This window comes from Rhodococcus sp. NPDC059234, from assembly GCF_042754225.1.
Classification (GTDB): Bacteria; Actinomycetota; Actinomycetes; order Mycobacteriales; family Mycobacteriaceae; genus Rhodococcus_G.
Genome location: NZ_JBHZAH010000010.1, coordinates 1 through 57671 on the forward strand (window position 1 = coordinate 1; position 57671 = coordinate 57671).

Annotated in this window: 24 protein-coding genes (1 of these 24 running past the window's edge); 4 read left to right on the forward strand and 20 right to left on the reverse strand. The window is 70.3% G+C overall.

The window, feature by feature from the left end; translation table 11 throughout:
* The 15 genes from ACFXGJ_RS03950 to rpsJ all read right to left on the reverse strand — a co-directional run.
* On the reverse strand, window positions 1–142 hold a 142-nt coding region (locus tag ACFXGJ_RS03950; protein WP_378616754.1), incomplete at its 3' end, for a type Z 30S ribosomal protein S14.
* Between the two features lie 3 nt (window positions 143–145).
* Complete coding sequence (gene rplE, locus ACFXGJ_RS03955) at window positions 146–709, reverse strand: 50S ribosomal protein L5 (RefSeq protein WP_378616706.1); 564 nt, start codon at window positions 707–709, stop codon at window positions 146–148.
* A gap of 1 nt (window position 710) precedes the next feature.
* Complete coding sequence (gene rplX, locus ACFXGJ_RS03960) at window positions 711–1025, reverse strand: 50S ribosomal protein L24 (protein ID WP_142100155.1); 315 nt, start codon at window positions 1023–1025, stop codon at window positions 711–713.
* Entirely contained in the window at window positions 1025–1393 is a 369-nt protein-coding gene (gene rplN / locus ACFXGJ_RS03965) for a 50S ribosomal protein L14 (RefSeq protein ID WP_027503159.1), read from the reverse strand. The genes rplX and rplN overlap by 1 nt, the downstream gene beginning before the upstream one ends.
* Window positions 1394–1602: 209 nt before the next feature.
* Window positions 1603–1890, reverse strand: coding sequence for a 30S ribosomal protein S17 (gene rpsQ, locus ACFXGJ_RS03970; protein ID WP_378426234.1), 288 nt, complete (start codon window positions 1888–1890; stop codon window positions 1603–1605).
* The gene (gene rpmC / locus ACFXGJ_RS03975) at window positions 1887–2123 is read right to left on the reverse strand and encodes a 50S ribosomal protein L29 (RefSeq protein ID WP_378426232.1); all 237 of its coding nucleotides are present in this window, start codon (window positions 2121–2123) and stop codon (window positions 1887–1889) included. The genes rpsQ and rpmC overlap by 4 nt, the downstream gene beginning before the upstream one ends.
* A complete protein-coding gene (rplP, locus tag ACFXGJ_RS03980; protein ID WP_378616709.1) occupies window positions 2123–2539 on the reverse strand; it encodes a 50S ribosomal protein L16 in 417 nt (138 codons plus the stop codon). The genes rpmC and rplP overlap by 1 nt, the downstream gene beginning before the upstream one ends.
* A 3-nt stretch (window positions 2540–2542) precedes the next feature.
* Complete coding sequence (rpsC, locus tag ACFXGJ_RS03985; RefSeq protein WP_378616711.1) at window positions 2543–3349, reverse strand: 30S ribosomal protein S3; 807 nt, start codon at window positions 3347–3349, stop codon at window positions 2543–2545.
* Window positions 3349–3753: a 50S ribosomal protein L22 gene (rplV, locus tag ACFXGJ_RS03990; RefSeq protein WP_378616713.1), complete on the reverse strand. Its 405-nt coding sequence runs from the start codon at window positions 3751–3753 to the stop codon at window positions 3349–3351. The genes rpsC and rplV overlap by 1 nt, the downstream gene beginning before the upstream one ends.
* Window positions 3750–4031 carry a 30S ribosomal protein S19 gene (gene rpsS / locus ACFXGJ_RS03995; RefSeq protein WP_003940820.1) on the reverse strand — a complete coding sequence of 94 codons (282 nt, stop codon included), beginning with the start codon at window positions 4029–4031 and terminating at the stop codon, window positions 3750–3752. Before rpsS ends, rplV begins: the two co-directional genes overlap by 4 nt.
* A 12-nt stretch (window positions 4032–4043) precedes the next feature.
* A complete protein-coding gene (gene rplB, locus ACFXGJ_RS04000) occupies window positions 4044–4883 on the reverse strand; it encodes a 50S ribosomal protein L2 (protein WP_378616715.1) in 840 nt (279 codons plus the stop codon).
* Window positions 4884–4923: 40 nt separating this feature from the next.
* Window positions 4924–5229: a 50S ribosomal protein L23 gene (gene rplW, locus ACFXGJ_RS04005; RefSeq protein ID WP_378616717.1), complete on the reverse strand. Its 306-nt coding sequence runs from the start codon at window positions 5227–5229 to the stop codon at window positions 4924–4926.
* A complete protein-coding gene (gene rplD / locus ACFXGJ_RS04010) occupies window positions 5226–5903 on the reverse strand; it encodes a 50S ribosomal protein L4 (RefSeq protein WP_378616718.1) in 678 nt (225 codons plus the stop codon). The genes rplW and rplD overlap by 4 nt, the downstream gene beginning before the upstream one ends.
* Complete coding sequence (rplC, locus tag ACFXGJ_RS04015) at window positions 5900–6556, reverse strand: 50S ribosomal protein L3 (protein ID WP_378426222.1); 657 nt, start codon at window positions 6554–6556, stop codon at window positions 5900–5902. The genes rplD and rplC overlap by 4 nt, the downstream gene beginning before the upstream one ends.
* A 20-nt stretch (window positions 6557–6576) precedes the next feature.
* Window positions 6577–6882, reverse strand: a complete 306-nt coding sequence (gene rpsJ, locus ACFXGJ_RS04020) for a 30S ribosomal protein S10 (protein WP_003938093.1) — start codon at window positions 6880–6882, stop codon at window positions 6577–6579.
* A 520-nt stretch (window positions 6883–7402) separates the two neighbouring features.
* Here rpsJ and ACFXGJ_RS04025 point away from each other — a divergent pair.
* The 4 genes from ACFXGJ_RS04025 to ACFXGJ_RS04040 all read left to right on the forward strand — a co-directional run bounded on the left by ACFXGJ_RS04025 (window position 7403) and on the right by ACFXGJ_RS04040 (window position 10876).
* Window positions 7403–7882 (forward strand): hotdog fold domain-containing protein, encoded by a 480-nt coding sequence (locus ACFXGJ_RS04025; protein ID WP_378616720.1) that lies wholly within the window; start codon window positions 7403–7405, stop codon window positions 7880–7882.
* Window positions 7883–8181: 299 nt separating this feature from the next.
* On the forward strand, window positions 8182–9165 hold the full coding sequence (locus ACFXGJ_RS04030) for an ATP-binding cassette domain-containing protein (RefSeq protein WP_378616722.1): 984 nt from the start codon (window positions 8182–8184) through the stop codon (window positions 9163–9165).
* Window positions 9162–10019 (forward strand): ABC transporter permease, encoded by an 858-nt coding sequence (locus tag ACFXGJ_RS04035; protein WP_378616724.1) that lies wholly within the window; start codon window positions 9162–9164, stop codon window positions 10017–10019. Before ACFXGJ_RS04030 ends, ACFXGJ_RS04035 begins: the two co-directional genes overlap by 4 nt.
* On the forward strand, window positions 10016–10876 hold the full coding sequence (locus tag ACFXGJ_RS04040) for an ABC transporter permease (protein WP_378616726.1): 861 nt from the start codon (window positions 10016–10018) through the stop codon (window positions 10874–10876). Before ACFXGJ_RS04035 ends, ACFXGJ_RS04040 begins: the two co-directional genes overlap by 4 nt.
* 105 nt (window positions 10877–10981) lie before the next feature.
* On the opposite strand, the gene ACFXGJ_RS04045 is transcribed toward ACFXGJ_RS04040, so the two are convergent.
* From ACFXGJ_RS04045 to ACFXGJ_RS04065, 5 genes are all read right to left on the reverse strand, one after another.
* Window positions 10982–54280: a non-ribosomal peptide synthase/polyketide synthase gene (locus ACFXGJ_RS04045; protein WP_378616728.1), complete on the reverse strand. Its 43299-nt coding sequence runs from the start codon at window positions 54278–54280 to the stop codon at window positions 10982–10984.
* 586 nt (window positions 54281–54866) lie between these two features.
* The gene (locus ACFXGJ_RS04050) at window positions 54867–55760 is read right to left on the reverse strand and encodes an oxygenase MpaB family protein (protein ID WP_378616730.1); all 894 of its coding nucleotides are present in this window, start codon (window positions 55758–55760) and stop codon (window positions 54867–54869) included.
* A 64-nt stretch (window positions 55761–55824) separates the two neighbouring features.
* Window positions 55825–56436, reverse strand: coding sequence for a mce associated protein mas1a (locus ACFXGJ_RS04055; protein WP_378616732.1), 612 nt, complete (start codon window positions 56434–56436; stop codon window positions 55825–55827).
* The gene (locus tag ACFXGJ_RS04060; protein ID WP_378616734.1) at window positions 56426–57643 is read right to left on the reverse strand and encodes an MlaD family protein; all 1218 of its coding nucleotides are present in this window, start codon (window positions 57641–57643) and stop codon (window positions 56426–56428) included. The genes ACFXGJ_RS04055 and ACFXGJ_RS04060 overlap by 11 nt, the downstream gene beginning before the upstream one ends.
* On the reverse strand, window positions 57640–57671 hold the 3' end of the coding sequence (locus ACFXGJ_RS04065; RefSeq protein ID WP_378616736.1) for an MCE family protein. Its footprint extends 1090 nt past the window's final position; 32 of the gene's 1122 nt are visible here — the last part of the coding sequence; its start codon lies off the right edge, out of view; it ends in the stop codon at window positions 57640–57642. Before ACFXGJ_RS04065 ends, ACFXGJ_RS04060 begins: the two co-directional genes overlap by 4 nt.

Below are 57671 nucleotides of genomic sequence, written 5' to 3' on the forward strand. Positions count from 1 at the left end.
CCATCTCGCGCACGCAGATTCGGCAGAGGCCGAACTTGCGGAACACCGAGTGCGGACGGCCGCACCGCTGGCAGCGGGTGTAGGCGCGAACCGCGAACTTCGGCTTCTTGTTGGCCTTGTTGACCAGTGCCTTCTTCGCCATGGCTCAGTTCTCCTTGAACGGGAAGCCGAGGTGCTTGAGCAGGGCACGGCCTTCTTCGTTGTTGGTCGCGGTCGTCACGACGGTGATGTCCATACCGCGCGGACGATCGATCTTGTCAACGTCGATCTCGTGGAACATCGACTGCTCGTTGAGACCGAAGGTGTAGTTGCCGTTGCCGTCGAACTGCTTGCCGGACAGGCCGCGGAAGTCCCTGATGCGGGGCAGCGCGATGCTGACCAGGCGGTCGAGGAACTCCCACATGCGGTCGCCACGGAGGGTGACGCGCGCGCCGATGGGCATGCCTTCGCGGAGCTTGAACTGCGCGATGGACTTACGGGCCTTGCGGATCTCCGGCTTCTGGCCGGTGATCAGCTCGAGGTCGGCGACCGCGCCGTTGATCAGCTTCGCGTCGCGGGCGGCGTCACCGACACCCATGTTGACGACGACCTTGACCACGCCGGGGATCTGCATGACGTTGGCGTACTTGAACTCTTCGTTCAGCGCATCCTTGACCTCGGCGCGGTAGCGCGCCTTGAGCCGGGGCTGAATCTTCTCGGTGCTCGTCATATCAGATGTCCTTCCCGTTCTTACGGGAGATCCGAACCCGCTTGCCGTTCTCGTCGGTGCGGTAGCCCACGCGAGTGGGGTTTCCGTCCGAGTCCACGACCGCGACGTTGGAAACGTGGATCGGGGCCTCCTGCGTGACGATGCCGCCGGAGGAGGCGCCACGCTGGTTCGCGGAGACCGCGGTGTGCTTCTTGATCCGGTTCACGCCCTCGACCAGGACCTTCTCGGTCGCCGGGTAGGCCTGAATGACCTTGCCCTTGGCGCCCTTGTCCTTGCCGGCGATGACCAGAACGGTGTCACCCTTGTGCACCTTCATCACAGCACCTCCGGGGCGAGCGAAACGATCTTCATGAACTTCTTGTCGCGCAGCTCACGGCCCACGGGGCCGAAGATGCGAGTGCCACGGGGATCGTGATCAGGCTTGATGAGAACGGCAGCGTTCTCGTCGAACTTGATGTACGAGCCGTCCGGACGGCGGCGCTCCTTGGTGGTGCGGACGATGACGGCCTTGACGACCTCGCCCTTCTTGATGTTTCCACCCGGGATGGCGTCCTTGACGGTGGCGACGATGATGTCGCCGATCCCGGCGTAGCGACGAGACGATCCACCGAGAACGCGGATGCAGAGAATCTCCTTGGCACCCGTGTTGTCGGCGACACGCAGTCGCGACTCCTGCTGAATCACTGATCTCTCCTAGACCTGGATTTACGAACGCAGCGGATTACCGACCCGATGCGCGCGGTCTGCTGCCCCGCCCGACGCCCGAATGTGGGCATGCGGAGGCACAGGCAACCGCTCTAGTGTAGGGAAAGCTCCGGGGGATTCCAAATCGCCCCGAACAGGCAAAGCGGCCCGCTCCCCACGGGGAACGGGCCGCTTCGTCATGTGCGGTCTTACTTGGCCTTCTCGAGCACCTCGACCAGACGCCAGCGCTTGGTCGCCGACAGCGGTCGGGTCTCCATCAGCTGGACGCGGTCGCCGATGCCGGCGAGACCGTTCTCGTCGTGCGCCTTCACCTTGGTCGTACGGCGGATGATCTTGCCGTACAGCGGGTGCTTCACACGATCCTCGAGCTCGACGACGATCGTCTTCTCCATCTTGTCGGAGACGACGTAGCCGATGCGGACCTTGCGGGTCCCACGCTCTTCAGTCACTGCGGTGTCCTTCTCGTTCTCACTCATGCCGCGTCACCCGCATCCGGGCCGGCGGCGAGGCCGAGCTCACGCTCGCGCATGACGGTGTAGATGCGCGCGATCTCGTGACGAACGGTGCGCAGACGACGGTTGTTGTCCAACTGACCGGTCGCCATCTGGAAGCGAAGGTTGAACAGCTCTTCCTTCGACTCACGGAGCCGGGTGACCAGCTCTTCTTCGTTGAGCTCGCGGAGCTCGGCTGCGGGGGTTCCGGTAGCCATCAGAACTGCTCCTCCCTCGTGACGATCCTGCACTTGCACGGGAGCTTGTGCATCGCGCGACGCAGGGCCTCGCGAGCAATCTCCTCGCTGGGGTAACTCATCTCGAACAGCACCCGACCGGGCTTGATGTTCGCGACCCACCACTCCGGCGAACCCTTACCGGAACCCATGCGGGTCTCGGCGGGCTTCTTGGTCAGCGGGCGATCCGGGAAGATGTTGATCCAGATCTTGCCGCCACGCTTGATGTGGCGCGTCATGGCGATACGAGCGGACTCGATCTGACGGTTGGTGATGTAGGCCGGCTCGAGAGCCTGGATGCCGTAGTCACCGAACGTCACCTTGGTGCCGCCCTTGGCCGCACCCGAACGGCTCGGGTGGTGCTGCTTGCGGTGCTTGACCCGACGTGGGATCAACATGCGTCAGCCCTCCTGATTCGATTCGGTGGAGGCCGGGGCCTCGGCGGTGGCGGTCGCTGCGCGGCCCGCCTCGGTGCTGGTCGCGGTGGTGCCCGAGGCACCGGAGCGACGCGGACGGCTCGGACGCTCGCGACGCGGGCGATCGCCGGCCGGGGCAGCGCCCGCGGTCAGCTCACGCTTGCCACCGACGATGTCGCCCTTGTAGATCCAGACCTTCACGCCGATACGACCGAAGGTGGTCTTGGCCTCGTAGAGCCCGTAGTCGATGTCCGCGCGCAGGGTGTGCAGCGGCACGCGACCCTCACGGTAGAACTCCGAGCGGGACATCTCCGCGCCGCCGAGGCGACCGGAGCACTGCACCCGGATGCCCTTGACGTTCGGCTGACGCATGGCCGACTGGATGGCCTTGCGCATGGCGCGACGGAACGCGACACGGTTCGAGAGCTGCTCGGCGACGCCCTGCGCGACGAGCTGGGCCTCGGCCTCGGCGTTCTTGACCTCGAGGATGTTCAGCTGGACCTGCTTGCCGGTCAGCTTCTCGAGCTCCGCGCGGATGCGGTCGGCCTCGGCGCCGCGGCGGCCGATGACGATGCCCGGACGCGCGGTGTGGATGTCGACGCGAACCCGGTCACGGGTGCGCTCGATCTCCACCTTCGCGATGCCGGCCCGCTCCATGCCCGTGGCGAGGAGCTTGCGGATGGCGACATCTTCCTTGACGTACTCCGCGTACTGCTTGTCTGCGTACCAGCGAGACTTCCAGTCGGTGGTGATGCCGAGGCGGAAGCCGTGCGGGTTGATTTTCTGGCCCACTATCGAGCACTTCCCTTCCGGCGATTACGGGTCGAGGTGCCGGCCTTGGGCAGGCTCTCCACGATGACCGTGATGTGGCTGGTGCGCTTGCGGATCCGGAACGCACGACCCTGGGCACGCGGCTGGAACCGCTTGAGGGTCGCGCCCTCGTCCACGAACGCCGTCGCGACGACGAGCGTGCTCGGGTCCAGGTCGAGGTTGTTCTCGGCGTTCGCAGCAGCGCTGGCGATCACCTTGGCAACCGGCTCGCTGGCCGCCTGCGGCGCGAACCGCAGGATGTTCAGCGCGTCCTCGACGGAGCGCCCGCGAACCAGGTCCACGACTCGACGCGCCTTCATCGGCGTCACGCGCACGTGGCGAGCGACTGCCTTGGCGGTCGGGTTGGCGGTTTCGGTGTTACTCATCGCCTCTTCGCCTTCCGATCATCCTTGATGTGACCCTTGAACGTGCGGGTCGGTGCAAACTCTCCGAGCTTGTGTCCGACCATCGAGTCGGAGACGAACACGGGGACGTGCTTGCGGCCGTCGTGCACCGCAAACGTGTGGCCGATGAAGTCCGGGATGATCGTCGAACGACGGGACCAGGTCTTGATGACCTGCTTGGTTCCCTTCTCGTTCTGCACGTCCACCTTCGCGAGGAGGTGATCATCGACGAACGGGCCCTTCTTAAGGCTGCGTGGCATCCTTCACCCCTCCTAGCGCTTGTTCTTGCCGGTACGCCGGCGACGGACGATGAGCTTGTCGCTCGGCTTGTTGGGCTTGCGGGTGCGGCCCTCGGGCTGGCCCCACGGGCTGACCGGGTGGCGACCACCGGAGGTCTTGCCCTCGCCACCACCGTGCGGGTGGTCGACCGGGTTCATCACGACACCACGGACGGTCGGGCGCTTGCCCTTCCAGCGCATGCGGCCGGCCTTGCCCCAGTTGATGTTCGACTGCTCGGCGTTGCCGACCTCGCCGATCGACGCGCGGCAGCGCACGTCGACGCGACGGATCTCGCCGGAGGGCATACGCAGGGTCGCGTAGGGGCCTTCCTTGCCGAGGAGCTGGATGCTGGCACCGGCGGAGCGGGCCATCTTGGCACCGCCGCCCGGACGCAGCTCCACACCGTGGATGGTGGTACCGGTCGGGATGTTGCGCAGCGGCAGGTTGTTGCCCGGCTTGATGTCGGCTCCGACACCGGACTCGACCTTCGCGCCCTGCTTCAGGTCCTTCGGCGCGATGATGTAGCGCTTCTCGCCGTCGGCGTAGTGCAGCAGCGCGATGTTCGCGGTGCGGTTGGGGTCGTACTCGATGTGCGCGACCTTGGCCGGCACGCCGTCCTTGTCGTTGCGACGGAAGTCGATCAGCCGGTAGGCGCGCTTGTGTCCGCCGCCCTTGTGCCGGGTGGTGATACGACCGTGTGCGTTACGACCACCGCGACCGTGCAGCGGGCGAATAAGCGACTTCTCGGGCGTCGACCGAGTGATCTCGGCGAAGTCCGAGACGCTCGAGCCGCGGCGGCCCGGGGTAGTCGGCTTGTACTTACGGATTGCCATGAGTCTTCTCGTCCTCTATATCTCGTCAAGTCCCAGACGCTTACGCGACCGGGCCTCCGAAGATCTCGATGGGCTTGCTGTCGGCCGAGAGGGTCACGAGCGCGCGCTTGGTGTCCTTGCGCTTGCCGTAGCCGAAACGGGTCCGCTTGCGCTTGCCCTGACGGTTGGCGGTGTTGACGCTGGTCACGGTGACGCCGAAGACCTTCTCGACGGCAATCTTGATCTGCGTCTTGTTCGAGTCCGGGTGCACCAGGAAGGTGTAGGTGCCTGCCTCGATCAGTCCGTAGGACTTCTCGGAGATGACCGGAGCCAGCAAGATGTCGCGGGGGTCAGCGATGGTGCTCACTTGCTCTCCTCCTTGCTTGCCTGGGCGGACTCGGCCGGCCCGTGGATGAACGCGTTGAGGGCCTCGACACTGAACACGACGTCATCGCTGTTGAGCACGTCGTAGGTGTTGAGCTGGTCGGGTGCGATGGGGTGCACGCCTTCCAGGTTCTGCACGCTCTTCCACGCCGCGATGTCCTCGCGACCGACGACGAGCAGAAGCTTCTTGCGATCCGAGATCTCGCCGAGGAACTTCTTCGCGCCCTTGGTGGACGGAGTCTGTCCCGCGACCAGCTCGGTGATCACGTGGATGCGCTCGTTGCGCGCCCGGTCGGAGAGGGCTCCGCGCAGGGCGGCGGCCTTCATCTTCTTGGGGGTGCGCTGCGAGTAGTCACGCGGCTGCGGACCGTGCACGATGCCACCACCGGCGAACTGAGGAGCGCGGGTCGAACCCTGACGGGCGCGGCCGGTGCCCTTTTGGCGGTAGGGCTTCTTGCCACCGCCGCGAACCTCGCCGCGGGTCTTGGTGGAGTGCGTGCCCTGGCGTGCCGCGGCGAGCTGTGCGACGACGACCTGGTGCATCAGAGCGATGTTGGCGGTCGCGTCGAAGATCTCGGCGGGCAGGTCGACGGTGCCGTTGGTGCCGCCGTCGGCGGTACGGACGTCGAGAGTGAGCTTGGTTGCGGTCTCGGTCATGCGGACGCACCACCCTTCACTGCGGTCTTGACGATCACAAGGCCACCCTTGCGGCCGGGGATCGCACCCTTGATAAGCAGCAGACCGTTCTCGGCGTCCACCTTGTGGACCGAGAGGTTCTGCGTCGTGATGCGGTCGCTACCCATGCGGCCCGACATGCGCATGCCCTTGAACACGCGGCCGGGGGTGGCACAACCACCGATCGAGCCGGGGCGACGGTGCACAGCCTGCGCACCGTGCGAGGCGCCCTGGCCGGCGAAGCCGTGGCGCTTCATGGTGCCGGCGAAGCCCTTGCCCTTGGAGGTACCGGTGACGTCGACGTAGGCGCCGTCCTCGAAGACCTCGGCGGTGAGCTCCTGGCCGACCTCGTACTCGGAGGCGTCCGCAACGCGGAGCTCCACGACGTGGCGACGGGGGGTCACACCGGCCTTGGCGAACTGGCCGGAGACCGGCTTGTTCACCTTGCGGGGGTCGATCGCGCCGAACGCGAGCTGCACGGCGCTGTAGCCGTCGCGCTCCTCGGTGCGGATCTGGGTGACGACGTTCGGTCCGGCCTTCACGACGGTGACCGGGACGACCCGGTTGTTCTCGTCGAAGACCTGGGTCATGCCGAGCTTGGTGCCCAGGATTCCCTTGATCTTGTTCTCACTCATTGTTTTTGTCTCCGCCGCGCTCACTGGATGTTGACATCGACGCTGGCCGGCAGATCGATGCGCATGAGGGCATCGACCGTCTTGGGCGTCGGGTCGAGGATGTCAATCAGCCGCTTGTGGGTACGCATCTCGAAGTGCTCGCGCGAGTCCTTGTACTTGTGCGGCGAGCGGATGACGCAGTACACGTTCTTTTCGGTCGGCAACGGCACCGGTCCAACGACACGGGCCCCGGTACGGGTCACCGTCTCGACGATCTTGCGCGCTGACGCGTCGATCGCCTCATGGTCGTAGGCCTTGAGCCTGATGCGGATCTTCTGTCCCGCCACGCTTGTGTCCTCTTCCTTGCCGTGATTAGGCCCTTGTAGACCCGGAGGGGCTACTCGAGTTGCTGTAGTCCCTGGTTGGGCTACCTCGTCTGCACAGTTCCCGCCCAGTCCGTGACGGCAAAGAACATTGGCGATCAGGAAGACCCGATCTCGATCAGGAGATACCCCGACCCGCTGCCGCTGTTCATCTGTCATGGATCTCCGGTCCACGCGGTCGGGCGTGTCGCCCTCTCACTCATTCCCCGACCCGCGCTGACGCACGGATCGGACTGCGGAATGTGCACCGGATGCGCTCACAAGGAGCACTGGTGGTTACTGCTTCCGTCTTGCTTCGGCTCGAACCTGGACGCAATCTTGCTCGTAACGCCCGGTTCTCGACCCTCTTCTCGCCCGACGCGGGCCGCAACGAAGCGCGTCCCGGGCCAAGGCAACCTGAACAGTATGCCGCAGACCGGCTGTTACTACAAATCCACCGGGGCACACAATCGGCCCCCAACCTTACTCTGAAGTAAGGTAGGGCATGGCCACTCAGACCCCCACCTATCGCAGTTGGCTGCGACTGCCCGCCAATCGTCTTGGCTCCGTACTCTTCTCGGTCGGCATGTGCGCACGCGTGCCCTACTTCGCCACCGTGCTCCCCCGCGTCACCGACCTCTCGCCGGGACGCTGCGAGGTGCGCGCCCCGAAGTGGTGGGGTGTGCACAACCACATCGGCACCTTCCACGCCATCGCCGCCTGCAATCTCGCCGAGGCCGCGATGGGCATGCTCGCCGAGGCCACCGTGCCGACCTCGCATCGGTGGATCCCCAAGGCGATGCACACGCGCTACCTGACCAAGGCCGAGAGCGGGCTGCGAGCGGTGGCCGAACTGCCCGAGCTGCCGGCGTTCGACGAGATCACCGGCGGCGGCGTCGACGTGGTCGTACCGGTCTCGATCTTCGACCGGTCGGGCACGGAGGTCGTGCACGCCGACATCACCATCTGGGTGACGCCGCGCTGACCGGGTCCCGGCAGTCGCGACCGGTCATCAGCCGGAAAGCCGCGCCCGCGCACGGGGCGCTGTGGACGACTACATACATAGAGCCCTCCGAAACCGGCCGCAGTTCGTGCACGCCGCGGATCGAGCGCGCGCCGCGCCCCGACCCTGATGACGCCCTGGTTCGGCGCATTCGCGCTATATCGGGCACGGCACGGCGGGCGTTACAGCGGTTACCGGCGGGTGTAGTTCCGGTGCAGAAGTCGCCAATATCGATCCCCGGTCCACCTCCGCAGCTGTCCTCACATGACATACTCGCGTGCATGTCTTCACCACACCCCGCCGTCCTGGTCGAGGGGATCCGAAAGTCCTTCGGTGACGTGCACGCGCTGCGGGGGGTCAGCTTCGAGGTACCCCGGGGCACCGTCCTCGGCATCCTCGGACCGAACGGGGCGGGGAAGACGACCACGGTCAACGTGCTCTCGACCCTGCTGCGCCCCGACTCAGGACGCGCACTCGTCGCGGGCCACGACGTGGTCACCCATTCCGCCGACGTGCGCCGGTCGATCATGATGACCGGCCAGTACGCGGCGCTCGACGAGTCGTTGACCGCCCGCGAGAATCTCGTCCTCTTCGGCCGGTTGATGGGACTGAATCGACAGTCCGCGAAGGCCCGTGCCGAACAGCTGCTCCGCCAGTTCGATCTGGTGTACGCCGCGGACCGCAAGGTGCGCGGGTTCTCGGGCGGCATGCGCAGGCGGGTCGACATCGCCTGCGGTCTGGTGACCCGGCCGGAGGTCGTGTTCCTCGACGAGCCGACCACCGGTCTCGACCCGCGCAGCCGGCAGAGCGTGTGGTCCCTGGTCTCCAATCTCAAGGCCGAGGGCATCACCATCTTGCTGACGACGCAGTACCTCGAGGAAGCCGACGTCCTGAGCGACAACATCGTCGTGATCGACAAGGGCACCGTCATCGCCGAGGGCACCGCGGACCAGCTCAAGGAGCGCACCGGCGGCAGCTACTGCGAGGTCGTGCCGCTGCGGCTGGCCGACCTGCCGCGAGTGTTCGCCGTGCTGACCAGCCTGGTGCCGCCGGAGTACGTCTCCGAGACCGGCCACGACCGGCTCTCGATCCCGGCCCAGTACGGCGCGCAGACGCTCGCCGAGGTGCTGCGCCGGCTCGACATCTCGCGGATCCCGCTCGCCGACATCGCGCTGCGACGCCCGTCGCTCGACGACGTCTTCCTCGCCCTGACCGGTGGCACCGCCACCGACAGCAGTCAGGCCGACGAGAGCCAACCCGCATGACCGCGATCGCCGCCCGCACCACCCGTTCCTCGGACGGGGGTCCGCCGCCGGAGCCACAGTCGAAGACGATCGCCCGCACCGGCCGACACCGCAAGCCCGAGTTGTCCGCCGTCCAGCAATGGCTGGCGCTGTCCGGACGCAGCCTGCGAACCATGTGGACGACCGGCCAGTTCTTCATCGCCGTGCTGGCTCCGGCCATCTTCACCATCGGCTTCTATCTCCCCCTTCGCTTCGTGATGAAGTTCCAGGGCATCGACTACGCCCAGTTCGTGATGCCGATCATCGCCCTGCAGGCGATGGCCTTCACCGCGATCTCGGCGGCCGGCCGAGCCGCCTTCGAAGCCTCGAACGGTATGAACGACCGCTTCCAGACGATGCCGATCTTTCCCGGCGTGCCGCTGGCCTCCCGGATGACCGCCGCGATGGCGCACTGCACGATCTCGCTGGCCGCAGCCCTGGCGTACGGATTCCTCATCGGCTTCCGTTTCACCGGCGGGCCCGTCAAGTCGACGCTGTTCATCGTGATGGCGCTCGGCATCGCGATGACTCTCTCGCTCATGGGCGACCTGATCGGCACGCTGAGCAAGAGCCCCGAGATGACCAGCCAGGCGCTGACACTGCCGCAGCTGATCCTGGGTATGTTCTCCGCCGGCTTCGTCCCGGTCAGCCAGTTCCCGGGTTGGTCTCAGGGCTTCGTGCGCAACCAGCCGATCTCCCAGTTCTCGATCTCGATGCGTTCGATCGCGGACGGCACGATCACCATGCACATGCTGATGCCGTCGCTGCTCTGGTGTGCGGGTCTCGTCCTGGTGTTCGCACCGTTGACCGTCTGGGCGAATGTGAGGCGCGGATGACCGATCTCAGCGTCCCGGAACGACTGGACGAGAACCTCGCAATCTCCGAGTTCCCGGTGCCCACCGAGGTGTACCCGGAGACGTCGCGACAGGCACTGTTCACGCACACGACGGTGCAGACCTACCGGCTGCTCCTGCGCGAGTTCCACGACCCCTTCACCGTCCTGCAGGCCATCGTCTACCCGGCCCTGATGCTGGTGATGTTCTGGGCGGTGCTCGGAATCTCCGTCACCAAGGCGACGGGCATCAACAGCGTCTACGGGTACGTCCCGATGATCTCCCTCGTCGGCGCGATGTTCGGGTCGATCGCCAGTGGCATGGGCCTCAAGGAAGAGTGGCGCAAGGGCCTGCTGGCCCGATTCTGGATCCTGCCGATGCACCGTGCCGCCGGCATCACCAGTCGACTGCTCGCGGAGTCGGTGCGCATCCTCATCACCACGGTGCTGCTGGTCGGCGTCGGATTCCTGCTCGGCTTCCGATTCACCCAGGGACCGTTGGCCGGACTCGGCATGCTGCTGGTCCCGCTGCTGATGGGCGTCGGCTTCGCCACCCTGGTGACCGCGCTCGCGGTGAGCTCGGCCAAGCTTCCGCTGGTGGAGCTGTTGTCGCTGGTCTGCACACTGCTGATGTTCTTCAACTCCGGCTTCGTCCCGACCATGGCGTACCCCGTCTGGCTGCAGGGCTTCGTCGAGAACCAGCCGATGTCGACCGCGATCGACGCCATGCGCGGGCTCAGCCTGGGCGGACCTGTCGCGGTGCCGTTGATCAAGACGGCGCTGTGGTCGCTCGCCGCGATCGTCATCTTCGGATGGCCTGCGATCAAGGGCTACAAGAGGGCAGCCGGCAATCCGATCTGAGCCGCCGGATGGGCCGAGTGCACCGGCTGCTCGCCCCATCTGAACCTCGATACAACGAAGGCCCCGTCACACGACATCGTGTGACGGGGCCTTTCTCGTCCGCTGTCAGTCCCGGATACCGCGCAGGATCGCGTCCAGCACCGGACCGATCTCGGCGAGCGCCTGCGCCGTGGTCATCGCGTTGTGATCGACATCGACCTCGTGGGTCGACAGGCTACGCACCGTGGAGGTCCACTGGGACGCCCCGAAGGTCCGGTCCCGACCGGCGATGAAGTAGTCCGTCTGGCCGTCGAAGTGCCGCGGTCGGTACGCCTCGATCTGCTCGCCCGCACGACCCGCACTCTCGATCACCTGGGCCAGCCGCTCGGCCGTGAGTGTCGAGGGGAAGCCCTCCACGTCACGCAGCATCCCGACGACGTCCTGGATTGACAGGTCGGCGACGTTCGGCCCCAGGTCGATGTCGATTCCGAGTCCGCCGAGCACGCCACGGATGTTCTCGTCGGCACCGTCCTCGCCGTCGACGATCTCGAGGTGGCTGTCCAGCAGCGCGACGGTGGCGACCTGCTCCCCCGCGTCCCGCAGCTGCACCGCCATCTCGTGCGCCACCACGCCACCGAACGACCAGCCGAGCAGGTGGTACGGGCCCTCGGGCTGCACGCCACGGATGTGCTCGAGGTACAGCGCCGCGATCTCCTCGATCGTGTCCGGCAACCGGCCACCGCTCAGCGCGGGCGACTGGATGCCGTAGACCGGGCGGTCGACGCCGACGTACTGCGTCAACCCGCCGTACGACCAGGACAGGCCGATGAACGGGTGGATACAGAACAACGGAGCCTCGGTGCCCGTACTGCGCAGGGGCAGCAGCACCCCGAAGGCCTCGCCGCCGGTGTCTGCGCCCGCACGTGCGGCGTCGATCCGGGCCGCGAGCCGGCGCGGCGTCGGGTCGCTGAACATCCACTGCAGCGAGACGTCGATGTCGGCGTCGTCGCGCAGCAGAGCGATCAGCCTCGTCGCCAGCAGCGAGTGGCCACCGAGGTCGAAGAAGCTGTCGTCCACACCGATGTCCCCGACACCGAGGATCTGCTCGAACGCCTCGACGACGGTCTGCTCGGCCTTCGTGCTCGGGGCCACGTACTCGGCCCGCTCGGTGAACTGCGGCTCCGGGAGTGCGGCACGGTCGACCTTGCCGGCGCCGGTCAGCGGAATCTCCGCGATCGGCATGATCGCGGCCGGCACCATGTACGCCGGCAGCCGCTCGCCGACGAAGTCGGCCAGCACCCGCGGCTCGACCGTCGCACCCGAGGCCGGCAGCACGTACGCGGCCAGCGCGGTCGCTCCGCCCGGTCCAGGTGCGCCGATCACGTAGGCGAACTCGACCGACGGGTGCGCCGACAGCGCCGACTCGATCTCGCCGAGCTCGATGCGGTACCCGCGGATCTTCACCTGGAAGTCGGAACGACCCAGGTAGTCGATGATCCAGGTGTCCGCACCCGACCGGTCGCGGCCACGGATCCACTGCACCACGTCGCCGGTGCGGTACATGAGCGCGCCCGGGCCGCCGTACGGGTTCGCGACGAACCGCTCGGCCGTCAGTCCGCTGCGGGCGTGGTAGCCGCGAGCCAGAGACGGTCCGGCGATGTACATCTCGCCGGGCACACCCGCGGGCACCGGACGCAGCGAACGGTCCAGCACGACCACCTCGACGCCGCGCAACGGCTCACCGATCGTGACGTGCTCGCCCGGGGCGAGCGCCTCGGTGCAGGTGACCCAGATGGTGGTCTCGGTCGGTCCGTAGGCGTTGATGAACCGGCGTCCCGGCGCCCAGCGGGCGACCAGGTCCGGCGGGCACGCCTCGCCACCGACGACGACCACACCGAGCTCGTCGAGTCCGACCGGGTCGACCGAGGCCAGTGCACCCGGCGTCACGAACGTGTGCGTGACGCGCTGTTCACGCATCAGGTCGGCCAGTTCCGTGCCGCCGAACACCGAACCTGGTGCGATCACCATGGTGGCCGCGGCCCCGAACGCCATCAGGTACTCGAGCACCGACGCGTCGAAGCTGGGCGAGATCACGTGCAGCACGCGCGCGCCCGGCACCAGGTCGAAGCGGACTCGCGCCTCTTCGGCGGTGGTGTACACGTCGCTATGGGTGACGACGACGCCCTTGGGCAGGCCCGTCGACCCGGAGGTGTAGATCATGTACGCCGCGCTGGACGGGCGGATCGGGTGCGACCGATCCGCGTCCGTGACCGGTGCCGCGGACCTGTCCGAGATCGCCGCGCCGACCGTCGGGTCGTCGAGCACGATCCACTCCGGACCCGACTGCAGCGCGCCGCGATGCGCGCCGATGGTCAGACCGAGCCGGGTTCCCGAGTCGCTGAGCATGTGCTCGATCCGATCGGACGGGTAACTCGGGTCGATCGGCAGGAAGGTGGCACCGGCCTTCATCGCGGCCCAGATCGCGGTGACCGACTCGACAGACCGCGACAGCGCGATCGCCACGACGGTCTCCGGTCCCGCGCCACGCTCGAGCAGCACCCGGGCCAACCGGTTCGAGTAATCGTCGAGGTCCCCGTAGCTGACCACCTCGGCGCCGGCCACGAGCGCGGCCGCGGACGGATCGTGCGCGGCCGCCGCGGCCAGGATCTCGGGCAGCGACCGGAATCCTGCCGCGGGACCGCTGGTGGCGGGCACGAGCTCGGCGCGCTGCGCCGAGTCGAGCAGGTCGACGGCCGTGATCCGCTGGTGCGGGTTTCGTGCCACCTCGGCCAGCATCCGACCGAGCATGCCGAACACCTCCGCGGCGCGCTCACCCGTCACCGCGCCGTCGAGGTACTTCATCCGGACCGTCAGCGCGCTGTCGAACTCGGCGACCACGGTCAGCGGGTAGTGCGTCGAGTCCTGGCCCTCCATGCCGGCGACGCGCATGCCGTCGATGTCCGCTGCCTGCGCGACGTCGTCGGCTCCGACGGGGTAGGACTCGAACACCGCCAGGGTGTCGAAGCTCGCGCCCGGCCCCGCCACCGACTGCACGTCCGGCATGCCCAGGTAGTGGTGGTCGAGCAGGTCGGCCTGCTCGCTCTGCACCCGGACCAGCAGCTCCGTCAGGGTCTCCGACCGGTCCAACCGCACCCGCACGGGCAGCGTGTTGATGAACAGGCCGATCATCTCCTCGACGCCCTCGATGTAAGGCGGCCTGCCGGACACCGTGGCGCCGAAGACGACGTCGTCCCGGCCGGTGAGAGTGGCCACGACGAGCGCCCACGCGGACTGTACGACGGTGTTCATGGTGAAACCGTGCTCGCGGCCCAGCGCGACCAGCGCGTCGGACGTCTCGGTGTCGAGCCCGACCGACAGCTCCTGCGAGGTGCCGGCGTCGGTGCCGGTGTCTCCGACGACGACGGTCGGCTCGTCGACCCCGTCGAAGGCCTGCTTCCAGGCGGCGAGGGACTCGCCACGATCCTGCTCCGAGAGCCACACCAGGAAGTCGCGGTACTCGTGCACCGCGGGCAGGTAGGTGGTCTCGCCGTGGGTGGCGTAGAGCGTGAACAGGTCCTTGAGCAGCAGCGGCGTCGACCATCCGTCCATCAGGACGTGGTGGTTGAGCATGAGCAGCTTGTACTTCTCGTCCGCGAGCTTGACCATCGTGAACCGGATCAGCGGCGCGGACTGCAGGTCGAAGCCGGCGGTCCGGTCGGCGTCACGCAGCTCGGCGAGCGCGGACTCCTGCGCGACGGCAGTGAGCCCGGTCAGGTCCACCTCGGACCACGGCAGCGTCACATCCGACTGGATGATCTGCGCCGCGATGCCCGCCTCGTAGGTGAAGGCGGCCCGCAGGTTCGGGTGCCGGTCGAGCAGCGCCTGACCGGCCTTCCGGAACCGCTCGGTGTCGACGCGGCCCTCGAGGGTGAGGACGATCTGGACCTGGTAGAGGTCCTCCGCGTCGCCGCTGAGCTGCGACTGGAACAGCAGGCCTTCCTGCAGCGGCGAGAGCGACCACACGTCGGTGACGGTCGGGAAACGCCGCTCCCAGCGCGCGATCTGCGTCTGGTCCGCCGGGACGAGCGGCAGATCGGACGGGGTGAGGCCGCCGGTGGTGATGGCGCGGGCGTGCTCGGCCAGCTCGGCCAGGCAGTCCTGCCACAGCCCGGCGAGCTCCTCGACGTCGGCGCGCGAGAGCACGCCGGTCGCGTAGGACAGCGTGGCCACCAGCGAGGTGCCCGCCGTGGTGCTGACCGCGGCCGCGTTGATGTCGAGCAGCGCCGGCACGACCATGTCGTCGTTGCGGGCGCCGGCCAGGTTCACGGCCTCGTCGCCCGAGCGGATCGCGGTGGGGTCGACCTCGGCGCCGCCCCGGCGACCGAGGTAGTTGAACCCGATCTGCGGGGTACGCAGCGACGCGAGTTCCGCCCCGGACTCGCGGTCCAGGTAGCGCAGCATGCCGAAGCCGATGCCGTGGTCGGGCACCGCAAGCATCTGCTCCTTGACCCGCTTGACGGAATCGTCGAGCGAACGGTCCGCGTCGAGGTCGATGCCGTCGAGGTCGAGTCGCACCGGGTACTGGGTGGTGAACCAGCCGACGGTGTGGCTGAGGTCGGCGCCCGGGAGCACCTCCTCCTCGCGTCCGTGGCTCTCCATCATGATCAGCGCGGAGGCCGCGTCGACGCCGCGGGCGGCGCGCCAGCGGGTCAGTGCGAGGACCAGACCGGTGAGCAGGCCGTCGTGGCCGGCCGCCCGGTACTTCTCGGGCAGCGTCGTGAGCACGTCCTCGACGATCGACGCCGGCATCTCGACGGTCAGGTCCTGCACCGTCGCGACCGTGTCGAGGTCGGGGTCGAAGGCCCGCGATCCGAGGGGAGGATCCTCCGGGGCCAGGGTGGCGCGCCACAGGTCGAGTTCGGCGGCCCGCTCGCCCGCCTGCGCCTGGTCCACGAGACCGTGCACCCAACGCCGCATGGACGTGCCGCGCTCACCGAACTCGACCGGCTGGCCGCTGGCGATCCGGCCCCACGCCGTGACGAGGTCCTGGAGCAGGATCGGCCAGGACACGCCGTCGACCGCGAGGTGGTGGACGAGCACGAGCAGGCGTCCGACATTGTCCGAGCCCTGCGCGTCCGCGTCGTCGCCGAGCATCCACACCAGCTCGACGAGCCGGCCGTCCGCCGGCCGGAGGCGGCCCGCGGCGGCGTCGAGTTCGACGGCCGCGGCCGCGGTGAACTCGCCCTCGTACCGCACCACCCGAACCAGCTCGGAGGCGTCGACCGTTGCGGCCGCGGGGATCTCGAGGCGACGCTCGCCATCGAGAACCAGTCGCGCCCGAAGCATGTCGTGCCGGCCCAGCACCGCGGCGACCGCCCCGGTCAGGTGGTCGACGTCCAGATCCCGCGGCAGGGTGAGGATCTCGGCCTGCGAGAAGCGGTCGTAACTGCGCCCGTGCTCGACCATCCAGTGCATGACCGCGGTGAGCGGCACCGTGCCGACTCCCCCACCCGGCAGCTCGTCGAGGGTCGGCTGGTCGGCGCCGAGGGCGGCGACTCGCGCGAGCGCGGCGACGGTCTTGTGCTCGAACACCAGCTTCGGGGTGAGCACGATGCCCGCGGCCTTGGCCCTCGCCACCAGCTGGATCGACATGATGCTGTCGCCACCGAGCGCGAAGAACGAATCGTCCACGCCGACCGAGTCGAGCCCGAGCAGCTGCGCGAACAGCCCGCACAGAGCCGACTCGACCTCGGTCGCCGGCGCCCGTGAGGCGCTCGCCCGTGCCGAGTAGTCCGGCGCCGGCAGCGCGTTCCGGTCGAGCTTGCCGCTGCGGTTGAGCGGGAACGCCTCGAGCGTCACGAACACCGCCGGGACCATGTACTCCGGCAGACGCCTGCCGAGCGCGGCCGCCAGCGCGGCCTCGTCGATCGTCGCGCCGGGGACGGCGGTGACATACCCGACCAGCACCTGCTGGCCCGGCCTGTCCTCGCGCACCAGCACGGCCGCCTGGGCCACCGAATCCTGCTCGTGCAGAACGGCTTCGATTTCACCGAGCTCGATCCGCAGGCCGCGCAGCTTGACCTGGAAGTCGGCGCGACCGAGGTAGTCCAGCTCGTTCTCGCGCGTCCAGCGCACCAGGTCGCCGGTGCGGTAGAGGCGGGAGCCGCTGTCCCCGAAGGGGTTCGCCACGAACCGGTCCGCGGTCTGCGCGAACATCGCGCCGTAGCCGCGGCCGACGCCGACACCGCCGACGTACAGCTCACCCGTCATGCCCGCAGGCACCAGCTGCATCCGGTCGTCGAGGACGAACAGGTCCAGGCCCGGAATCGGCACGCCGATCGGGACACTGCCCCGCTCCTCGCGGCCGACCTCGTGGAAGGAGACCACGTCGGACGCCTCGGTCGGGCCGTAGCTGTTGAACACCCGCAGTCCGCCGTCGATCAGCGACCGCAGCGGCGTCAGCTTCACAGCCTCACCGCCGAGGAACAGCATCCGCAGCCGCGACAGCGTGCCGTCGGCGTCGGCGTCGACGACCGCCTCGAAGGCGGACGGCGACATGTTCGCCACGACGACGGAGCCGTCGGAGACGATCGAGAGGATCGCAGCGGGGTCGAAGCCCTCCGGCGCCAACCGGACCGTGGCCCCGGACGTGAGCGCCGCCCAGACGTTCTTCTGCGTGAGGTCGAAGCTCGGAGAGGACGCGACCAGCACACCGTCGCCGGATTCCAGGCCTAGCTCGCGGCGGTACCAGTCCACGGTGTTCGCGATGCCGGCCATCGGCACCAGCGTCGGCTTGGGGCGACCCGTAGAGCCGGACGTGGAGATGACGTAGCCGAGGCGGGCACCGGCGCCCGACTCGGTCCACGGGTCCACCGGCGCGGAGGCGATCGGTGCGGTCGCGCCGGCGAGCACCACGGACGCGGTCCCCAGCGAGGCGCCGACACCGGTCGCGCGAACCCACTCGCCGGTCGCGACCAGGCAGCGCGCGTGGGTGTCGGACAGCAGCGCCTCGATCCGGTCGATCGGGTGGGTCGGATCGACCGGCGCGTAGGCGGCGCCGACCTTCCAGGTCGCCAGCATGCCGACGATCCACTCCACCGACCGGCCGAGGGCGAGCGCGACCACGTCGTCCGGCCCGGCCCCAGCCGAGGACAGCTGTGCTGCAAGGGCATTCGCCCGCTCGTCCAGCTCCCGGTAGGAGACCGCGTCGCTCTCGAACGTCGCCGCGAGGGCCTCCGGGGTGCGCGTGACCTGCTCGGCGAACATCGCGATCAGCGAACGTTCGACGTCCGCCGCGACCGGGCCACGCGAGAGCGCCAGCAACTGCGCCCGCTCCGCCGCGTCGACGAGGTCGATCGAGCCGACCGGCACCGCCGGATCCGCCGCGACCTGGGTGAGCAGCAGCGTGAACCGGTCGGCGAAGCCACGGACCGTGGCCTCGTCGAACAGGTCGGTCGCGTAGCTGAAGGACGCCGCGATCTCGGCCGGTACGCCGTGCTCGTCGTAGCCCTCCTGCAGTCCGAGCGTCAGGTCGAACTTGGCCGCCTCGGGGCCCGAGTCGACGGCGCTGACCGTCAGGCCGGGCAGTTCGAAGCTGGCCTGCTCGAGGTTCTGGAAGGTCAGCATCACCTGGAACAGCGGCGAGTGAGCCGTCGAACGCTCCGGTTCGAGCACGTCGACGAGCCGCTCGAACGGGACGTCGGTGTGCCCGAAGGCCCCGAGGTCGCTGGCGCGGACCGCGTCGACCAGGTCGGCGAAGGTCCGGTTCGGGTCCACCTCGGCGCGCAGCACCAGGGTGTTGACGAACATGCCGACCAGGTCGTCGAGGGCGGCGTCGCCGCGGCCCGCCGACGGGGTGCCGATCGCGATGTCGGTGGTGCCACTCAGCTTGGCCAGCAGTACCGACAGGGCGGCGTGCATGACCATGAACACGCTGGCGCCGCGTTCGCGGGCGATCGCGACCAGGCGGTTGTGCGTCGGCGCGTCGATCGAGAACATGACGGTGTCGCCGCGCAGCGACTGCACCGGCGGCCGCGGCCGATCGGTGGGCAGTTCCAGCTGGGTGGGCAGGTCCGCGAGGGCGTCACGCCAGTGCTCGATCTGCCGCGCCGCGATCGAGTCCGGGTCGGCCTCGTCGCCGAGGACGGTGCGCTGCCAGATCGCGAAGTCGGCGTACTGCACCGGCAGCGGCGACCACTGCGGCGCCAGGCCCTCGGCGCGGGCGGCGTACGCCACCATCACGTCGCGGGCGAGCGGGGCCATCGACGAGCCGTCACCGGCGATGTGGTGCACGACCACCACCAGAACGCGCTCGGTGTCGTCGACCTCGAACAGTCCGATCCGCACGGGCGGTGCGGCGGTGACGTCGAATCCGGTGTTGCCGAAGGCGATCGCCTCGGCGACGAGCGTCTCCTCGCTCACCCGGCTCGGCGTCAGCTCCGCGAGCACCTCGACGGCGGGCAGGACCACCTGGTACGGCTCGCCGTCCACGGCGGGGTACACCGTGCGCAGCGACTCGTGCCGCTCGAGCACGTCCGCGACGGCGTGGCGCAGCGCCCGCACGTCCAGGTCGCCGGACAGCCGGACCGCCAACGGGATGTTGTAGGCCGCGGACTCGGTGTCGAACTGGTTGAGGAACCACATTCGGCGCTGCGCGAGCGACAACGGAATCCGGGCCGGGCGCTGGGCGACGGTGAGCGGGATCCGCGAACCACCCTGCGCCCGAGCGGACTCCACGAGCGCCGCGAGTGCGTTGACCGTCGACGCCTCGAACACCTCGCGCACGCCGACGGACAGTCCGAGGACCGCACCGAGCCGGGCAGTGACGCGGGTGGCGATCAGGGAGTTGCCGCCGAGATCGAAGAAGTCGTCGGTCGAGCCGACCCGGGCGACGCCGAGAACCTCGCCGAACACACCGGCCACGATCTCCTCGGTGGGCGTGCGCGGCGCGACGTAACCCGCGGTGACCGAGACGATCTCGGGCTCGGGCAGGGCCCGCGCGTCGAGCTTGCCCGCCGGGGTCAGCGGGATCTCGTCGAGCACGGTGACCGCCGACGGCACCATGTACGCCGGCAGGGACGCGGCGACGTGCTCGAGCAGGTCGCCGACGCGAACCGTCGCGTCCTCGGCGGCGAGGACGTAGGACACCAGCGAGGTGTCCCCCGCCTCGTTCGTCCACCCGGCGGTGTGCGCGAACGCGACCGACGGGTGAGAGGACAGCGCGGCGCTGACCTCTCCGAGTTCGATGCGGAAGCCGCGGATCTTGACCTGGAAGTCGGAGCGGCCGCGGTATTCGAGGGTGAGCTCGCCGCCGGTGCCGTGCACCCAGCGCACGACGTCACCGGTGCGGTACATCCGCACGCCGGCGTCGCCGAACGGGTCGGCGACGAACCGGTCCGCGGTGAGCGCGGTCCGGGCGTGGTAGCCCCGGGCCAGGCCTGCACCGGCGAGGTACAGCTCACCCGGCACCCCGACAGGCACCGGCCGCAACCGGGCATCGAGAACGTGCGCGACGACGCCGCGGATCGGGCCGCCGATCGCGACCGGGCGACCGGCCTCGAGCGGACCCTCGACGGTCACGGCGACGGTCGACTCGGTCGGACCGTAGGCGTTGAACATGCTCCGTCCCACCGCCCAACGGGCGACGAGTTCCGGCGGGCAGGAGTCGCCGCCGACGACGACGGTCCCGAGCGCGTCGAGCCCGTCGGGGTCCACGGAGGCCAGTGCCGCCGGGGTGACGAAGGCGTGAGTGACCCGCTGCTCGCGCAGCAGGGCGGCCAGTTCCGCGCCGCCGTACACGTCGGTCGGCGCGACCACCATGGTCGCCGCGGCACCGAAGCTGAGCAGGTACTCGAGCACCGAGGCATCGAAGCTCGGCGACGAGAAGTGCAGCACCCGGGCGTCGGGCGTCACGGCGAACCGGGTCCGCTGCTCCTCGGAGAGCGCGTGCAGACCGCGGTGGGTGACCACCACGCCCTTGGGGACACCGGTGGAACCGGACGTGTAGATCAGGTACGCCGGGTGGTCGAGCACGGTCGGCACGACGCGGTCCGCGTCGGTGATCGCCGCGACGGATGCGGCCTCGATCTGCGCGGTGACGGCCGGCTCGTCGAGCACGATCCAGTCGGTGCCGGCGGGCAGCGACGCGAGTTCGCCGCGCACGGTGATTCCGTGCGCCGCACCGGAGTCGGTGAGCATGTGCTCGATCCGCTCGGCCGGGTAGTTCGGGTCGACCGGCAGGAAGGCGGCGCCGGTCTTGGCGACCGCCCACATCGCGGTGACGGACTCGACCGACCGGGTCACCCCGAGCGCCACGTAGTCCTCGGCACCGACGCCGCGTCCGATCAGGACCCGGGCGAGGGCGTTCGACCGCTCGTCGAGGTCGCGGTAGCTGACCTCGACACCCCGGTGCGTCAACGCGATTCGGTCCGGGTCCTGTGCGGCCGCGGCCGCCAGCAGGTCGGCGAGGGTGGCCGCGGCCGGCGCCTGCGGGCCGTGGACCGCGACGAGTTCGGCTCGTTCGACGTCGTCGAGCAGGTCGATGTCGGACACGACGACCTCGCCGTCGGTCGCGACCGCGTCGAGGATCCGGACGAACCGGCGCGCGAACGAGTCGACGGTGCCGGCGTCGAAGATGTCGGTGGCGTAGCCGAAGGTCACGGCCAACCCGTCGATGTCCGGACGCCTGCCGTAGGACACCTCGAGGTCGAACTTCTCGACGTGGCCGTCGAATTCGACACCCGAGACCGCGAGGCCGGGCAGCTCGAAGCGTGCGTCGCCCTCCACGTCCTCGGTGGACAGCACCACCTGGAACAGCGGCGTGTGCGAGGTGGAGCGGGCCACCCCGAGCAGGTCGACGAGCCGCTCGAACGGCAGGTCGGCGTTCGAGTAGGCGGCGAGATCGCTCTGCCGCGCCCGAGCGAGCAGTTCGGTGAACGTGAGGTCGGGCTCGACCTCGGTCCGCAGCACCAGGGTGCCGACGAACATGCCGATCAGGTCGCCGAGGGCCTCCTCGTTGCGCCCCGCGATGGGGGTGCCGACCGCGATGTCGGTGGTCGCACTGAGCCGGGCGAGCAGCACCGCGAGCGCGGCGTGCACGACCATGAACATGGAGGCGCCGTGCGCGTTCGCCAGCCGCTGCAGCGCCGCAGCGGTCTCGGCGGACACGGGCAGCGAGGTGGACGCACCCTGCTGGGTCCGCTGGGTCGGCCGTGGGCGGTCGGTCGGCAGGTCGAGGACCTCCGCGACACCCGCGAGCTGGCCACGCCAGTAGTCGGCCTGCGCCGCCGCCAGCGAGTTCGGGTCGGATTCGTCACCGAGCAGTTCGCGCTGCCACAGGCTGTAGTCCGCGTACTGCACCGGCAGGGGCGCCCACGCGGGCGCCTCGCCGGAGGTGCGAGCGAGGTAGGCGACCATGAGGTCACGGGCCAACGGCGCGGTGGACGCGCCGTCACCGGAGATGTGGTGAACGGTCATGGCCAGCACATGTTCGGACTCGCCGACCCGGATCAGCTTGGCACGCAACGGCATTTCGACGGCGACGTCGAACGGCGCGAGCGCGAACTCGCGCACCGCGGCCGCGACCTCGCTCGCGTCCACCGAGACCGGAGCCAGGTCCAGCGGGACCTCGTCCACGGACAGGATCCGCTGGAACGGACCGGAATCCGAGTTCGGGAACAGGGTCCGCAGCGACTCGTGCCGGGACACCACGTCCCGCACCGCGGCGGTCATCGCGGGCACGTCGAGCTGCCCGGACAGACGCACCGCGAACGGGATGTTGTAGGCCGCCGACGACGTGTCGTACTGGTTGAGGAACCACATGCGCTGCTGCGCGAGCGAGAGCGGGATCCGCTCCGGACGCGGCCGCGCGGTCAGGGCCGGCCGGTCGGTGGCGGCGCCGGACCGCTCCACGAGCGTGGCCAGTTCCTCGACGGTCGGGGCGTCGAAGAGCACCCGGACACCGAGCGCCGTGCCGAACTCGTCGTTGATCCGCGCCAGCACGCGCACGGCGAGCAACGAGTGGCCACCGAGCTCGAAGAAGCTGTCGGTGGCTCCGACCTGCTCGGCGCCGACGACCTCGGCGAAGACGCCGGCGACGATCTCCTCGACCGCGGTCCGCGGGGCGACGTGCGCGACCGGGCTCGCTTCGATCTGCGGGGCGGGCAGAGCCCGGCGGTCCAGCTTGCCGGAGCTGTTCAGCGGCATCTCGTCGAGAACCACGAACGCGGCCGGCACCATGTAGGACGGCACCCGCGCACCGAGGTGCGCCTTGACTTCGGCGATCTCGAGACCGGTGCCCACGACGTAGGCGACGAGCTGGTCGCCGACGTGCGAGTCCCGGTGCAGGACGACGACACACTGGTCGAGTCCGTCGACGTCGAGCAACGCGGCCTCGATGTCGCCGAGTTCGATGCGCAGACCGCGCAGCTTGACCTGGAAGTCGGTGCGCCCGAGGAACTCCAGCTGACCGTCGGAGTTCCAGCGCACGAGGTCGCCGGTGCGGTACAGCCGGTCTCCCGCCGCGCCGAACGGGTTCGCGACGAATCGGTCGGCGGTGAGGTCGGCGCGGCCGTGGTACCCGCGGGCCAGCTGCGCTCCGCCGTGATACAGCTCGCCGGAGACGCCGGCGGCCACCGGCTGGAGCCGGGCGTCGAGCACGTACGAGGTGGTGTTCCACACCCCGCGACCGATGGGGACGACCGCGACGTCGGCGACGTCGGTGCCGTCGAAGTTCGTCGTGGTGATCGCGGCCTCGGTCGGACCGTAGGTGTTCTCGACCCGGACGCCGCGCGCGGCGACCCGTCGAGCGGTCTGCGGGGTCAGCGCCTCGCCGCCGCCGAGGATCTGCCGCATGGAGGCGGGCAGCGTCGCACCGTCGTCGGGCAGGAGCATGTCGAGCAGCGACGGGACGAACTCGGCGATGGTCACCGAGTACTCGTCCATGACCTTGGCCATGTACGCGGGATCGCGGTGGCCGTCGGGCCGCAGGATCACGACCGAACCGCCGACCTGGAGCAGCGCGAAGCACTCCCAGACCGAGACGTCGAAGGTGACCGGCGCCTTCTGCATGGTCCGGTCGGCCGCGGTGAGATCGAAGTACCCGTGCATCCAGCGGGTCTGGTTGGTGATCGCCCGGTGCGAGACCGTCACGCCCTTGGGGCGTCCGGTCGATCCCGAGGTGTACAGGATGTACGCCACGTTGTCGGGCCGCAGCGGGGACCGACGCTCGGCGTCGGTGACCGGCTCGTCGCGGTAGGCGGCGAGGTCGAGCAGGTCGAGGTCGACGACCTCGCCGCCGGCGGGCAGCGCGGCGCCGGTGTCGGAGCTCGTGAGGACGCACACGGGCGCCGACGAGGACAGCACGTACTCGATGCGGTCGGCCGGATGCTCCGGATCGATCGGCACGTAGGCGCCGCCGGCCTTGACGACGGCGTACATCGCGACGAGCAGCTCGAACGAGCGGTTCAGGCACAGCCCGACCGCGTCGTCCGGTCCGACGCCCCGCTCGATCAGGGCCCGCGCCAACCGGTTCGCGCGGGCGTCGAACTCGGCGTAGGTCAGCTCGGCACCCTCGAAGACGAAGGCCACCGCGTCGGGCGTGCGTGCGACCTGCTCGTCGAACAGTGCGGCGAGCGTGGCGGGCTCGAGGTCCACCGAGGTGTCGTTCCACTGCCGCAGCACGCGCTCGCGTTCGGCCTCGTCGAGCAGCGCGATGTCGCCGACCGGCTGCGCCGCGTCGACGGCCACCGCCTCGAGAAGGCGAACGAACTGCTGGGCGAACGACGCGATCGTCGACTCGTCGAACAGGTCCGTCGCGTACACGAAGTACGCGTACATGCCGGTCAGCTCGCCCGATTCGTCGATTCGCTCGCCGAGAGTGAGGTCGAGGTCGAACTGGGTGACGTTCGCCTCGGTGTCGAGCGCACCGACGGTCAGCCCGGGCAGTTCGAGGACGGCACGCTCCTGGTTCTGCAGTGCGAGCGACACCTGGAACAGGGGGTTGTGGGCCTTCGACCGCACCGGGTTGAGGGCGTCGACGAGCTGCTCGAACGGCACGTCCATGTGCCCGAAGGCCCGGACGTCGGTGGAGCGGACGGTGTCGAGCAGATCGGCGAAGGACGTCGCCGCATCCACCTCGGTCCGCAGGACCAGGGTGTTGACGAACATGCCGACGAGATCGTCGAGCGCGGCCTCGCCGCGACCGCCGACCGGGGTGCCGATCGCGATGTCCGACTCCCCGGACAGTCGCGACAGCAGCACCGACAGCGCCGCGTGCAGGACCATGAACGGCGTCGCGGCGTGCGCGGTCGCCAGCGCGCGGACCGCGCGGGTGGTGCGCTCGTCGATCGCGAAGTCGTACCGGGCGCCGAGCATCGACTGCTCGGCCGGCCGGGGCCGGTCGGTCGGCAGGTCGAGCGCGGCAGGCAGGGCCGAGAGCTCCTTGGTCCAGAAGGCGAGTTGCCGGGCCGCCAGGCTGGTCGCGTCCTCGGGCGAGCCGAGGACCTGGTGCTGCCACAGCGCGAAGTCCGCGTACTGCACGGGCAGCGGCGTCCACGCCGGAGCCGAGCCCGCGGCGCGCGAGGTGTAGGCGATCATGACGTCGCGGGCGAGCGGCGCCATGGACATGCCGTCCGCACTGATGTGGTGCACCACCATCACCAGCACGCGGTCGGACGCGGAGACCTCGAACAGGCGCGCCCGCACCGGCGGCGCGATCCGCACGTCGAAGCCGCCGGACAGGAACTCCGCCGCGGTGGCGAGCAGCTCCGACTCGTCGACCGTCACCGGCGCAAGGTCGAGTTCGACCTCGGAAGCGGGCAGGACGACCTGTGCCGGGCCCTGCTCCGAGTCCGGGTACCTGGTGCGCAGCGACTCGTGCCGCGCCAGCACGTCCGCGACCGCGGCCTGCAGGGCCGCGACGTCGAGCTCACCGGTCAGCCGCACGGCCATCGGGATGTTGTAGCCCGACGAGTCGGGATCGAACCGGTTGAGGAACCACAGCCGCTGCTGGGCCAGCGAGAGCGGCACGTGCGCCGGCCGGGCCGCCGCCACGAGCGCCGGACGAGCGGCACCGGGGTCGCCGGCCTGCTCGACCCGGATCGCGAGTTCGGCGACCGACGGGGCCTCGAACAGTTCGCGAACGCCGACGCGCACGTCGAGCGCCGCGTTGATCCGCGCGATCACCCGGGTGGCGACAAGCGAGTTGCCGCCGAGGGAGAAGAAGCTGTCGTGCACGCCGATGCGCTCGACTCCGAGCACCTCTGCGAAGACCGACGCGATCGCCTCTTCGACCAGATTCCTCGGTGCGACGAATTCCGTTGCAGTCGAGGCGAAGTCGGGGGACGGCAGGGCGCGACGGTCGAGCTTGCCGTTCGCCGTGAGCGGGAACTCGTCGAGCACGACGAGCACCGACGGCACCATGTATGCCGCGAGGAACTCGCCCACATGCGCGAGCGCCGCGTCCGTGTCGATGCTCACTCCGGTCTCGGGCACCACGTAGCCGACCAGGCGGTCGCCGGTGTGCGGATCAGAGTGGACGAGCACCGCGGACGCCGCGACACCCTGGAAGCGCAGCAGCGTCGACTCGATCTCCCCGAGTTCGATACGGAAACCGCGCAGCTGCACCTGGAAGTCGCTGCGGCCCAGGTACTCCAGCTGACCGTCGGTGTTCCAGCGGGCGAGGTCGCCGGAGCGGTACATCCGCTCGCCCTCCGCACCGAACGGGTCGGACACGAAACGGTCCGCGGTCAGGTCGGGGCGACCGAGGTAGCCGCGCGCCAACTGGCCGCCGCGGACGTACATCTCGCCGGTCACGCCGACCGGGGCCGGCTGCAGGCGCGAGTCGAGAACGTACACACCCATGCCGGGCAGGCCGCGACCGATGACGCTGGCGGTGGACTCGCGCGCGAACTCGCGATCGAGCGCCAGGTAGCTGACGTGCACGGTGGTCTCGGTGATGCCGTACATGTTCACCAAGCGCGGCGCGTCGTCGGCGTGCCGCGAGTACCAACGGTCCAACTGTCCGAGGTCGAGGGCCTCGCCGCCGAAGATCACGTACCGCAGGCTCAGCGGCTCGGCATCCGCCGAAACGGAGACAGAGCTGTCCCCTGCAATCCGGTCGGCCTCGGCGAGCTGGTAGAACGCCGACGGCGTCTGGTTGAGCACCGTGACCTTCTCGGCGCGCAGCAGCTCGAGGAAGTCCTCGGGCGAGCGGGAGGTCAGGAAGTCCACCACCACGAGGCTGCCGCCGAACAGCAGCGGACCCCACAGCTCCCAGACCGAGAAGTCGAACGCGTAGCTGTGGAACATCGTCCACACATCGGTCTCGTCGAACCCGAACTCGACCTGCGTGTTCGCCATCAGGGTGAGCACGTCCGAGTGCGGAACCACGACGCCCTTGGGCCGGCCCGTCGAACCCGAGGTGTAGATCACGTACGCCGGGTGCACCGGGGACAGCGGGGCGACCCGCTCGGCATCGGCGAGCGGGGCGTCCGAGACCTCGGACAGCCGAGCCGCCAACTCCGGCGAATCCAGCAACAGCGGACGAACGTCGTTGTCCGGCAAGGCCTCGATGTCGGCGACGGTCGAGATCACGCAGACCGGAGCCGCGTCCTCGAGCATGTACGCGAGGCGGTCCTGCGGGTAGGTGACGTCCACCGGCACATAGGCACCACCGGCCTGCAGCACCGCGAGCAGGGCGACGATCAGATCCGCGGTCCGGGGCATCGCGACCGCGACCATGGACTCCGGGCCCACGCCCTCGGCGATCAGCACGCGGGCCAGGCGGTTGACCCGCGACGACAGCTCGGCGTAGGTCATCCGCTCCCCCGCCGCGACGACCGCGGTGCGGTCGGCGTGTGCGGCCGCGCGCTCCGCGAACACGTCGACCAGCGTCCGGTCGGGCACACCGATACCGGGCACGGTCCAGCCGTCGAGGAGTTGCTCGCGCTCCGCCTCGTCGAGTACGTCGAGGGCGGCGACCGGCTGGTCGGGAGACTCCGCGAACGCGGTGAGCACCCGGAGCACCCGGTCGAGCAGTGCCTGGACCTCGTCGGCGGTGTAGACGCCGGTGAGGTACTTCACCTGCAGGTGCAGGCGATCGGCGACGCTGGCGACCAGCGTGAGCGGATAGTGCGTCGAGTCCATGCCGCGCAGTCCGGCCACCCGCATGCCGTCGATGTCGGCGGCCTGCGCGAGCGCCTCCTGATCGACCGGGTAGGACTCGAACACGGTCAACGTGTCGAACGACGCACCGGCCCCGACGGTCTGCTGAATCTCGGCCAGGCCGAGGTAGTGGTGGTCCAGGAGAGCGGCCTGCTCGACCTGAACCCGCGCCAGCAGGTCGGTCGGGGTCTCGGCAGGGTTCAGCGTCACGCGCACCGGAAGCGTGTTGATGAACAGGCCGATCATCGACTCGACACCCGGGAGATCCGCGGGACGCCCGGAGACGGTCGAACCGAACACCACGTCGGTGCTGGAGGTGAGGGCCGAGAGCACGATGCCCCAGGCCGCCTGCACGACGGTGTTGAGCGTGACGCCGTGCCTGCGAGCGAGCGCGGTCAGCTCGCCGGTCAGGTCGGCGGACGCGAACCGGGACAGGTCGGTGGACGCCACCGACCCGTCGCCCTCTCCGGCCGCGAGCAGCGACGGCTCGTCGAGCCCGGCGAACGCCTCGCGCCACGCTGCCGCGGAGGCGGCGTGGTCACGATCGGCCAGCCACACCAGGAAGTCCCGGTACTCGCCCGCCGGAGGCATCGTCGAGGCGTCGCCACCGGTCGCGTACAGGTACAGCAGATCCTTGAGCAGCAACGGGGTCGACCAGCCGTCCAGGAGGACGTGGTGGTTGGTCGAGAGCATTCGGTACCGGCCACGACCGAGGTCGGCAAGGGTGAATCGGATCAGGGGCGGAACCGACATGTCGAACCCGCGGGCCCGGTCCTGCACGAGCAACCGCTCGAACGCCGCGTCCGGATCCGAATCCGCACTCAGATCGACCGTCTGCCAAGGCAGTTCCACGTCCGTGGGCACGATCTGCACCGGATCTCCGGAGGCCGAGTCGAACGCGACGCGCAGGTTCGCGTGCCGGCGCAACAGCGCCTGACCTGCCGCCCGGAGGCGTTGCGGGTCGACGGTGCCCGTCAGGTCGAGAACCGTCTGGACCATGTAGGCGTCGAGGTGCTCGCCCGCGAACTGGGCGTGGAAGTGCAGTCCCTCCTGCAGCGGCGAGAGCGACCACACGTCGGCCAGTCCCGGATGACGGGCCTCGAGCGACTCGACACCGGCTTGGTCGAGGGTCACCAGCGGCAGGTCGGACGGAGTGAATCCGCCGGCTCCGGGGGCGTCGGCATGGGTGACGAGCGCGGTCAGCGCCTGGACCCACAGGTCGGCGATCGCCTGGGCGTCGGCGCCGTCCAGCACGGCGGTCGCGTAGGAGAAGGTGGCGCCGAGGCGGGTGCCGTCGGCGGTGTCGACCGCGGAGGCGTTGATGTCGAGGATCGCCGGCGCGGTCATGCCCGCGTCGCGCACGCCACCGAGGCTGCCCGATTCGGTGTCCGGGACCCAGGCGGCGTCGCCATCGACCGCGGCGGTCGCGACCCGGCCGAGGTAGTTGAACCCGATCTGCGGTGCCGGCAGCTCGCGCAACTCGGCGGCGGTGTCCGCGTTCAGGTAACGGAGCAGGCCGTAGCCGATGCCGTGATCCGGGATCGCGAGCAGCTGCTCCTTGACCCGCTTGATCGCGGCGCCGGCCGCCGCGCCGCCCGCGAACGCCTCGTCTAGGTCGATGCCGGCGAGGTCGAGTCGCACCGGGAACGCGGTGGTGAACCATCCGACGGTGTTGGCCAGGTCCGCGCCGGGCACGGCCTGTTCCTCGCGGCCGTGGCCCTCGAGGGTGACGACGGCACCGGGCGCGTCGACGCCCCGATCCCGCCGCCACTTCGCGACCGCCAGCGCGAGCGCGGTGAGCAGTCCGTCGTTCGGGGTGCCGTGCACCATCGCCGGCACCCGCCCGAGGACGGCCTCCGCGACGTCGGGGTCGAGCTCGACCCGAAGGTCCGCGAGGCTCGAGACGGTGTCTGCCTCGGGGTCGAGCGCACGGGCACCGAGCAGCGGGTCCTCTCCGTCGAGCACGGTCCGCCACAACGGCAGTTCGGTGACGCGATCGGCGGCGGCGTCGGCCAGGCCGTGTGCCCAGCGCCGGAACGAGGTGCCGACCGCGGACAGCTCCGGCCCCTGACCCTGTGTCGCCTGGACCCAGGCCAGCGCCAGATCCGGGACCAGGGCACGCCAGGAGACGCCGTCGACGACCAGGTGGTGGGCGAGGACGAGCAGTCGACCGGTGCCAGCGGTGGCCGGATCGAACCAGACGAACTGCACCATCGCCCCGGACTCGGGGTCGAGTCGGGTTGCCGCGGCGCGCATCTCGGCCTCGGCGAGCGCACCGAACGCGTCCGTGCCGGGTCGGTCGGCGACCGGTACCCGGGTGACGACGGCGGCCGCGGAGACCGAACCGGCACCGGACACCTCGAGGTGGCCGCCGCTCTCGGCACGCACCAGCCGCGAGCGCAGCATGTCGTGGTGATCGAGCACCGTCTGCACGGTGTCGTACAGCTCGGCCTCGGCGATGCCCGCGGGCAGCGTGAGCATCACGGCCTGCGAGAACTCGTCGAACTCCCGCAGGTGCTCGATCATCCACGCCACGATCGGGGTCAGCGGCAGCTCACCGACGCCGCCTCCCGGCAACTCGTCGAGCGTCACCGTGTCGGCGCCGACCGCCGCGACCCGGGCGAGGGCCGCGATCGTCTTGTGCTCGAACACGAGCGCGGGCTTGAGCACGATGCCCTCCCGCTTGGCCCGCGAGACCAGCTGGATGGCCATGATCGAATCGCCGCCGAGCGCGAAGAACGAGTCGTCCACACCGACGCGGTCCAGGCCGAGCAGCTCGGCCACCAGTCGGCACAGCACGGTCTCGGTCGGGCTGCTCGGCGCCCGGTAGGTCTCCGACCGGTCGGCGAGGTCCGGCGCGGGCAGCGCCTTGCGGTCGAGCTTTCCGGAGGCATTGAGCGGCAACGCGTCGAGGACCATCAGCACCGACGGCACCATGTACTCGGGCAGCCGCACAGCGAGGGCGGCGGACAGCGCGTCGACCTGCGGGGCAGCGCCCGCCGCCGCGGTCAGGTAAGCGACGAGCTGCTGTGCGCCCGGAACGTCCTCGCGCACGAGGACGGCGGCCTGCGCGACCTCGGACTGTTCGAGGAGCACCGACTCGATCTCACCGAGCTCGATCCGCAGACCACGCAGCTTGACCTGGAAGTCGGTCCGCCCCAGGTACACCAGTTCCAGTCCACCGGTGGAGCTTTCGACCCACTTGACGAGGTCACCGGTGCGGTACATCCGCTGACCGTCGGCCGTGGGATCGGCGACGAACCGGTCCGCCGACAGGTCGGCGCGGCCGACGTACCCGCGCGCGAGCTGGGTGCCCGCCAGATACAGCTCACCCGCGACACCGAGCGGGACCGGACGAAGCCGGCCGTCGAGCACGTGCAGCTGCGTGTTCCAGACGGGGCCACCGATCGGCACCGTGGCGGTGTCGGCCGGCGTGTACTCGTGGAACGTGACGTCGACGGACGCCTCGGTCGGCCCGTAGAGGTTGTGCAGCGCCGCCGCACTCAGGCCGGCGAACGCCTGCGCGGCCTGCGGCGTCAGCGCCTCGCCGGAGCAGAAGACCTGACGCAGGGACGGCACCCGCCCGGCGTCGACCACGGACGTGAACGCCGACAGCATCGACGGCACGAAGTGGGCGGTCGTGACGGACTCCGACTCGATGAGCTCCGCCAGGTACAGCGGGTCGCGGTGCCCGTCCGGGCGCGCGATCACCAGCGTGGCACCGACCTGCAGCGGCCAGAAGAACTCCCACACCGAGACGTCGAAGGTCGACGGCGTCTTCTGGACGACCGTGTCCTCCGGCCCCATCGGGTACTGCGCCTGCATCCACTCGAGGCGGTTGACGATGCCCGCGTGCGGCACCGCTACGCCCTTCGGGCGGCCGGTGGACCCGGACGTGTAGATCACGTAAGCGGTGTTCGAATCACGAAGCGGCGCAAGCCGATCCGCGTCGGCGACCGGGGCGTCCGAGTATCCGCTGAGGTCGAGGGAGTCGAGCGACCAGCTCGTGGTGCCTGCCTGCACGTCGAGGTCGACGTCGCCACCGGTGAGCACGACGGCCGGGGCCGAGGACTCGAGCACGTACCGGGTACGGTCCGCGGGATGGTCGGGGTCCACCGGCACGTAGGCACCGCCGGCCTTGACCACCGCGTACATGCCGACCAGCAGCTCCATCGACCGGCGCGCCGCCAGGGCGACGAGCGTGTCCGGACCGACGCCGGCGTCGATCAGCTTGCGCGCCAATCGGTTCGCGCGCGTGTCGAACTCGGAGTAGGTCAGGCGCTCGCCCTCGAAGACCAGCGCGACCGCGTCCGGCGTGCGGGCGACCTGCGCGTCGAACAGGTCGACCAGGGTGGCCTCGGCCACCGGGTGCGCCGTCGCGTTGACCGCGGCGATCGCGGACCGGTCCGCGGCGCCCGCGATCTCCACGTCACCGACCACGACCTGCGGGTCGGCGGCGACGGCGGCCAGGATCCGCAGGTAGGCGTCGGCGAAGCCGCGCACGGTCGCCTCGTCGAACAGCGCGGTCGCGTAGCTCAGCGTGGAGGTCAGAGCGGCGGGGGTGCCGTCCTCGGCGCGCGCATCGCCGACGGTCAGCTGCAGGTCGAACTTGGCGACGTCGAAGTCGGACGTCAGTCCGCTCACGGCAAGTCCGGGCAGCTCGAAGGTCGCCTGGGTGTTGTTCTGCATCGTGAACATCACCTGGAACAGCGGCGAGTACGCCGTCGAGCGGGAGGGGGCGAGCACCTCGACCAACTGCTCGAAGGGCATGTCCGCGTGGGTGAACGCGGACAGATCCGTCTCGCGGGCAGCCTCGACCAGCGACTCGAACGTCGCACCCGGATCGACCTCGGTGCGCAGCACCAGGGTGTTGACGAACATGCCGACGAGGTCGTCGAGGGACTGCTCGCCACGACCGGCAACCGGCGTGCCGATCGCGATGTCGGACTCGCGGCCCAGTCGCGACAGCAGCACCGCGAACGCGGAGTGCAGCACCATGAACAGGCTGGCGCCGCGGCCGCGGGCCAGTTCCACCAGTCGTGCGTGCAGGTCGGCGTCGACGACGAACTCGACGTTCGCACCGGCCGTGGACTGCACCGCGGGGCGCGGCCGGTCCATCGGCAGGTCCAGCACCTCGGGGAGACCGGCGAGCTGCTCGCTCCAGTAGGCGCTCTGCCGGCTCGCGCGCGACTCGGGATCGTCGAGCGAGCCGAGCGTCTCGAGCTGCCAGATCGCATAGTCGGCGTACTGCACCGGCAGCGGGGCCCACTGCGGCGCCACGCCGAACGAGCGTGCGCCGTACGCGATCATGATGTCGCGCGCCAGCGGCGCCACCGAGGCGCCGTCTGCGGTGATGTGGTGCATCACCACGACGAGCACCCGCTCGGTCGGCGAGATCTCCAGCAGTGCCATCCGGACCGGCGGCGCGACGGTGACGTCGAAGCCGCGGGAGATCAGCTCGACCGCACGGCCGACGATCTCGTCCTCGGCCACGGCGACCGTGGCGAGGGACGCGTCGAGATCGGAGACCGACAGAATCTCCTGGAACGGGCCGTCCACCGAGTCCGGGTATACCGTGCGCAGAACCTCGTGGCGCGCCACCACGTCCATCACCGCGTGGCGCAGCGCCTCGACGTCGAGTGCGCCGGACAGCCGGACCGCCAGCGGCACGTTGTAGGCCGCGGACTCGGTGTCGAACTGGTTGAGGAACCACATCCGCCGCTGCGCGAGGGACAACGGAATCCGCGCCGGGCGCTCGGTCGCGGTCAGTGCGCGCGACTCGACCGCGGTCGAATGCTCCACGCGCGCGGCCAGTTCCGCAACGGTGGGGGCGTCGAACAGTTCCCGCACACCGACCTGGACGCCGAGCGCCGCACCGATCCGGGCGGTGACCTTGGTCGCGGACAGCGAGTTTCCGCCGAGGTCGAAGAAACTCGACGTCACGCCGACCCGCTCGACCCCGAGCACCTCGGCGAAGATTCCGGCGACGAGCTCCTCTGTGAGCGAGCGCGGTGCGACGTAGTCGACGGTGGCGGTGACGAACTCGGGTGCCGGCAGCGCCCTGCGGTCGAGCTTGCCTGCGGGCGTGAGCGGCACCTCGTCGAGGGCGATCACGAACGACGGGACCATGTACGCGGGCAGGAACTCGGCCGCGAACGAGCGCAGCACCTCCTGGTCCACCTCGCGGCCGGCGACGGGCAGCACGTACGCGACCAGGACGGTGCCCCCGTCGGGGGCGGTGACACCCTCGGTGGTGACGAAGCCGACGCTGTCGTGGCAGGCGAGGGCGCCGCTGATCTCACCGAGCTCGATCCGGAACCCGCGCACCTTCACCTGGAAGTCTGCGCGGCCGACGTACTCGAGGTTTCCGTCGGCGGTCCACCGGACCACGTCGCCGGTGCGGTACATCCGCTCCCCCGGCGCACCGAACGGGTTCGCCACGAACCGCTCCGCGGTCAGCATGCCGCGCGCGTGGTAGCCGCGGGCCAGGGCGGGCCCCGACAGGTACAGCTCACCCGCGACACCGACCGGCGCCGGGTTCAGCCGCGAGTCGAGCACCGCGACCCGGAAGCCCCGGGTCGGCGCACCGATGGTGATCGGGGCACCCGCCACGAGCGGTGCCGACACCGTCGCCCACACCGTGGTCTCGGTGGGGCCGTACAGGTTCAACATCGTGCGGCTCGGCGCCCAGCGGGCCACGAGCTCCGGCGGGCAGACGTCACCCGCGACCGCGAGCACGCGCAGGTCGTCGAGGCCCGCGGGGTTCGCGGCGGCCATCGCGGCCGGGGTGATGCAGGCGTGCGTGACCCGCTGCTCGCGCAGGAAGGTCGAGAGCTCCTCGCCGCCGTACAGGTCGGCGGGCGCGATCACCAGTGTCGAGGCACTGCCGAACGCCATCATCATCTCGAACACGGATGCGTCGAAGCTCGGCGAGGCGAACTGCAGCGCGCGCGAACCCGCTTCGAGCAACAGATGGAGCTGCTGTTCGGCGACGAGGTCGGCCAGGCCGCGGTGCGTGACCACGACCCCCTTCGGCTGCCCGGTCGAACCCGAGGTGTAGATGACGTACGCCGCGTCGTCCACCCGGATCGGGCGGGTGAACTCGGTCAGGTCCAACGGGTCGGCGGACGCGCCCGACACCAGCTCACCGGTCTCCGCGCTGTCGACGATGAGCCAGTCGACCTCGCCCGCCAGCGCCGACCGGTGATCACCGGTCGTGATACCAACGGCCACACCGGAATCGGTGAGCATGTGGGCGATGCGATCGGCCGGGTAGCTCGGGTCCACCGGGAGGAAGGCGGCTCCGGTCTTCGCGATCGCCCACACCGCGGTGACCGTGTCGATCGACCGCGGCATCGCGACGGCGACGAAGGTGCCGACGCCGACACCGCGCTCGCGCAGCACCCGCGCAAGACGGTTCGAGCGGTCGTCGAGCTCGCGGTAGCTGACCTGTACACCCGCCGCGTCCACGGCGGCCAGGTCCGGGTCGACGGCAACCGCCGCGCCGAGGATCTGCGGCAGGGTCCGCGCCTCGAGCGGCTGCGCGCCCGCGACACCGGCGAGCGCGTGCTCCTCGTCGGGGTCGAGGATCGGCACGTCGCCGACCGGAACGGTCGGGTCGACGACGACGGTGGACAGGATCCGCACGAGGCGCTCGGCAAACGTGCGGACGGTCGCGGCGTCGAACAGGTCGGTGGCGAAGTCGAACGAGGCGAGCATGCCGTTCGGGCGTCGGTCGGCGTCCACCTGCTCGGCGAGCGAGAGCTGCAGGTCGAACTTGGCGATGTTCGCCTCGATGTCCTCGGGCGTGGCCGTCAGACCCGGCAGCTCGAGCCGCAGGTCCTGCGCGTCCTGGAACGCGATCGCGACCTGGAACAGCGGGTGGTGCGACTGCGTCCGGGTCGGGCTCAGCACGTCGACGACGCGCTCGAACGGGATCTCGGTGTGCGCGTACGCGCCGAGGTCGGCCGCACGCACGTGCGCGAGCAGCGTCTGGAAGTCCGTCTCCGGCTCGACGCGGGTCCGCAGCACCAGCGTGTTGACGAACATGCCGACCAGGCCGTCGAGCTCGCGCTCGCCGCGGCCCGCGATCGCGGTGCCGATCGCGATGTCGGAGGTCGAGCTCAGTCGGGCCAGCAGCACCGCGAGGGTGGCGTGCATGACCATGAAGACCGACGCGCCCTGGGCGCGGGCGATCTCGGTGACCGCGCGGTGCACCTCGGCGTCGATGGTGAACTCGACGCGACCGCCGCGCATCGACGCCTGGGCCGGACGCGGCCGGTCCGTCGGCAGGTCCAGCTGGTCCGGCAGACCGGCCAGCGCGCTCGTCCAGTAGCCGAGCTGCGCGGCGGCCCGGGAGGACGGGTCTGCGGCATCGCCGAGCAGCTCGCGCTGCCAGATGGCGTAGTCCGCGTACTGCACCGGCAGCGGCGCCCACTGCGGCGCGTGCCCGCCGGCGCGTGCCGAGTAGGCGGTCATCAGGTCCGTGACGAGCGGTGCCAGCGAGACGCCGTCGGCCGCGATGTGGTGCAACACGAGCACGAAGACATGCTCGGTGTCCGAGAGGGTGAGCAGGGCGGCACGAAGCGGCACGGCCGCGGTGACGTCGAAGCCGGCCGTCGCCAGCGCGGCGACCCGCCCGTGCACGTCGGCGGCCTCGACTGCGGCGGTCTCGAGCTCGAGGCCGGCGGCGTCGACGGTCAGAACCACCTGGTGGCCGCCGTCGGCCGAGTCCGGGTAGACGGTGCGCAGGCTCTCGTGCCTGGCGACGACGTCGCGCAGTGCGGCCCGCAGCGCGTCGCCGTCGAGCGTGCCCGACATCCGGACCGCCAACGGGATGTTGTAGGCGGCCGAGGTGACGTCGAGCCGGTTGAGGAACCACATGCGCTGCTGCGCAAGAGAGAGCGGGACCAGCTCCCCGCGCTCCTGCGGGACCAGGGCGGGCCTGCCGGCATCGCCGCCGTGCACGACCCGCGCGGCGAGCTCGGCGACCGTGCTGGCCTCGAACAGGTCTCGCACCGCGAGGTCGGCTCCGAAGGCCTGGTTGACCTGGCTGACCACCCGGGTCGCGATCAGCGAGTTGCCGCCCAGGTCGAAGAAGTCGTCGGTCGCGCCGACGCGTGCCGCGTTCAGGATGCGGGCGAACACGTCGGCGACGCCGGACTCGATCTCGTCGCGCGGCGCGACGAACTCGCCCGCGCCGGCGAACTCGGGCGCCGGCAGCGCCCCCCGGTCGAGCTTGCCCAGCGGCGTCAGGGGCACCTCGTCGAGGACCACGACCGCCGCCGGAACCATGTACGCCGGAAGGGTGTCCGCGACGTGCGCGGTCAGCTCGTCGGCGACGACGACCGCTCCGTCCACCGGCTTGACGTAGGAGACCAGAACCAGGTCGCCGGCCGGGCCCGGGCGCCCGACGGTCGCGGCGAACGCCACCCCCGCGTGCGTGCTCAGGGCAGCATCGATCTCGCCGAGTTCGACGCGGAAGCCGCGCACCTGCAGCTGGAAGTCGGAGCGCCCGACGTACCGGAGATCACCCGAGTTGGTCCAGGTCACGACGTCGCCGGTGCGATACATCCGCGCACCGGGCTCGCCGAACGGGTTCGCGACGAACCGCTCGGCGCTGAGCGCCGGCCGGGCCAGGTAGCCGCGGGCAAGGCCCTCGTTGGTGACGTACAGCTCGCCGGGAGTGCCGGCCGGAACCGGACGCAGTCGGGGGTCGAGAACCAGCGTGTGGACCCCGCGCATCGGTACGCCGATGGTGATGTCGACGCCGGCCGCGAGCGGCTCGGTGATCGTGACGATGACGGTCGTCTCGGTGGGCCCGTACGCGTTGCGCAGTCGACCGCCCCAACGGGCCGCCAACTCCGGCGGGCACACGTCGCCGCCGACGACTACGCGCTCGACCGAATCGAGACCTGTGGCGTCGATCGTCTGCACCGCCGTCGGGGTGCCGACGAACAGGGTGATCCGCTGCTCGCGGATGAAGCCGGCGAGCTCGGCGCCGCCGTACAGATCGGCGGGCGCGATGACCATGGTGGCCCCGGCCGCGAAGGTCGAGAGCATCTCGCCGACCGCCGCGTCGAAGCTGATCGCCGCGAACTGCAGGACCCGGGATGCCGCCGTCGTTCCGTAGTACTCGAGCAGGTCCTCGGTCAGTGCGGCCAGGCCCCGGTGCGTCACCGCGACGCCCTTGGGCAGACCGGTGGTACCGGACGTGTAGATGACGTATGCCAGATGGTCCACGGACAGCGAGGCAATCCGCTCGGCGTCGGTGACCGCATCGGCGGACCGGGCCGCGACGGACGCCGCGACCTCGACGTCGTCGAGCTCGACCCACCGCCCCGCCGGCCCGGCGGGTAGCGCGTCCCGGAACGCGGAGGCGGTCAGGCCGACCACCGCACCGGAGTCGGTGACCATGTGCGTGATGCGTTCGGCGGGCAGCTTCGGATCGATCGGGAGGTAGGCGCCACCAGCGGCGGCGACCGCCCAGATCGCGACCATCGCGTCGATGGAACGCGGAATCGCAAGAGCCACAACCGAGTCCGGTCCGACACCGAGATCGATCAGGTGCCGCGCGAGGCGGTTCGACCGATCGGTCAGCTCACGGTAGGTGACCGCCTCGTCGCCGACCTCGATCGCGACACGATCGAGGTGCGGCCGCGCGCCGTCGGCGAGGATGCCGGCCAGGGTGCGCGGCTGCGGCGCCTGCGCACCGCGCCGCGAGACCAGGCGAGCGCGCTCCTGTGAGTCGAGGATCGCGAGATCCCCGACCGCACCCTGCGGCGCGCCGAGTGCGGTCCGCAGCACGTCCTGCAGGTTGCGCGCGAACCGGGCGACCGTCGGCTGGTCGAAAAGGTCGGTGGCGTAGGTGAACACGGCGCTCGCGCCGCCGTCCGATCCCTCCAGGACGGTGAGCATGAGGTCGTACTTCGCCGATCCCGTCGGCACGTCGAGGGCAGAGACCTCGAGACCCGCCAGCTCGAGCCGGGTGTTCGACTCGGACTGGAACGACAGCGCCACCTGGAACAGCGGCGCGTGCGAGGTGGCCCGCGGCGCACCGAGCGCGTCCACGAGCTGCTCGAACGGGATCTCCGCGTGCTCGAACGCGGCGAGGTCCGTGGAACGGACCCGCGCGACCAGGTCGTCGAAGCTCTCCGCCCGGTCGATCACGGTCCGCAGCACCAGGGTGTTGACGAACATGCCGACCAGGTCGTCGAGGACTCGCTCGCCGCGCCCGCCGACGGGCGTGCCGATCGCGATGTCGTCGGTGCCGGACAGCTGCGCCAGCATCGCGGCATACGCGGCATGCACGACCATGAACGGGGTCGTGCCGCGCGTGCGGGCGTAGTCCGCGATCGTGCCGTACAGGTCGGCGTCGAGGTCGAATCGGTGATCCGCGCCGCGCATCGACTGCGCGGCGGGGCGCGGCCGGTCTGTCGGCAGGTCGAGCTTGGCCGGCAACTCGGCGAGCGCGCCGCGCCAGTAGGCGATCTGCCGGGCCGTCGCCGACTCCGGGTCGCTCTCGTCGCCGAGCACCGCGCGCTGCCAGATGCTGTAGTCCGCGTACTGAACGGGCAGCGGCGCCCAGCTCGGGGTGTCACCGGCGACCCGCGCGCTGTAGGCGACCATCACGTCGCGGGCCAGCGGGCCCATCGACAGTCCGTCACCCGAGATGTGGTGCAGCACCAGCACGAGCACGTGCTCGTGCTCGGCGATGCGGAGCAGGCGGGCGTGCAGCGGCACCTCGACCGTGACGTCGAATCCGCGCAGCACCGTCTCCGCGATCGCGGCGGGCAGTGCCGCCTCGGCCACGTCGACCGGCGCGAGATCCGGAACGACCTCGGCCGCGGACAGCACCATCTGGTGCGGCCCCGCGTCCGAATCGGGGAACATGGTGCGCAGCGACTCGTGTCGCTCGATCACGTCCAGCACTGCGGCACGCATGGCGTCGACGTCGAGCGCGCCGGTCAACCGGACCGGGAGCGGCAGGTTGTACGCCGGCGACGAGGGGTCGTACCGGTTGAGGAACCACATCCGCTGCTGGGCGGGCGACAGCGGGATCCGCTCGCCGCGCTGCTGCGGCAGCAGTTCCGCGCGATCGCGACCCTCGTCCCGGAACTCGAGACGGGTGGCCAGTTCCGCGACCGTCGGGGCGTCGAACAGGTCGCGCACGCCGACCCGCACGCCGAGCGCCTCGGCGACCTTGGCGGTGACGCGGGTGGCGACGAGGGAGTTGCCGCCCGCGTCGAAGAAGCTCTCCACGGCGCTGACCCGCGGCACGCCGAGCACCTCGGCGAACACCCCGGCGATGATCTCCTCGACCGGGTTGCGGGGCGCGACGTACTCGGCGCCCGCGAGGTCGAACACCGGGTCCGGCAGGGCCTTGCGGTCGACCTTGCCGCTGCCGTTGAGCGGGAACTCGTCGAGGACCATGACCGCGGCCGGAACCATGTACGACGGCAGCGTCTGCGCCGCGTGCGCGGCGACGGTCTCGGGAGTGATCGCCTGTGCACCGGTCGGCACGACGTAGCCGACGAGCTGGTCGCCCGTGTGCGGGTCGGTACGAACCACGACGACGGCCTGGCTGACGCCGGGCGCGGCGGCCAGCGCGGACTCGATCTCGCCGAGCTCGATCCGGTTGCCGCGCACCTTGACCTGGAAGTCGGTGCGGCCGATGTACTCGAGGATGCCGTCGGCGCGCCGGCGCACCAGGTCGCCGGTGCGGTACATCCGGGCCCCGGCGGCGGCATTGCCGGCGAACGGGTCCGCGACGAACCGGTCGGAGGTGAGGTCGACGCGGCCGTGGTAGCCGCGGGCCAGCTGGACGCCCGACAGGTAGAGCTCACCCGCGACACCGACCGGGACCGGCTGCAGACGCGCGTCGAGCAGGTACAGCTTGGTGTTCCACATCGGCGCGCCGATCGGCACGGAGCCGCGGTCGGCGTCGGTACACGACCAGGTCGTCACGGCCAGCGAGGCCTCGGCGGGTCCGTACAGGTTGTCCAGCGGCGCCGCGGCGAGGGCACGGAAGCGTTCGGCGGTCTCGATCGGCAACGCCTCGCCGATGGCGATGACGGCGCGGACCGAATCCGGAATGCGCGCAGACGAACTCGACACGAACATCGCCAGCATCGAGGGCACGAACTGGACGACCGTGACCCGCTGCTCGACCATCAGCGTCGACAGGTACTCGGGGTCGCGGTGCCCGTCCGCGCGCGCGATCACCAGCCGCGCGCCGGTCTGCAGGGTCCAGAAGAACTCCCACACCGACACGTCGAAGGTCATCGGGGTCTTGAGCATCACCGCGTCGTCGGCGGTGAGCTCGTACTCGTCCTGCATCCACAGCAGCTGGTTGACCAGGCCCGCGTGCGGAACCGCGATGCCCTTCGGCCGCCCGGTGGAACCGGAGGTGTACATCAGGTTCGCCGGGTGCTCGGGGCGCAACCGCGTGATCCGGTCGGCGTCGGTGACCGGGGCGCCGCTGTGGCCCGAGACGTCGAGCCGGTCGATCTCGAGCACGACGGCGGTCTCCGGCAGGGGCACCTCGTCGCGCGCGGTGGTGAGCACGCAGACCGGCTCGGCGCTGTCGAGCACGTAGCCGTTGCGTTCGGCCGGGTGGTCCGGGTCGAGCGGCACGTACGCGCCGCCCGCCTTGAGGATCGCGTACATGCCGACGAGCAGGTCGAACGAACGGCGGATCGACAGTCCGACCACCGACTCCGGGCCGACGCCCAGGCCGATGAGGTGCCGGGCGAGCCGGTTGGCCCGCGCGTCGAACTCCGCGTACGTCAGCTGCTCGCCCTCGAACACGAGGGCCACCGCATCCGGGGTGCGTGCCACCTGCGCGTCGAAAAGTGCTGCGAGCGTGTCGAGTCCGGCCTCAACCTCCGCCACGGTGTGGTCGGTGTCGTTCCATGTGTCGAGCACCAGGGTGCGCTCGTCCGCGGTGACGAGCGGGATGTCGCCGACGATGACGGTCGGGTCCGTCGCGACCGCCTCGAGGATCGAGATGAGCCTGCGCGCGAACGATTCCGCACCGGACCGCTCGAAGAGGTCCTTGGCGTAGGTCAGGACCAGGTCCACCGGACCGGGAGCGCCCAGGGCGTCGGTGGTGTCGGTGACCGTCAGCTGTAGGTCGAACCGGGACAGTCCGGTCTCGAACGCCGCCGGAGTCACCGTCAGGCCGGGCAGCTCCAGGCTGGCTCGGTTGATGTTCTGGAACCACAGCGAGACCTGGAACAGCGGGTGGTACGCCGCCGAGCGCGTGGGGTTGAGCGCCTCGACGAGCCGCTCGAACGGAATCTCGGTGTGCGTGAAGGCCGCCAGATCGCGCTCGCGCACCTGACCGAGCAGGTCCGCGAACGTGGTGTTCTCGTCGACCTCGGTGCGCAGCACGAGGGTGCCGACGAACATGCCGATCACGTCGTCGAGCGCGGCCTCACCACGACCCGCGATGGGCGTGCCGATCGCGATGTCCTCGCCGCCGGACAGTCGGGCGAGCAGCACCGACAGCGCGGCGTGCACGACCATGAACAGCGTCGAGTTCGTGCGGCGCGCGACACCGAGCAGTCGCGCGTGCAGCTCCGCATCGAGACTGGCCGCGACGTCCCCGCCGCGGAAGGACTGCTGCAGCGGGCGGGCGTGATCGGTCGGAAGTTCCAGCAGATCAGGCAGATCCGCGAGTTCGGTCCGCCAGAAGTCGAGCTGACGGGCGGCGAGCGACTGCGGGTCCTCCTCGTCGCCGAGCAGTTCCCGCTGCCAGATCGCGAAGTCGCCGTACTGCACCGGCAACGGCGACCAGCTCGGCTCCGCACCCGAGGTGCGGGCGGTGTACGCGATCATCAGGTCGCGGGCCAGCGGCCCCGACGACCAGCCGTCGAACGCGATGTGGTGCAGCACGAACACGAGCACGTAGGCACCGTCGGCGGTGGCGAGCAGCCGCACCCGCACGGGCGGGGCCGCCGTCACGTCGAACGGCGCGGTCGCGAGCGCGACCACCTCGCGCTCGAGGTCCGACTCGGCAACCGGGACCACCTCGAGGTCCACGGTCGCCGCGACGGCGGCGGTCGGCAGCACCACCTGGTGCGGCCCCTCCGCGGAGTCGGGGTACACGGTGCGGAGGGTCTCGTGCCGGTCCAGCAGGTCGCGCATCGCCTCGCGAAGGCAGTCGACGTCGAGTTCGCCGGTCAGGCGGATCGCGAACGGCATGTTGTACGCGGCCGAGTCCTGATCGAACCGGTTGAGAAACCACATCCGCTGCTGCGCGAGCGACAACGGCACGCGGCCGCCGCGCTCACGGCCGACGAGCGCGGGACGCGGCGCGGCCTCGGCGCCGGTCTCGGCGCGCAGCGCGAGCTCGGCGACGGTCGGCGCGTCGAAGATCTCCCGGACACCGAGCCCGGTCTCGAAGGCGGCGTTCACCCGCGAGATCACCTGCGTCGCGATCAGCGAGTTGCCACCGAGGTCGAAGAAGTTGTCGGTCGCGCCGACCCGCGGCGCACCGACCACGTCGGCGAAGATCGTGGCGACGATCTCCTCGACCGGCGTGCGCGGGGCGACGTAGGCGCCCGCCGCTGCGTCGAAGGACGGTGCGGGCAACGCCCGGCGGTCCAGCTTGCCGGCCGCACTGAGCGGCAGCTCGGCCAGCGTCATGACCGCCGACGGCACCATGTACCGCGGCAGGGTCCGTTCGAGCGCGTGACGCAGGGCGGCGGCGTCGGCCTCGGTGCCGTCCACGGTGACCACGTAGGCGACGAGCTGGGCGCCCACGTGCTCGTCCTGATGCACGAGTACGGCCGCGCGGGCGATGTTCGGCTCGGCGCGCAGCGCGGCCTCGACCTCACCGGGTTCGAGGCGCTGGCCGCGCAGCTTGACCTGGAAGTCGGTGCGGCCCAGGAACTCCAGTTCACCGGCCGCATTCCACCGCACGAGGTCGCCGGTCCGGTACATCCGATGGCCGGCGTCGAAGGGATCGGCGACGAAGCGCTCCGCGGTCAGATCGACCCGACCCAGGTAGCCACGGGCCACCTGATCGCCCGACAGGTAGAGCTCTCCCCCGATACCCGGCGCGACCGGGTGCAGGCGGGCGTCGAGCACGTACGCCCGCACGCTCGCGCCGGGCCGGCCCATCGGAACGATGGCGCCCTCGGCGATCCGCTCCGGGTCGAACTCGTCGGCGACCGTGACCGTGACCGCGGTCTCGGTCGGCCCGTATCCGTTGCGCACCCGGACACCGGCGGCCGCGGCGCGTTCGGCGACGGCGTGGGAGATGGCCTCGCCGCCGACGCGGACGAACCGCAGTGAATCCGCGAACTCGAGCCCGGCACCGAGGAACACCTCGAGCATCGACGGGACGAAGTGCGCGAGGGTGACCCGCTCGCGGGCGATGAGATCCGAGAGGTACGCGGCGTCGCGATGGCCGTCGGCCCGCGCGACCACGATCCGACCGCCCGCCTGCAGGCCGACGAAGGACTCCCACACCGCGACATCGAAGGTGGGAACCGACTTGTGCAGCACGACATCGCGATCCGAGAGGGCGGCCTCGTCGCGAATCCAGCGCAGGTGCGCGGTGATCGCGGCATGCGAGACCACGACACCCTTCGGGCGGCCGGTGGAACCGGAGGTGAAGTACACGTACGCGGGATGCTCGGGGTGCACGGAGCCGAGCCGGTCGGCGTCGGTCAGCGGCTGCGCCGCACCGGCCTCGTCGACCTCCTCGATCCGCAGGACCGGGCGACCGCCCAGCGGCACGGACGCCTCGTCCGCGGCGGTGGTCACCACGCACACCGGGGCGGCGGCGTCGAGGACGTACGCGTTGCGGTCGAGCGGCTGATCGGGGTCGACCGGCACGTACGCGCCGCCCGCCTCCACGATCGCGTACGCGGCGACGAGGGAGTCGACGGACCTGCGGACGGCCAGGGCGGCGGTCGTCTCCGGACCGACCCCGAGCCCGACGAGCACCCGCGCTGCGCGGCTGACCCGCGCCTCGAACTCGGCGTAGGTCAGCGAGCCGTCGTCGTCGGACACCGCGACGGCGTCCGGGGTCCGCGCGACCTGAGCGTGGAAGTCGTCGAGCAGCAACCCGGTACGGGACGGGGCCGCGTGCGCGGATCCGAGCGCCGCGGCCGCGGCGGCCTCCTCGGCGTCGAGGAGCGGCAGGTCACCGACCGCGACGGTCGGATCGGCGAGGACCGCCGCGAGGACCCGGGTGAACCACTGTGAGTACCTCGTCACGGTCGACTCGTCGAACAGGTCGGTCGCGTACAGGAACGTGACGTCGTAGCCTGCGGCGGACCGTTCGGTGACGGTGACCGCGAGGTCGAACTTCGAGACCTCGGTCTTGATGCCCTCGGCGGCGACCGTCAGCCCGGGCAGTTCGATGCTCGGCTCCGTGAAGTTCTCCAGGGCGAACTGCACCTGGAAGAGCGGAGCGTGTGCAGCGGAACGAACCGGGTTGAGCACCTCGACGAGCCGCTCGAACGGCACGTCGCCGTGCTCGAACGCGGCCAGGTCGCGACCGCGGACCTGTGCGAGCAGATCGGTGAAGGGTGCGCCGCCGTCGACCGCGGTGCGCAGCACCAGGGTGTTGACAAACATGCCGACCAACTCGTCGAGCGCCCGCTCGCCGCGGCCCGCGACCGGGGTGCCGACCGCGATGTCGGACTCCCCCGAGATCCGTGCCAGCAGCACCGCCAACGCGGACTGCAGCACCATGAACGGCGTCGAGCGGTGCCGGTGCGCCAGCTGGTCGACCGCGCGCCGGGTCTGCCCGTCGAGCGAGAACTGCACGCGCGCACCGCGTCCCGAACGAACGGCCGGGCGCGGGCGGTCGGCGGGCAGTTCGAGGACGTCCGGCAGCCCCGCGAGTTCGCGTGTCCAGAAGTCGATCTGCTGCGCCGCGAGCGACGCGGGATCCTGCTCGTCGCCGAGCATCTTCCGCTGCCAGACGGCGAAGTCCGGGTACTGCACCGGAAGCGGCATCCAAGCCGGCGGCACCGCCCGGGTACGCGCGGTGTACGCGAGCACCAGGTCCCGCGCCAGCGGGGCCAGCGACCAGCCGTCGGTGGCGATGTGGTGCATCACCAGTGCGAGCACGTGCTGATCGGGAGCCATCGCGAACAGGTGCGCACGCACCGGGATCTCGCGCGTGACATCGAAGCCTGCGGAACCGAGTTCCAGTGCACGCGTAGGCAGTTCAGCCTCGGTCACCGCGACCGGCGAGAGGTCGACGTGGACCTGCGAGAGCGGGAGCACCACCTGCTGCGGGCCGTCGACGGAGTCGGGGAACACCGTGCGCAGCGCCTCGTGCCGGTCCAGCACGTCACGCAGCGCGTCGGCCATGGCGGCGACGTCGAGGTCGCCGGTGAGCCGAATTGCCATCGGGACGTTGTAGCTGCCCGAATCCGGATCGAACCGGTTGAGGAACCACATACGCTGCTGCGCGAGCGAGAGCGGCACACGCTCCGGACGCTCGCCCGTACGCAGCGGCAGGCGCTCGACGGACCCGGTGGCGGCGTGCTCGGCACGCAAGGCCAGCGCGCCGACCGTCGGCGCCTCGAACAGGTCCCTGGCGCCGATCCGGATGTCGAGCGCGGCGTTGATCCGCGCGGTCACCTTGGTGGCGACCAGCGAGTTGCCGCCGAGGGCGAAGAAGTCGTCGGTGACACCGACCCGCTCCGCGCCGAGGACCTCCGCGAACACCTCCGCGACGATCTCTTCGATCGGGTTGCTCGGCGCGACGTATTCCGTTGCCGCCGTGACGAACACCGGTGCCGGCAGGGCCGCGCGGTCGAGCTTGCCGACCGGGGTCAGCGGGATCTCGTCGAGGACGGTCAGCGAACCGGGCACCATGTACGCGGTCAGCGACTCGCCGACGAACGCGAGCAGGTCGGCCGGGTCCACCGAGGCGCCCGGTGCCGGGCGGACGTACGCCGCGAGCTGGGTGTCGCCGTGCTCGTCGGTCACGCCGAGCGTCGCGGCGAAGTCCACGGACGGGTGCGCGACGAGGGCCGCATCGATCTCGCCGAGTTCGATGCGCAGGCCGCGCACCTTGACCTGGAAGTCCGAGCGGCCGACGTACTCGAGCTCGCCCTGGGGCGTCCATCGGACCAGGTCACCGGTACGGTACATCCGGTCCCCCGGCGTACCGAACGGATTGGCGACGAACCGGTCGGCGGTCAGCGCGCCGCGCGCGTGGTAGCCGCGCGCCAGGCCGAGTCCGGAGACGTAGAGCTCGCCCACCGCGCCCGCGGGAACGACACGCAGTCGCTCGTCGAGCACCACCGCGGAGGTGCCGCGGATCGGGCCGCCGATCGTGATCGGCTCGCCGACGGTGAGCGGGGAGCTGATCGCGACCATGATGGTCGTCTCGGTCGGGCCGTAGCCGTTGTAGAGATTGCGGCCCGGCGCCCAGCGCTCGACGATGTCGGTCGGCACCGCCTCGCCGCCGGCCACCAGGTGGGTGAAGCCGTCCAGCCCGGTCGGGTCCACCGACGCCAGCGCCGACGGCGTGACGAACGCGTGCGTCACACCCTCGCGGGCGATCAGGTCGTGCAGTTCGCTGCCGCCGAAGACGGTCGGCGGCGAGACCACCAGTGTCGCGCCCGCGCCGAAGGCCATCGTGTATTCGAGGATCGACGCGTCGAAGCTCGGCGAGGACACGTGCAGCACCCGCGAGCTCGCGCTCACGTCGTAGCGCTCACGCTGCTCGACCGCGAAGTTGTGCAGGCCCACGTGCGTCACGACGACGCCCTTGGGCTGGCCCGTCGAACCGGACGTGTAGATCATGTATGCCGCGGCGGATGCGCGGCCGAGCCCCGACTCGGCGTCGGTCAGCGGCGCCGAGGACAGCCCGTCGACCTCGGCCGTGAACGCGGGCTCGTCGAGGACCAGCCAGCTGGTCTCGGCCGCGGGCAGCAGGTCGCGCTCGGCGGCGACGGTGACGCCGACCCGCACGGCGGAGTCCGCGAGCATGAACTCGATGCGGTCGAGCGGGTAGTTCGGGTCGATCGGCACGAACGCCGCGCCCGTCTTGGCGATGGCCACCATCGCGAGCACGGACTCGAGTGAACGGGTGAGCGCGAGCGCCACGAACTGCTCGGGGCCGACACCGCGACCGATCAGGGCGCGGGCGAGCCGGTTCGTCCGGTCGTCGAGTTCCCGGTAGGTCAGGCTGCGACCCTCGAAGCTGACGGCGATCCCGTCGGGAGCGGTCGCCACCGCGTCGGCGAAGATCGCGGGCAAGGTGTCGGGCATCTCCCCCGCGGCTCCGCGCACCGGTGCCAGGCGGGCCATCTCCTCGGCGGCCAGGATGTCGATCGCGCCGACCGGAGTCGCCGCGTCGGACGCCATGACGCCGAGCACCCGGACGAACCGAGCCAGCAGCGCCTCGACCTCCGCGGCCGGGAGCAGCGGCGGCAGGTACTTGACGGTGAAGCGCAGCGTCGGATCCTGCAGGGCGACCAGGGTGAGCGGGTAGTGCGTCGCGTCGTCGACGGAGAGGTCGCGCACGAACATGCCGGCGATGTCGGTGTCGGCGGTCAGCCCCGCCCGGTCCACCGGGTAGGACTCGAACACGGCGAGCGTGTCGAAGAGAGCGGCGAACCCGGTCTCGCGGTGGATGTCCGGCAGGCCCAGGTAGTGGTGGTCGAGCAGTGCGGACTGCTCGACCTGCAGGCGCGCGAGCAGTCCGGCGATCGACTCGTCCTCGTCGATCCGCACGCGGACCGGCAAGGTGTTGATGAACAGGCCGACCATCGACTCGACGCCGGGCAGCTGCGGCGGCCGGCCGGCGACGGTGGCGCCGAACACGACGTCGCGACTGTTGGTCAGGCGCGCGAGCATGATCGCCCAGGCCGCCTGCACCACCGTGTTGACGGTGACACCGAGGTGCCGGGCTAGGCCGACGAGCCCCGCCTCGACCTCCGCGTCGAGGGCGACGTCGACCTCCTCGGGCACCGGGAGCACGGACAGCTCCCGACCGGCCGCGAGCATCGTCGGGGCCTCGAGCCCGGCGAAGGCCTCGCGCCACACCGCGAGGGATGCCGAGCGGTCCTGCTGCTCGAGCCATTCCAGGAACACCCGGTAGGACGGGGCGGGCGGCAACGCGATGTCGTCCGAGCCCGCCGCGTACAGCACGATGAGGTCGCGCAGCACCAGCGGCAGCGACCAGCCGTCGATCAGGATGTGGTGGTTGGTCAGCGCCAACCGGTACGCGCCGGGAGCCGTGCGCACGAGCAGGAACCGCACCAGTGGGGGCGCGGCCAGATCGAAACGCTCGACCCGTGCGGCCGCGATCAGGGCGCTCGCGTCGCCAGCCGGGTCGTCGGCCAGGTCGACGTACCCGAACGGCACGTCGACGGCCGAGGTCACCAGCTGCGCCGGGGTGCCGCCCTCGTCGTAGACGAACGCCGAGCGCAGGTTCTCGTGCCGGTCCAACAGCCGCTGTGCGGCCGTCCGCATCCGGTCGACATCGACCTCGCCCGCCAGGTCGAGCACGATCTGTGCGGTGTACAGGTCCACCGACGTCTCGCTCAGCGTCGCGTGGAACATCATTCCGGCCTGCAGCGGCGAGAGCGACCAGACGTCGGTCAACGCCGGGAACCGCTCCTCCCAGCGATCGATCTGGGACTGCGTCACCTCGACCAGGGGGACATCGGACGGCGTGAGTCCGCCCGCGGCCGGGGACGCCGCGTACCGGGCGAAACCGTCGAGCACCTCGACCCAGCGCCGCGCGAGGTCGGCGACGTCCGCCTCGTCGAACAGTTCGGACGCGAACCCGAAGGTCGCGGTGAGAACGGCTCCGGAGCCCGCGTCGGTGGCGATCGCGTCGACCGTCAGCGCGGCGGCCAGCGGCATGTCGGGGTCGCGGTGGGCACCGGTGGAGAGGGCGTCCCCGTCGGGCATCCAGCCGAGCCCGCGGAACTGCTCGGGGATGTCACCGGCGGAGAGCCGGCCGAGGTAGTTGAACGCGATCTGCGGGGTGGCCCACTCGCGCAGGATCGGCGCGGTGTCTGGGTTCAGGTGCCGCAGCAGACCGAAACCGAGACCCCTCCCCGGGACCTCGAGCAGCTGCTCCTTGACCCGCTTGAGCGCGGTGCCCGCGGCGTCGCCACCGAGTCGGGCCTCGTCGAGGTCCACGCCCGAGACGTCGACGCGAACCGGGTGCACGCTGGTGAACCATCCGACGGTGCGGTGCAGGTCCGCACCGGGAACGGCGGACTCGTCGCGGCCGTGTCCCTCGATCGAGAGCAGGGTCGAGGACTCGTCGACCCCACGGGCCTTGCGCCAGTCGGCGACGGCGACCGCGAGCGCGGCAACCATCGCGTCGTTGACACCGCCGCGCAGCGTCGCGGGGAGGTCGGTGAGCAGCGCAGCGGTGGTGGCCGCCGAGACGGTGACCTCCACTGTCCGTTCGGTGGCGGCGACGTCGCGGCGTGGGTCGAACGCACGCGCGCCGAGCAGCGGGTCCGGCCCCTCGACGATGGCCCGCCACGCGTCGAGCTCGGCGACCCGTTCCGGGCGCACCGCGTCGTCCGCGAGACCCTGCGTCCAACGCCGCACCGAGGTGACGACGTCGGGCAGCGCGACGAGCGGCGCCCCGGCCAGCACCTGCGCCCACGCGGCCGCGAAGTCGGGCACGAGCACGCGCCAGGACACGCCGTCGACGGCGAGGTGGTGGATGACCACGAGGATGCGGCCGTCGCCGGACTCGTCGCCGGGGAACCAGACGAACCGGGCCAGCACGCCGTCGGCGGGTGCAAGGGTGCGTGCCGCCGCGGCCGACGTCGCCGCGACGTCGGCCGCCGGGTCGGCGATCGTGATCAGGGCGTCCGCGTCGACCGAGCCGACCGGCCGCACCCGCAGCACGGGTTCGCCCGACTCGACGGTCAACTGCGCGCGCAGCATGTCGTGCCAGTCGACGACCGACTGAACCGTCGCCACCACCTGGTCGCGGCGGGCGTCGGCCGGGATCGTCAGCAGCAGTGCCTGGGCGAATCCGTCGTAGTGGCCGTCCTCGACCATGGCACGGACGATGGGCGCGGCGACGACGTCACCGACGCCGCCGCCGGGCAGCTCGGTCAGCGTCGGGACTGCGGCCTCGGCGCCGACCGGGGTCGCCGCGGCCGCGATGGCGGCGACGGTCTTGCGCTCGAACACGTCGCGGGCCGTGAAGGACAGTCCCGCCGTCTTGGCCCGGGACACCAGCTGCATCGAGATGATCGAGTCGCCACCGAGCTCGAAGAAGCCGGACTCGACGCTGACCTCCTCGAGACCGAGCACCTCGGCCACGATCCGGGCGAGAATCGCCTCGGCATCCGTGCGCGGGGCCACGAACTCGGCGGGAGCGGCACCGAAGTCCGGGTCCGGCAACGCCTTTCGGTCGAGCTTTCCGTTGACGGTGAGCGGCATCTCGTCCAGGACGACGATCGCCGCGGGCACCATGTAGGAGGGCACCAGCTGCGCCACGTGCGCGGAGAGCGCGACGACGTCGACCTCGGCCCCGTCCGCCGCGAGCAGGTACGACACGAGCCGGTCGTGACCGGCGGAGCTCTCACGCGCCTCGGTGGTCGCGAATCCGACCGAGGGATGCGATTCGAGCGCGGCGTTGATCTCGCCGAGCTCGATGCGGTAGCCACGGATCTTCACCTGGAAGTCCGAGCGGCCGACGTACTCCAGCGTGCCCGCGGTGACATCCCCCGTCGCTTCGCTCGCCCCGACCGTCCAGCGGACGAGGTCGCCGGTGCGGTAGAGCAGCTCGCCGGGCTCGCCGAACGGGTTCGCGACGAACCGCTCCGCGGTCAGCGAAGGACGGCGGTGGTAGCCGCGGGCCATGCCGGCACCGTTGACGTAGAGCTCGCCGACGACACCGATCGCGCTCGGCGCCAGTGTCGAGTCGAGGACGTACAGCGACACGCCCGCCATGGCCGAGCCGATCGTCACCGGCTCACCCGCCTGCAGCGGTTCGCTGGCGGTGACGATGACGGTCGTCTCCGTCGGACCGTAGGCGTTGACGAGGCGACCGTCCCAGCGCGCGGCCAGTTCGGGCGGACACACGTCACCGCCGGTGATGATGCGGCGGACGGTGTCCAGTCCGGTGGGGTCGAGGGTCTGGGCTGCGGGCGGGGTGGACACCATCGTGGTGACGCGGCCCTCGCTGATCACGGCGGCCAGTTCGTCGCCGCCGAGCACGGTCGGCGGCACGATCACCAGGGCGGCGCCGTGCGCGAACGCGGCAAGCATCTCACCGAACGCGGCGTCGAAGCTGGGTGAGGCGAAGTGCAGCTCGCGCGCCTGCGGGTGCATCAGGTAGCGGTCACGCAGGTCCGCGGCGAGGGTGCTGAAACCCCGGTGGGTGACGACGACGCCCTTCGGGCGCCCGGTCGACCCGGAGGTGTAGATCATGTAGGCCGCGTTGTCTGGGCGGACCGGTCCGGTCAGCTCGTCGACCTCGAGCGGGCGCGCGGACCGCTCGTCGACGGCGGCGAGGGCGTCGGCGTCGTCGAGGACCAGCCACCGCACCGAACCGGGCAGCCCCTCCGCATGCGCGGCCAACGTCAGGCCGGTGTGCACGCCCGAGTCCGCGGCGATGTAGTCGATGCGCTCGGCCGGGTAGCTCGGATCGATCGGCAGGTAGGCGGCGCCGGCCTTCGCGATGGCCCAGATCCCGAGGATGGACTCGAGCGACCGCGGCACGGCGAGGGCGACGAACGACTCCGGGCCCACGCCCTGGTCGATCAGGACCCGGGCCAGCCGGCTGGACCGCTCGTCGAGCTCCCGGTACGACCAGGTGACGTCGCCGAGGACCACGGCGTCGTGGTCGGGGAACCGCGCGGCGGTGTCCGCCAGGATGTCCCCCAGCGAGACCGGGGCAGACGACTGCACACCGCGCCGCTCGAGCAGCCACTCGCGCTCAGCCGGCGCGAGGTGTTCGAGGTCGGCGATCGCGCTGTCGGGGTCCGCGCCGGCGAACTCTGCCAGGAAGTCGAAGAACCGGGTGTGGTGACGCTCGAGCTCCTCGGCCGTGTACCGGTCCGGGTTGCCGATGAAGTCGACGTGCGTGCTCTGATCCGAGCCCGTCTCGTACAGGTTGAGCATCAGGTCGTCGACCGGGCCGGACGAGAGCACGTGCAGGCTCGAGACCATCGAGCCCAGGCGCAGGTCGCCCAGGCCCATCATGATGTTGATGATCGGCCCGAAGAAGCCTCGGTCGGCACTGGCCTGGCCGAGCTCGCGCTTGAGGTCCTCGGCCCGGTACCGCTGATGGCGAAGCGCGCCGACCAGCTGCGTCTGAACGCTGGCGACGAGTTCACCGAGGGTCTCGGCCTTGTCGATCCGGACGCGGAGCGGCACGACGTTGGACACCATGCCGCCCGAACGGCGCATCGACGCCGTGACGCGACCGGAGACGGGCAGCGAGAGCAGCACGTCCCGCTGACCGGTCAGCCGGGAGAAGTACAGCGCGAAGGCCGCGATGGTGGTGGGCGCGAAAGAGGCGCCGTCGCGCTCGGTGATCTTGGTGATGGTCTCGGCGGCCAGCGGCGAGCTCTCGACGCGGCTGAGGGCCTGCGCGGGGGCCTGACGGGCCGCGAAGGACGTCGCCTCGGGCAGGCCGGTGGACACGTCGAGCCAGTGCTGACGGTCGCTCTCGAAGCGGGTCGACGCGCGGTAGGTCGTCTCGTCGTCGTAGATCTTCCGCAGGCCGTCGGTCTTCGCGGCGGGCAGCGCACGGCCGGCGAGCGCCTCCGTGTACATGTCGGCGGTGCGGGTCATCAGCGTCATCGCGCCGTGACCGTCCAGGGCCACGTGGTGGATGCGTGCGTACCAGTAGTGATGGTCCTCGCCGAGCTTGAGGACGGCGCACACGATCAGGCGGTCGGTGAGCAGGTCCAGCGGGGCCGAGTACTCGGCCTGCATCCATTCGGCGGCGGCCGCCGCCGGATCGGACTCGGCGGAGAAGTCGAGGCGGGCGAACGACTGGTCGATGGTGCGGTCGACCATCTGGAACGGACGCCCGTCGACGTCGATCAACCGGAGGTAGCCCGATCCGAGTTCCTTGCCGACAACGATGCTGACGCGCTCGAGGAGGTCGATGTCCAGCTGTCCACGAAGCTCGACGTACTGCGCCATGTTGACCGGCACATCGGGGTTCAACTGCTGCGAGAGCCACAATCCGAACTGGGCGGCCGAGAGAGGAAAGGCGTCGGCGGGAACAATCCCGCCGTTCCCTGCCCCTGCCACCTTGTTCGTCGTTCCCTCGTCCACTCGTCCTCCTCGTCGCCGCCGTCACGGCGTTTCGCCGAAGGACCCACACACAAGTCGAGGACCTGACACCCCCGACCTGCAGGTCCTCCTCGAACCATCACTCACACCCCATCGCGCGCCGACGCCTGCGGCGCGAAGAGCTGATGAGGCCTCTCTTATTATCCCTGGCCGATCGTCGTCCGTTACCTCGGGCATGCACCTCCGATTACTGTGTACAATGCCCGCACACAGGCAATATTTGCTGCATGACTCGCGGCGGTGCCGCCAAAACGGCGCTGCGGTGTCACCGTCTTTCGGCTCAGCCGGAGCTCCAGAGGAATCGAACCTCTCGCCATCCGGCCTTGTTCCCCACCGGTTTCGTCGCTGCCGCGGACACGCCACGCGGGCCGACCGGCCGACACTGCTCGCGCACGGTCAATGCCACCCCCTCAGGTCGACTCGAACCCCACCGAAGCGGGCACGACTCACACCCCGTGGTGTGTCGCATTTACCCCGAATCGTCGCCCTCAGGCGACGCCTGGGGACCAATATTGGTACCAGGCTCGGGCGGGCCGTTGCAACAAGCGACATGTCCGCGATTCGGACCTCAGATCAGCTTCTTCCCACGCCGCATTCGACGGCGCAGGTCGCGCAACAGCACGTAGTTCGCCCCGTGCCGGACGAAGCGCGGCAGGAAGCGGTTGACGAAGGACACGAACACGAACAGATGCTCGAACCGCCGACGGTCGGTCGCGGTCCATTCGAGGCCGAGCTGCTCTCGGAACAGCGGTGGCAGGAAGCCGGTGGTGAGGAAGCTGAGGAGGTTCCCGAAGACCAGCCGCATCGGCCACGCGATCATCCTGAGGTCCACGAGGTCCCTCAGATAGTCGCGCACGGTGTCGTCGATCTGTACCCGCTGACACGCGTGATTCCAGTAGTCGTCGAATTCCGCCCGCGTCGCCGGCCACATCTCGTCGGTGACCTGCAGTGTGGTGCCGAGGGTGGACGACGACCGGTAGAACGCGTCGGCCTGCTCGCTGGTCATCCGCCCGTGCAGTAGTTGGTGGGTGTCCTCGAAGCCGACGAACAGGCACGCCGCCACCCACAGCTGCAGGTCACGACTGAAGGCGTTGTACTTGACCGGACTGTTCTCGTCGGAGCGCACCTGCCGGTGTGCGCCGTTGACCGCTTCCCGGTAGGCGGCGCGTTCCTCCTCGGTCCCGAGGATCGCGACGGTGAGGTACTGGAACGTAGTGCGGGCCCGCTTCCACGGGTGCCGGACCAGGCTGCCCGACTCGACCTTGCTCTCGATCACCCCGTACGCGACCTCCGGCCATCCCAGTTGCATGATCACGTTCGCCGCGCCGCCCGCGAAGGACCAGAAGTCGAGTGCGTCGGTGATGTCCGCAGACGCGCCGGGCCCCCCGCGCACCGGCGAGGTGATCGCGATCCGCGTCTGCGCCGTCGTGAGCATCCGGTCCGGCGTGTGGTGCGTGGTCATCGCTGTCTCTCCTTACAGTTCAGCAACGCGGTGGGCGGTGTCGGGTCCGCCCGATCGAACCGACCTATTTCGTGTCGACGTTGTCGACCACCCAGCGGTCGCCGTCGCGCACGAGGGTGACGACCATCCGGTACTTCTGGGAGTTGCCGTCCGGCGAGACGACGTTCTTCGCCTGCTGGTCCACGAAGACCAGCACCACCGCGCCCGAGTCGTCGAGGCTCTCGACCGCCACGTGATCGGCAGTCGCGGTGGCCTGACCCTTGCCGTCCGTCACGATCTGGCGCAACGCATCGACCATCTGGTTGTACTTGTCGGCGAAGCCCGGGGTGGACATCTGCGCGATCTTCTGCCGGTTCGCATCGAGTGACTGGAAGTCGAAGGAGGACAGCGCCACCGAGTAGTCCCGCGCGGTGTCGACGGCCTCCGCGCGCAGCGTGTCGAGGTGCCGGGTGTGCAGAACCGACGCCAGCAGTGTCGCGCCGGCCGCGATCACCCCGACGACGAGCAGCAGTGCCACCAGGGCGCGCGGGCGCCGCAGCCGCCGAAGGGTCCGGCGGACCGGGCCGCCGTTGTGCTCGTCCGCCTGCTGACTCGGCCCGTCCACCAGCGGTTGCTCCTCACCCGGCACCACACCCATCACGGCGGTTGCGGTGGGGTCGATGTGCTCACTTGTCATGCGGGAGGTCCTCCAGGAGCTTCTTCCAGTAGTCGAGTGCCTCGACACCCGTGGGAACGAGAATCGGGTCGTCGACCACCGGCGGTCCGATGGTCGTTCCCGGCGTCGTCGCGTTCTGCAGCCCGAGATCGTTGGGCCGCGGGGCGTTTCGGGCACCACGTTGCGCGATGTTCTTGCCCGGCGGGCAGTAGAAGGTGAGGTTCGGCTGGGTCGGGTTCTCGTCCCCGACTGCCCGCCGCACGGTGTCGTAGTTGCACACCGGACCCTGCGTGGCCACCAGTGTGAAGTTCGCACGATCCCCGGTGACGATGGACTCCAACCGGCCGAGACCCTTCGGGATGTCGGTGAGTCCCGACGCGAGCGCCCCCGTCCTGTCGGAGATGATCGGCTCGACGGTGACCAGATTCGCGAGCAGGGCCCCGAACGTGTCGTGGTAGCGGTCGAACAGTTGCTGTGCGTTGCCGAGTGCCTGCGGCGACGTGTCGGCGAGGTACACCAGCACCGGCTTGCTCGAGTCGAGCTGCTCGGTGAAGTTGCGCGCGGCCGACATGCCGTTGACGAACGAGTCCGACTGCCCCGCCATCGTTCCCACCAGGTTGGCCGTGCGCTCCAGGAGCGACTTCAGCATCGGTGCCTGCTCGTCGAGCTGCGCCGACAACGTGTCGCCCGTGTCGATCATGCTGGCCATCGCCGGCCCGAGTCCGTCGAACGAGGCCCCGAGTTCGGTGCCGAGATCGCTGACCGCCTTGGGGTCGATGCCGTCGAGCAGGCGAGATGCCTGGCGCATCATCTCGCCCATCTGGACCGGCTGCTGGTCGGCGGGCGCGGCGAGTTCGTCACCGTTCGCGAGGAACGGGCCCTCGCCCGTGTTGGGGAAGATGTCGACGTTCTGGATTCCTGCGGCCGTGCCCATCCCGACCTTCGCGACGCTGTCGCGCGGAATCCGGGTTCCCGGGTCCAGATCGAATTCCACGCGCGCGCCGCCGATGTCGGCGTCGAGTGCCACGCCGGCGACCTTGCCGACGGTCACGCCACGGTAGGTGACACTGGTACCCACCGTGAGCCCCAGGGCGTCGGTCATCCGGGAGTGCACCCGGATCGAGTCTCCGAACGCCTGCGGTCCGAGCACGTAGTGGATGCCGAACGGGATCACCACCGCGGACGTGAGCGCGAACAGGATCAACTGGACCAGCACGAGCCGCCTCACCGGGCACCTCCCCCGGACGGCATCGGCC

What these genes read in the sequence shown, in the direction of transcription:
- ACFXGJ_RS04055 (WP_378616732.1), bottom strand. Translation starts at nt 56,436, where the DNA reads ATGACAAGTGAGCACATCGACCCCACCGCAACCGCCGTGATGGGTGTG.
- rpsQ (WP_378426234.1), bottom strand. Translation starts at nt 1,890, where the DNA reads ATGAGTGAGAACGAGAAGGACACCGCAGTGACTGAAGAGCGTGGGACC.
- rpsS (WP_003940820.1), bottom strand. Translation starts at nt 4,031, where the DNA reads ATGCCACGCAGCCTTAAGAAGGGCCCGTTCGTCGATGATCACCTCCTC.
- rplP (WP_378616709.1), bottom strand. Translation starts at nt 2,539, where the DNA reads ATGTTGATCCCACGTCGGGTCAAGCACCGCAAGCAGCACCACCCGAGC.
- rplV (WP_378616713.1), bottom strand. Translation starts at nt 3,753, where the DNA reads ATGAGTAACACCGAAACCGCCAACCCGACCGCCAAGGCAGTCGCTCGC.
- ACFXGJ_RS04025 (WP_378616720.1), top strand. Translation starts at nt 7,403, where the DNA reads ATGGCCACTCAGACCCCCACCTATCGCAGTTGGCTGCGACTGCCCGCC.
- rplB (WP_378616715.1), bottom strand. Translation starts at nt 4,883, where the DNA reads ATGGCAATCCGTAAGTACAAGCCGACTACCCCGGGCCGCCGCGGCTCG.
- rplC (WP_378426222.1), bottom strand. Translation starts at nt 6,556, where the DNA reads ATGAGTGAGAACAAGATCAAGGGAATCCTGGGCACCAAGCTCGGCATG.
- ACFXGJ_RS04040 (WP_378616726.1), top strand. Translation starts at nt 10,016, where the DNA reads ATGACCGATCTCAGCGTCCCGGAACGACTGGACGAGAACCTCGCAATC.
- ACFXGJ_RS04030 (WP_378616722.1), top strand. Translation starts at nt 8,182, where the DNA reads ATGTCTTCACCACACCCCGCCGTCCTGGTCGAGGGGATCCGAAAGTCC.
- rplX (WP_142100155.1), bottom strand. Translation starts at nt 1,025, where the DNA reads ATGAAGGTGCACAAGGGTGACACCGTTCTGGTCATCGCCGGCAAGGAC.
- ACFXGJ_RS04050 (WP_378616730.1), bottom strand. Translation starts at nt 55,760, where the DNA reads ATGACCACGCACCACACGCCGGACCGGATGCTCACGACGGCGCAGACG.
- rplD (WP_378616718.1), bottom strand. Translation starts at nt 5,903, where the DNA reads ATGACCGAGACCGCAACCAAGCTCACTCTCGACGTCCGTACCGCCGAC.
- rpmC (WP_378426232.1), bottom strand. Translation starts at nt 2,123, where the DNA reads ATGGCTACCGGAACCCCCGCAGCCGAGCTCCGCGAGCTCAACGAAGAA.
- ACFXGJ_RS04035 (WP_378616724.1), top strand. Translation starts at nt 9,162, where the DNA reads ATGACCGCGATCGCCGCCCGCACCACCCGTTCCTCGGACGGGGGTCCG.
- rplE (WP_378616706.1), bottom strand. Translation starts at nt 709, where the DNA reads ATGACGAGCACCGAGAAGATTCAGCCCCGGCTCAAGGCGCGCTACCGC.